Origin of the sequence: Baaleninema simplex PCC 7105, from assembly GCF_000332355.1 — a bacterium.
GTDB lineage: Bacteria > Cyanobacteriota > Cyanobacteriia > Cyanobacteriales > Geitlerinemataceae > Baaleninema > Baaleninema simplex.
On record NZ_KB235958.1, the window covers coordinates 2,701,250 to 2,741,633 of the forward strand.

Here is a 40,384-nt window from a genome sequence, read left to right on the forward strand (position 1 = left end):
TAACGGTTCGTGTTTGGTTAAGTTCGCCCGTCTTTTTGCCACAATGAGGACAGGCAACTTCCTCTTCTCTAAAGCCTAGCTGCAAAAATATTGCTTCGCGTTCCCTGACCACGCTTCTCACTCTTACTTTGGGTAAGTTGATTAAGTCTTCTACAAAAAAGTTCATCTTTAGATCCGCCTGCATTTGTTTTCTATTATACTATTATCACCTCAAACTCCGAAGACCCCAAGGAAATTTCGAGGGATTATCTGACGAAAAACGAGCGATCGCCTTTCTTCTCAAAGCGAAATGTTCTCCCATTGCTCGAACCTTGGGCGTCAAAACAGGGGCGATGGTATTTCGTGTTAAGATAGATTCATCAAACAAGCGATCGCTAACTTAAGTATAGAAAATCGTTCGACATGAAATTTGACGAACTCGACAAAAAATTAAGACAATTTGAAAGTATCAACGATCGCTACGTCCTACCCGGAATTTACATAGTCGCACGACTCGACGGTCGTTGTTTTACCAAACTCACTAAAGAAATCTGTCAGTTTGAAGCCCCCTACGATGCCAAATTTCGCGACTTAATGCTAGAAACGGTCAAACATTTAATGACCTGTGGCATTAAAATTACTTACGGCTACACCCAAAGCGATGAAATTTCGTTGTTGTTCGCCCTCAACGAAGCATCTTTTCAACGCAAAGAACGCAAACTCAATTCCATTTTAGCCAGCGAAGCCGGGGCGAAGTTTAGTTTGCTTATCGGACGAGTCGCCAGCTTTGACTGTCGAATTTGTCAGCTTCCAACCCCCGAACTCGTCGTGGATTACTTTCGCTGGCGCAACGAAGACGCTCATCGAAACTCTCTCAATTCTCATTGCTATTGGGCGTTACGAAAAGACGGCGTATCAGCCCAACAGGTGGTCAAACAGCTCGATCGCCTCTCCGTCGCCCAGAAAAACGAGTTGTTATTTCAACACAACATCAATTTTAACGACTTACCCAACTGGCAAAAACGAGGAGTTGGGTTGTATTGGGAAACTTACGAAATCGAGGGAACGAATCCCAAAACGAGAGAAACCGCGAAATCGACACGAAGACGGCTCAAGGTCGATTTAGACTTACCCATGAAAGACGAATACAGCCAATTTATTCGACAGTTGATAGGGAACAGGGAATAGGGAACGGGGAACAGTCACCAGTCACCAGTCACCAGTCACCAGTCACCAGTGAAGACAGCAAACAGATAACTGTTTCTCCCCTTCTCCCCTTCTCCCCCTCTCCCTCTCTCCCTTGCTCCCTAAGCCTGAACTTCCAACAACCCCGGTGGTGGGACGATTTCAATACGTCCGGCGTCCAAATCCACTACGGGAACGATTTCCGTGACGAAGGGAACTAACACCGTGGGCGGTTTTGGGGGTTTGGGGCGTTTGGGTTTCTTGCGTCGGCTGCGTTTGGGTGGCGTGTCGGGAACCAGAAACGGGCGATCGAGTTGCACTTCCAAGAGGTCGTTTCCCGCTGAAAGAACGTCTGTGACGACACCCAAGCGATCGCCTGTCGTTCGATCGAACACTGCCAATCCCACCAAATCTAAAACGTGATATTCCCCCTCTTCCAATTCAGGGCGATCGTCGGCGGACACCAGCAACACCGCATCGCGCAAATCTTCCGCCGCTTCCCGCGTCTCGACGCCCTCGAGTTCCACCACGTACAACCCTTTACCGGGAATGTCTCGCCCTCCCAGGAGTTCGACGGGGTGGGGATCGCGTTCCCCTTTCCGCCGCAACCATCGCGTTCCAGGTTCTAAAAAGCGTTCGGGAAAGTCGGTGTTGGGATACACCCGCAGTTCGCCCCGTAACCCCTGGGGGGCGACGATGCGACCGATTTCCAACCACTCCGATTCAGCCATAATCTCGTGCAATTTTCGTATCGTGAAGTCTTTTATTCTACCGAAACCGTCTGACGATCGCAGTTGGGAAGCGTCACGATAAGCGTCGTTCCCATCCCTTCGGTACTTTCGACGGCGATCGATCCCCCGTGAAGATCGATGCTTTGCGTGATGACGTGCAGTCTTAGGCATTTACGAGGGCGTCGAGGGTGCGTTGCAAACCCATGACGACTCGAGCCAGGCGATCGAAATCGACTTTATCGGGGGTGTCTTCAGCGGTGTGGTAGTAGGGATAGCGAAACGGGGCAGTATCGGTCACCATGACCGCCGGATAGTTGTATTGCCAAAACGCCCAGTGATCGGACCATCCCGCTCCCGCAACGCTACCGGGAAGAATCGCACCTTCGCAGGGAAATTGGGTGCGATCGCGAAATTCTCCCACCACCTGACGCACTAAAAAGGCCGAGTCTAAATTGCCCACGACGCTAAGAAAATTTCCGGTGATGGGATAGATGTTTTCGAGCAATCCCATAGGATAGTTTTGGCTTCCCGGTGCGTCGTCGTAGTAGCCGATGGTTTCTAAGCAGAGCATGGCGACGATGTTTTCGTTGCTTTGGCGACATCGTTTGGCATAGACGACGCTTCCCATTTCTTCGGTTTGGAAAAAGGGCGGTTCTTCGTTGGCAAATGCGACAAACCGAAGGGTGCGTTTGGGGCTGACGTGGGCGAACGCACGGGCTAAGGCTAAGATGGCAGCGACGCCACTGCCATTATCGTTCGCACCGGGAGAGACGACGACGGAGTCGTAGTGAGCGCCGACGATGACGATCGATTCGGGGGTTTCGGTCCCGAGACGTTCGACTTCTAGGTTGCGGAAGGTTTGGCCTTCGATGTCGTAGGCTTGCGATCGCACTTCGTATTCAGCTTTGGCAAATTCGTCTTCGATGAAGTCGGCCACCGCGAGCAGGTTATCGTAAGCGATGTAATTGTGTTCGCCGTTGGCACTGATGCGCTCGATATCGGCTTTGAGGCGATCGCGCAGGGCGATTTCCTCGGGAGTTAAGGGCGGGAGCGGCCCGCTATGGCTGGTTCCGGGCATTAACACGAGCGATCGTCCTCCTGTTCTCGACAGTCTAAGTTTTTAAGCTTTTACCTACCTAAAACTAACCGATCGGCTCGTACACGATCGAAAATATTTCAAGATATTTAAGAATTGCGATCGCTCTCAAAAGTTTGAGTTAAAGTATTCTAAAATTTAGAAATTTTCCAGGCGCGGGATTTTATGAAACTCCAAGGTGCTTCGAGCGGCAACTGGATGCGATCGCACTCGACTTCAAATTTTATAAAACTAACAATAAACTCTCAGTTTTTTGTTCGCCAAATATAGCAATTGCAAGTAATTCTTCAATAAAACACCCAAAAAATCGATTTCCTGTTGTTCTTTACTTTTTGTTTCCGATTTTGTTACACAACCGATTTGGAATTGCCATAGATTTTCTTGTCGTTTTACAAGTCATCTGACCTAAAAGATCGTGTCGAATTTGTTGTTGATTCTTTTAACAGTTGCCTTAAATACCACTGCCCAGCTTTTTCTGAAACTCGGATCGGGAAAAGAGGCGATTTTAAACTTATTCCTAATAGGCGGAGTCGCACTCTACGGACTGAGTACGATAATTTATATCACCGTCTTGAGCAAGCTCAATCTTTCGATCGCCTATCCGATGGTTATTGGTTTAACCGTTGCCGCAACTACGATCGTCGGTGCGATCGCACTTCAAGAAAAGGTTACGACAACAAGTTGGATTGGAGTAGGATTGTTACTCAGCGGTATTTTTGCTATTGCAATGAGTAAAAATCAGTAAAAATCAATCCGGTTTTTTGCAGTTAAATTTCATGTTTGGCAAATCATCATGAATCGCAATTCAAACGATCTAAAAACAAAAAAACATTCAATCGCGACAGCAATAAATAAGCTCAAAACGATCCGATACTATTTTATAATATTTTTATTTTGGGTGTCTTTATTCGCCCTAACAAATAGTGGATTCGATACGTCAGAAGGAACAGAACATTATTTTTTAGCCGAACATATCGTACGAACGGGGCGTTTGGGCTACACACCCGACGAAATTCCAATTCGTTTGTCTTACACAGCACCGAACGGAAACAGTTACGGATCTCACGAGTTCGGAAATGTCTTGTTTTTATTACCGACTGCAACCCTGAATTTAGCGATCGGTGCAGTTTTAAGTCCGTTCGTGTCGTCAGAGACGATCGATCGCCTCCATCAGTTTGTCATTTCGTTTCAGCCGGGAATTTATTCGGCTGTTACCGCAACAGCATTTTTTGCCATCTTACAAATTGGGTTCGATCGATCGAAAAAGTGCGCTCTTATTGGGATGTTTTCTCTGGTTTTTACCAGCTTTTTTTGGACGTATTCCCGAAATTTATACGACGGCGTTCTATGTGGAATGCTACTCACCTTATCGCTCTTATATTTGATGTTATATAAAAAACAAGAACAGACACGATGGTTGATTTTAGTATTCATTTTTCTGGGATTGAGTTTTATCACAAGACTTTCAGCGATCTTACCCATATTTGCCACAGCATTTTATCTCATTTTACATCATCGATTTTCGATTCCTAGAATTTTACGAGTTGCTGGAATCTCTAGCGCGACTATTTTACCGTTCGTTCTTTGGCAATCTTGGTACAATCACCTGAGAACGGGGTTATTTTATAAATCTCCCGTCCAAACGGAGGTTTACGCTCATAACAACAGCTTGGACGGCAACATCTGGGTGGGCTTGAGTGGGCTACTGCTCAGCCCTGGAAAAAGTATATTTATTTACGTTCCCTTAGCCGTTTTATCAGTTTTACTCTTTCGTCGATTTTACCGACACTATCGCAACGAAGCGCTGTACGTTTTAGTTTTAGTTAGCACTTGGTTGTTACTTCACAGTAAATTACAAAGTTGGTACGGAGCTTGGGGCTGGGGACCGCGACACTTTATTTCGATCGCGCCGATTTTGTTGTTACCCTACGCCGTCAACATAAAGGCGATCGCTCGCAAAACCTATCTCAAACGTTTAACCCTAGGTTTAGCCGCTTGGGGCGTCTTACTTTCACTATCCTCAATAATTTCTAACTGGCATTTTCGGATGGCCTACGCCAGAGAACAAAACCGTCTCGACGACGAAATTTTTGTCTGGGGCTTCTGGAACAGTCAAGCGATCGATATGGTCAAAGCCGCCGTCGGTAATCTCTGGCGAATGGCGACCGGAAGTCCCGTCATTACCCTCGCCACGGATTACTCCGCCGCCAACGAGTACGTTAGCAGTACCCTAAATATCTGGCCGAACGCCTTTATCGCAGTCGGTATTCCGTGGTACGTGGCGATCGCAGCTACAATTCCCCTTTGGATATTGCTGTTTTGGTCGGGACGACAGGTGTTTCGCATTGGGTTCGCCGAGACGAACGCAAACCGCTAACAGGAGTTTCTGACACCGCGATCGCCCGACCTCTCGTAAACTAGCGATCGACGAACTGACTCGCCAAGCGCAACGCATCCCCCATATCCACATCGCCGTCGCCGTCGGCGTCGAGAAATCCCGACAACACTGGATTCGTCTCAGAAGCTGGGTTTTGAGCGTTGCTTCCCGTTTTCAGGAAGTTCAACACCAACGGAACCAAAATCGGTAACAACGCCTGTACCGTACTCGCGTTCGCCCCCGTTTGACGCGAAGCTTCTTCGGCGACAGTTTCTTGACGCTGCGGCGAAAACAAAGCTTGCACCGCTTGTAAACTGGCGTCCGTTCCACCAAACCGATCGACGATCGCTTTCACCGTTCCTTCCCCCTCATCTTGGCGTTTTTCCTGCAACGCCTTCCGTACCTGCGTTCCCACCACCGACATCACCGCTTGAGTAGTTGCAGGATCGAGACCCTGGCTGTCGCTGCTTTGTCGAACCGTGTTGACGATACTTCCGAGTTGTCCGACGCTGGCTTGCAGGTTCGGATCGTTGATGGCGTTGGTAATTTTGTCGAAAAGTCCCATAGAACAGTCTCCAATACAGTCTATCGAGTCATACTTTGGTTTTAACGCGGTTCTCACCCAAAATGACAACTTCGCCGCAAACTCTTCCTCCACCCACAACCCCGCAACACCAGCGGATGAGATACCCTGATGAAGAGACGATGCGCTGACCGAGTAGAGCGATCGCCAACTGTCCACCGAACACTACTCCCACTGTTCGCTGCTCGCTGCTCGCTGTTGACTGTAAAAGATGCCCCTTTCTCGCCTACTCACCCTCGTCATCGGAATCGTCATCATCCTCGCGATGGCGATTTGGTTGGTGACGTCGTTAGGTTGGCTCTACAGTCAGATTACCTGGTCGGCGAATCCCTTTCTCGCCAATCTGCTGCTGTTGCTGTTGATTGGCTTGGTGGCGTTACTCCTGGGAACGTTTTTCTACTACCTGCGGCTGTTGTGGACCCCTGCAAAACAACGCCGACAACGCCGACGTCCGACGGTCAAACCCCCGGAAACCAAAAGCGAAGCCGCCTCGGAATATCTCAGTTCGGTACGCCAGCAAGTTCAGCAGATTCAAGACGAGGTCGCCAAAAAAGCCCTGCTGAGTCGCTCTCGGGAAATCGAGGCGACGATGTCTCGCGGGAACTTGCAAATCGTCATTTTCGGAACTGGTTCTTCAGGGAAAACTTCGGTGATTAACGCACTTCTGGGGCGCGTGGTGGGACGCGTCAGCGCACCGATGGGAACCACGGAGGAGGGGGAAACCTATACGCTGCATTTACAAGGTCTCGATCGCGATATTTTAATCACCGACACGCCGGGAATTTTGGAAGCGGGAACCGACGGAAGCCAGCGGGGACAAATTGCGCGACAGTGGGCGACGGAGGCGGATTTGTTGCTGTTCGTCGTCGATAACGATCTGCGTCGGTCGGAGTTCGAACCGTTGGGGGTGTTGGCAGAAATCGGCAAACGGTCGATCGTGGTCTTTAATAAGATCGATCTCTATTCCGAAGGCGATCGCGAAACCATTTTAGCCCGGTTGCGATCGCGCCTGCGAGATTTCGTTCCCCCCAGCGATATCGTTCCCGTGGCGGCCAATCCCCCCGTCGTGCGTCTCCAAACCGGGGAAGCCTTCAAACCCGACCCGGATATTATGCCGTTAATTCGTCGTATCGTGGCGGTGTTGCGGGCGGAAGGGGAAGATTTAGTCGCCGATAATATTTTATTGAAATCCCAGCGGTTGGGAGACGAAGCCAGACGCCTGGTGGACGCACAGCGACGCCGACAAGCGGTGAAAGTGGTCGATCGCTATCAGTGGATAGGGGCCGGTGCGATCGCCGTGACGCCGCTTCCTGGGGTGGATTTACTGGCGACCGCCGCCGTCAACGCTCAAATGGTCGTCGAAATCGGTAAAATTTACGGGTGCGAGTTAAACCTCGATCGCGGGCGAGAACTGGCGGTATCTCTCGGAAAAACCCTGGCCAGTTTGGGAATTGTCAAAGGGGTGGTGCAGTTAGTGGCGACGGCGTTACAGTTCCACGTGGGAACCCTCGTCGTGGGGAAAGCGATTCAGGGAATTAGTGCGGCGTATCTGACGCGCATCGCCGGAAAAAGCTTTATTGAATATTTCCGCCAGGATCTCGATTGGGGAGATGGGGGAATGTCGGAAGTGGTTCAACGTCAGTTTCAGTTGACGCGGAAAGACGAGTTCGTGAAAGCTTTTGTTAAAGATGCGATCGCCCGCGTCGTCGAACCGTTAAAGTTGAACCAACCCGATGCTGAAGACGACGTTTCTCTCGACTATTACGACGAATACGAAGAACGGGAGAAGATCGGGATATCGCGCACGCCTCCCCCATCTCCTCGGTCTCGAGAACCGTTTCCCCTCGACGACAATATCCCCGATTGGGACGAAACCCCACGCCGCTACAACGACGACTGGTAACGAGTTTCTATGAAAGAGCGATCGGTTGTCTTGCGGATTTTGGCGTTTTTGGGGTTGCTATTGTTGTGCTGGCTTCCCCTGGCGATTCCCATCTACAGCTTAATTCCCGACGCCAACACCGCCAGCATTCTGGGAACGTTGCTGTTATATGTCGAATTTCTCTATCTCGTTCGCTGGTGGGGACGCCGGTTTTACGGCGAACCTCGGGTTTTTCAACGCTACGGTTTCGTTCTCACTCGTCAAAATGGAATCGAGTTCGGTCGAGGATGGATAGTCGGATTGCTGGGGTTGGCGGTTCTCTTCGGTGTAGAAACGGTATTTGGCTGGGTTCGTTGGATACCGACTGAAATGGCGATTCCCCGTTTGGTTGTAGAAGCGATTTTAGTGGGGTTTGCGGTGGGATTGGCTGAGGAGTTGCTGTTTCGCGGTTGGTTGTGGGACGAGTTGCGTCGGGATTACCGGGTGGTTGTGGCGACGGTGGCGAACATTTTAATTTTTGCAGTGTCGCACTTTCTCAAACCCGTTTCGGAGATTTTCCGCACCTTTCCGCAGTTTGTGGGATTGGTGGTGTTGGGGTTGGTGTTGGTGAAGGCGAAACGCCGCAATCAAGGACGTTTGGGATTTCCCATCGGTTTACATGGGGGACTGGTGGGAGGGTATTATCTGGTCAATGTGGGACAGTTGGTGACGTACACTGACGCGGTTCCTTCTTGGGTGACGGGTATCGATAACAATCCCTTGGCTGGGGTTTTGGGGGTTTTGGTGTTGTTCGGACTTTCGATCGTCGATCGTTGAGAGTTGATATTTTGAGGAAAGTTACCGAGATCGCGTTCTCCTGAAAAGTATCGACCTCGAAATGGCGATCGAGGTCTGCGATCGCGGCGTCGATCTATAAAATTGACAGCAAGAACGGGAACAGTTGCAAGCTGAAGGATTGGCGATTAGCACTTCCGGTATAAGATCCCCGGCATCTCCAAGATGCCGGGGATCTGGAAATTGAGTGCGCCCAATTCGATGAATTTACATTTTTGAGATGCACCCATGTCATGACTTCAATTCGAGCGATTTCTCAAGCCCTCACGAGCATGGCACAACTCGAAGCGCGATTCGATTTAGCGGCGGCGCAGAGCGATCGCTTCTTCCCAGAATGGTATGAGGATTTACCGTCACTGACCGCAGAAGAACGCGCGAGTTTGGATAAGATTCGCCATCGCTGGATGCGACATCGCGATTCACTTCTACTACTTAATTCGTGTAGCCTCTTCTAAGAGCTTTGAAACTTCATTCATCCACTTTTCTGATGTAGGTTCCGTCCATTCATCATCTTCATTAAATAATTTCAAAAATTTATCAACCGTCTTAAATTCAGATTCTTGATATCGTCTTTTCTTATCTGAAAATAGTAATTGGGAAGGAATTTTATTATTTATAGATTCATCTAGTGGGAGGAGGTTGCCAATCTTATTTATCCAACTAGCACCTGCACTTTGATCTTTTATATGTTCTAAAGAAAAAACAGCAACGTTTAACTCACCTGTCGATCTCAAAAAATGCTCTATTTTTTCAAATATAATTTGTGATAATCTTTTGTCATCCTTATCTCGATAGTTAACTTTAGTTAGTGAATCTTCAATTTTTTGTAGGCTTGGGCGCTTGCTTCTAAGATAATCATTTAAGTCATCAATAATTTTTGCAATTTTATTTGCATCATTGCCCGCCCGGTGCAGTGCTCTTGCAGAGCTTGAATATTTATTTGCTAAGCCTGACGCACGCTCCTGACAAAGACGCGAGAATATTAAATGGAAATTTTCTAGATTTGTAATTGTGTTAATTAGCCTTGTTTCATTGAGATTTTTTTGATTACGACATTCTAACAAAGAAAGCAGGAAGGGACGAACTATCGTAACTTGATACTGATTGAGTAACTCAATAGATTTTTTGATTGAACGCTGCTTCTGAATTGTCCAGTCTTTTTCGCTGGGTTTTCCAATTTTTCTATATATCTCAGAAGATTGTTTTACCTCTAAAAGAAACAATTTTGCATCTGGTATTTTACCGTCTTTATGAAATTTCTTGAAGCTTTTATATAAGTGGCTTCCAGACACAAAAGAGTATTTTGAATTCCAGTAATGACGAAAAAAAGTTTCCATATCTGAAAATTCATTGATAGTTTTCCTGATTTCACGCCAATCATCTTTGGCGTTGTCATTTGGATGTATTTGATTATAGTTTTTGAATATCCAGTTTTTTATAAGATCGACAGATGAAAGGCTTATTCCTCTAGCATTTAATGTCTCAAAAATGGTATAAGCATCGTCTTCATTCTTCGCTGTTACGCGAATAAATTTTAGATAGCGTAATAGAAGGTATCTATAAAGAAAAAATTAAGAGGTGAGGCGTTTGAGCATCAGAGCTGTCATGGCTTGATATACAAAGCACTCACTCATCTGAGGAAGACGCTCGTAATCCTTACTCAAACGTCGGTGCTTTCCTAACCAAGCTAAGGTGCGTTCGACGACCCAGCGTCTTGGCAAAACGACAAAACCCGGTTCAGTCCGTTCGACGACCTCCAACTCCAAGTCACAGCCTTGAGCGACTCGCTGTAACCTCTCACCACGATAGCCTTGGTCAGCCCAGACCTGCCCCAGAGTTGGCTCACACCAGGTACTCTCCGTCAGCAGCATTCGGGCCGAGGTGGAATCGGCGAGATTCGCGGCATGAGCGAAGACTACAATTATCAATCCCAGGGTATCTACCAGGATGTGTCGCTTGCGGCCGTTGACTTTCTTTCCGCCGTCGTACCCTCGGCCTGTACCCCCCACGTCTGTCGTTTTGACCGATTGACTGTCAATGATGCCAGCGCTGGCTTTTGCCCCTCGCTGTTTTTTTTTCGCAGCGCCTCTCTCAAGTGGTCGTGGATATACTGCCACACCCCTTTCTTCTCCCATTTACGCCAATATCCATAGACGGTTTTTGCGGGGGGGAAGTCATGGGGCAAGTATTCCCAGGCACAGCCCGTTCGACACACGTATCGGATGCCGTTGTAGACTGCCCTCATATCCACGGTTCTTTTTCTGCCTCGACCTGATTCTGACTTAGCTCGAGGCAGAAGGGGTTCCACGATTTTCCATTCGGCGTCACTCACGTCGCTGGGATATCCTTGTCGAGTCATGGCTCTGTCTAACTGGCTTCTTCTCTTTTATCCTTCCTCTCTTCCCTCTTCCTTCCCTCTCTTTATCTTTTCTTCACAGATATCCTCTATCTGAGTTCGTATTGCCTTAACAATCTCTACGTCTGTAAAACCATTAATTTTTACATCGTCTACTTTTGTTTTGAAAAATTCAAAAGCTTCCTTGATTAGCTTTTCTTCATCACTTTTAGGACTTCCTAAATTTTCAGGTGAAAAAGCCTGTATTTCATTTTGAAAAAAAGGTTTAGGACTCTCATTTTTTAGTTTAAAAAACTTATCTCCATCGTCGTTTACACCTTGAATAACATTTTGATGTAAACCTTGAGCGGCAGACTCTTCCTTCAAATCCTTAAATCTTTCTACAATTGCTCTAAGCAATATTGTTAAAGTTGTCAATCTTTGTTGTCCGTCAACTATTAAGTATTCTGGCTTAGATTCATCTCCGACAAGCACTATACATCCAATAAAATATTCATTGTGCTTGATTTCATTTTTTTCTTCATCAATCTCGAGTTGCTGAAAAATATCTTCCCAAAACTCTTTGATTTCTTCTTGACCCCATGAGTATTCTCTTTGAAAACGAGGAACTACATAACGATTGTTTAAGGACAGAATTTCATTAACAGACTTGGTTTCAGCATTTAATTCCATATTTTCACTCAAATTATCGATCGTCCTTATTACTATAGCAGAATCATTTGAGTTGTGAACACTCTCTGTAGTTGGGATCGCCGTGTTACAGTACTTTCAGATTGCAAGAGTTCACGAATCAGTTGGGCTGGCTATATATCATATATAGCAGAATCATTTGAGTTGTGAACGCCCTCTGTAGTTGGGATCGCCGTGCTACAGTACTTTCAGATTACAGGATTTCACGAATCAGTTGGGCTAGCTATATAGCGGGTTTCGCAACTATGCGATACATCTCGAACGATACGTAGCAAGGCTTTTAGAATTTCGTACGTTACTCTTAACTCCTGAACCCGCTGTATTCAGGATTAATGCACCTTTTGTGGCATACATCTTCATAATTTATTCTTGTTTTAATCTATCGATCACAGCTCATCAAACGCCAATCTCAGTCTATCAAAAGAAAATCTGATTGCCATCGTGCCGATCTCAACACGCTCGACTCGGCTGGCTGTTCTAAACCCAACGGTACAATTGAGATAGTCATGTCGTCCAGACTCACCAACTCAGCTTCTATATATACAACGTTAGGCTAGAAGCAAACCAACTTCAGCCAGCTTCCTGCAATGGTTGCCATTCCCGGTGGATTTACCCCTGAAGAATATCTCGCCATCGAACGGGAAACCCCCATTCGCCACGAATACCGCCACGGACTCGTCTACGCGATGGCAGGTGGAAGCGGCAACCATAGCCGCATCGCCATAAACCTCCTCACGGCGTTCAACCTGCACTTCACGGACGACACTTGCCAGTTTTTCTCTGGCGATGTCAAACTCAACTATGCCGATCGCTTCTTCTATTACCCCGATGCTTTCGTGACTTGCGATCGCCGCGATCGCACCGACCCCTACATCAAACGCTATCCCAAACTCATCGCCGAAGTCCTATCTCCCTCCACGGAAGACTTCGATCGAACCACGAAATTCGAGGACTACCAACAACTCGACAGCCTCGAAGAATACGTTCTCCTGTCTCAAGATACGATGCGCGTCGAATGTTTCCGCCGCGTCGAGACAGCCGACGGTACAACTTGGGAAAGCGTCACTTACACCGCAGGCGATCGCGTTCTCCTGAAAAGTATCGACCTCGAAATGGCGATCGCAGACCTCTATCGCGGCGTCGATTTATAAAATTAACAGTTAAAGCAGCCTCAAATCGCCAGCCATGAATCCCTACAACATCTTCCAAAACACCCAACGCCAGCGAGTCAGCGACGGAACCACTCAACCCATTCTCAAAAACTGTGAAACTGCGCCACTTACTCTCGTCCTCGTCTGGCCGCAACTTGGCGATTTCGACAGTCTCGAATATGCTTGGTGGATGCAGCGAGAACGGGAACAGTTGCAAGCCGAAGGATTGGCGATTCGCGCCGTCGGTATTGGCGATCGCGCCTCGGGGGAAAAGTTCTGCGACTACACGGGATTTCCCGCTGAGGAGTTATTCGTCGACCCCGAGGCGGAACTTCACCGACAACTCGACCTCTATTCCGGACTTTCCGTCAAAGTTCCCGGCTTGTCCGAGGGTCAAAAAGCCTGGTTAAACCTACTGTTAATGTGTGCTGGCATTGGCAGTCCCGGCACCTTAGCAGAAGTGTTTCGCGGCTATCGCGGCGACCGCAACGCACCCCAACTCATCGGTGACGACGAGGTGGTCAAAGCGCCTCCCCTACCGCCGCTGAAAGGCTCGTTTTTCAACTTTGCGGGAGGCCGTGGCTTTCAGCGTCCGTTCGAGTTGGCTACCTTGCGATTGCGAAACATGGCGGAAGTGCTGCGCCATTGGAACGCCTACGTTCCCAATCCGGCGTATTTAACGCAGCGAGGGGCGACTTTTCTGTTCGATCGCCACGGAACTCTACACTACGAACATCGCGATCGCTCCATTTTGGGATTTGCCGAAAACCCCAGCAATCCCCTTTCGTTTTTGTCGGAATATCGCGATGCAGAGAAACCCGCGATACAACCAGAAACCGCAAAAAATCCATAAAAAAGCGATCGCCTCGAGTCCGAAACTTAAGGCGATCGCATTGACGAGATAGAGGGATTTCAATCGTAAACTGAAATCCCCTCGACCCAACCCTACTTGACGGACACTTTCGCGCCAGCGTCTTCGAGTTGTTTCTTGGCATCTTCGGCAGCGTCTTTTGCCACAGCTTCTTTGATGGCTTTGGGAGCGCTTTCGACCATTTCTTTGGCTTCTTTGAGACCCAAGCCGGTCAAGCTGCGAACCACTTTGAGAACCGCAATTTTCTTGTCGCTGGGGACTTCTTCCAAGACCACGTCGAATTCGGTCTTTTCTTCGACTTCTTCAGCCGCAGCAGCAGCGCCACCCGCCATCATACCGGGAGCCATCATCATCATGCCGCCGCCAGCGGAAGCAGAAGCGTCCACGCCGAAGGCTTCTTCGATTTGTTTGACTAATTCGGAAGCTTCCAGCAGAGACAGAGTTTTGAGCTGTTCTAAGATTTGTTCGGTTTTTTCGGACATTGTAGAGAACTCCTTGTGTGTTGACAAAAAATCCAGAGTTGAGAAAAAATCGGCATACGATCGAGCTTATTGCTCTTCTTTTTCGGATACCGCTTTGACGGCGCGAACCAAAGAAGACGGCACTTCTTTGATACCCACAGCCAGTTTTGTCGGAACGGCGTTGAGGCCGACTGCCAGTTTCGTCGGAATCGAATTGATGGCACCGGCGATGCGGGCGATCAGTTCTTCCTTCGTCGGCAGTTCGGTCAGGGCTTTAACCTGGTCTGCTTCCAGTTTTTGCCCTTCCATGACACCACCGCGAAGCTCGGTTTTTTTAGTGTCTTTTTGGAAGGCTTGGTAGGCTTTAATCGCGCTACCGAGATCGTCTTGAACGAATAGGAATGCCGAAGATCCTTTCAAAAAGGCGGTCATCGGTTCCCAGGTTTCGTCACCCTCAATGGCAATTCGCATCAGGGTGTTTTTCGTTACCTTACAGGTTGCGTTGGCTTCGCGCAGGCGTCCCCGCAAGTCAGTAATTTCGGCAACTGACAGCCCTTGATAATCGATGACGACGGCTAACTGAGTGTCTTTCAGTTGTTCCTTAAGTTCGGCAACGATTTCTTTTTTGTTTTCTAATGTTCTGCCCAAACGGATTCACCTCCTTTACGGCTGGGCCATACCTTGGGAGACACGCTCGAACCAGTTCTATATACTCCAGAACTCCGCTCTCCCATCCCTCGAGCGAACAGGTCACGAGTTCCGAAACACTCTTCACTCTGCCCTCTTCACTCTTCACTGTCTTCTCCCCCCCTCCCCCCTCAAGCGAACAGGGTCTGAGTGCCGAAACACTCTGCCCTCTTCACTCTTCCCTGCAAAAAATTCCCCCGACGGACTGCCGGGGGAAAGCGTGATTTTGGGGGCGATCGCGTTTTTTCGATCTTCCAAAATCGGAATGCTTCTCACCTCGGCAGGACGTTACGCTTTCCAGCAGCCTACTGTCTTTGGCGTGAGGGGATATTCAGTTTTAGGTCTGTTTCATTGACAAACTGAATGTTTTGTGCTATGGAATTCTGTCTGTTTACGCAGCCGCTTCGGCCAGTTTCAGGTCGCGCAGAGCGGTCACGTCCACTTCGATCGACGGTCCCATGGTCGAAGAAACGTAAACCGTGCGCCAGTAACGACCTTTCGCCCCCGAAGGACGGTTGCGATCGATACATTCTTGCAGGGCTTTCAAGTTCGTCAGTAAATCTTCCACGGAGAAGTCGGCTTTCCCAAACATCACGTGAACGATTCCAGTGCGATCGGCCCGGAATTCTAGTTTACCAGCTTTGAACTCAGAAATGGCCTGTTCGAGATCGAACGTGACGGTTCCCCCTTTGGGCGAGGGCATCATCCCTTTGGGACCCAGCAAGCGACCGAGTTTCGCCACCTGGGGCATCATGTCCGGCGTCGCGATAACTAAGTCGAAGTCGAGGCGACCTTGCTGGATTTCTTGAATCAACTCTTCGGAACCGACGACGTCAGCACCGGCATCGGAGGCTTCTTGTACCTTCTCGCCTCGGGCGATGACAGCAACTCGCACTTCCTGTCCGGTTCCCTTGGGTAGCGCTACAGTAGTTCGCAGTTGTTGGTCGGTGTATTTCGGATCGATCCCGAGCCGAATGTGGGCTTCGGCAGATTCGGGAAACTTCGCCGTTGCCGTCTCTTTGAGGAGTTGGAGGGCTTCGGTCGGTTCGTAGGGACGATCTTCAACTTTCTGTTGAAGTTCTTGTAATCGACGAGAAATTTTCTTTGGCATTCGCTTGTGTGGGGTCGCTAACGAAGTATTTGACCTCTCCCCCATTCAATAGTTCGACAAACAATTGAAGTGTCGTACGAGATCTCTCAGGCAATTGTGAAGACGCGAGATTAGTCTTCAACTTTCACGCCCATGTTGCGGGCGGTTCCTTCGATGATGTTCATGGCCGCCTCGATGTCGTTGGCATTGAGGTCGGGCATTTTCGTCTCGGCAATTTCTTTCAACTGCGCCCGCGAAATCGAACCGACTTTGGTGCGGTTGGGTTCTCCCGAACCTTTCTCGATACCGGCCGCTTTCTTAATCAAAACTGAAGCGGGGGGCGTTTTGAGAACGAAGGTGAAACTCCGATCTTCGTAAACCGAGATTTCGACGGGGACGATGGTTCCGGTTTGGTCGGCAGTTTTGGCGTTGTACTCTTTGCAAAACTGCATGATGTTCACGCCGTGCTGACCCAACGCCGGACCGATGGGCGGTGCGGGGTTCGCTTTACCCGCCGGAATCGCGAGTTTGATAAGCGCGACTACTTTTTTAGGCATTCGTTAACTCTGTTTTTCGACTTGATTGAACTCTAGTTCGACAGGCGTGTCCCGTCCGAAAATCGATAGCAGTGCTTTAAGCTTGCTCCGTTCGGGACTCACTTCAATGACTTCGCCTTCAAAGTCTTTGAACGGTCCCGACAGCACGACAATCTTGTCGCCCGTCTCCATATCGACTTTGACGACCGGTTCTTGCTCTCCGGTTTGCTTGAAGATGCGTTCGACTTCAGATGGACTCAGTGGCATCGGTTTGACGTGACCGCGGCCGCGTCCGTAGCGGCGCCGTTGCTCTGCCCCGACAAAGTTAATCACATTGGGGGTATTTTTGACAACCTGCCAGACGTCGTCGTCGAGGATCATCTGAATCAGCACGTAGCCGGGAAAGACTTTTTCCTCGATGTTTTGACGAGAGCCGTCTTTGCGGATTTTGACGGCCGGCGTTTGGGGAATCGCGATCTGCAAAATGCGATCGGCAACGTCAAGGGTTTCCTTGCGCTGTTCGATGTTGGCTTTGACCCGCTTTTCGCAGCCAGATGCCACCTGCACGGCATACCAACGCGCTCGCGCCGGTTTCCGTGGAGCCTCTTCTACGTCCTCTGAATCGGTGTCGTCCCAACGTTCGTCGGGTTCGTATGGTTCGTTCGATGAAAAAGTCATCCGAATATTTGCTTTGCAGCCCAACCGAACAAGTTATCGACCAAATAAATGGCCGTCGCCAGCAGCGTTACCATCAGCAACACGGCGGCTGACTCGCTGATGACTTGTTGTCTCGACGGCCAAACGACCTTAGCGAGTTCTTCTTTGGTTTCTTGGAGAAACTTTAGGGGATCGAACCCTTTGCTCGTCTCTTGGGCGTTGGCTCCGTTTTTCTTCGCCACGACGATTCACCTCTGTTGACGGATTGCGTCTCGATCGATTCGAGTGCCGACGAATCGATTGTGTTGCCCGATGGTTGGCAAGACCGTTTTGTCTGTGGCCTCGATCCGCCTATCAGACAAACTCACCCGAAAGCTATCTTGTTTTTCCGACCGTTCGATCGGCAACTGAGTAGCTTTCGGGTAGAGCGTCTCTCAAAGAAATTAGGTGGTTCAACGCGCCCTGGAGGACTCGAACCCCCGACATCGGGTTTTGGAGACCCGCGTTCTACCAACTGAACTAAGAGCGCATCCCGTCTCGTTCAGACGTCGAACCCCTTCTTAAAGAGTGTACCACACGGCTACCGTACTCGAGCAAGTTATTTTTTAGATTTCTTTTTGGTTTTGGTTTTGGTTTTGAGAGCTTTTTCGATGGGGCGATCGAAACGCTGTTTGAGTCGGGTTGCTTTACCGACGCGATCGCGCAGGTAGTAGAGTTTGGCACGGCGGACTTTACCGCGACGGAGAACTTCGATGTAGCTGATTCTCGGGGAGTGCGGCAGGAACACCCGCTCGACACCCACGCCTTGGAAAATTCGGCGGACGGTAATGCTTTGGTTGATACCGCCATTTTTCATGGCGATGACGGTTCCCTCGTAAGGCTGAACCCGCTCTTTTCCACCTTCTTGGATGACTACGCCGACCCGGACGGTATCGCCGACGTAAATGGTTGGGATATCGGACTTAATATATTCCGATTCGATCGATCGGATGAGTTCTTGACCCTTCATAGCTGCCTCGATACGTTGCAGCCTTCTATCGTAGATCGGACTTCCCCGTCAAGTCAATTTTTGGAGTAAGGGAATAGGGAACAGGGAACAGGGAACAGGGAACAGGGAATAGGGAATAGGGAACGGGGAATAGGGAACAGGGAAGAAATAATCATCAATTGTCTTCCCCTCTCATCACATCATCCCCTCATCAGGCTCTGGCGACGATCGCTCGGTGTCGGGGATCGCTGGGGGCGGTTTCGAGATGCTCGAAGCCTAGCTTTTGTAGGGTGGCTTCGACGTCGAAGGTGTAGTATTCGTCGCTCCAGGGTTCGGTACTCTTCATTAAGACGAATAACGCCGGAGGTAGGTTCTGAATCACTTTTGATTTTGGGTTGTTGTCCGCGATCGCGATGATTCCGCCGGGACGCAGGATGCGACGCGCTTCTTTAAAAATGGCTTCTGTGGCAGCGTTGGGGAGTTCGTGCAAAATAAATTGCAGTGTTACGAGATCGAAACTGTTGTCGGGAAATTCGGTGGCTTCGGCTAATCCGTGAACCCAGCGATCGATCTCGTTGTCGCTATCGAGATGTTGCGCCACCGCTAGCATTTGCGGCGATAAGTCCAAACCGATGATGTTCGCGGGTTCGCTTTGACGCGATCGCAGGTAACGATGCAGCGATCGCGTGGACATTCCAATCGAACATCCCACGTCTAATACGTCGCGAACGGGATAGCAGAGGTGTTTGTCTACAATGTCGTAGAAACTCGTCCGCAGGCGATCGTAAGCTACGTCAGGGGACAGGTTCTCTTTTGGCGTCACGCGCAACGCCATCGCGTAAGTGGCGGGTTCGGCTTCAAAGGCTGCCAACCAACAGAGGTTTCCCTCGTCGTAGGCGTGAAACGGAACGTTGTAATAGTCGGGATAGGTAACGTTGGCATTCGTCAGGCGATCGGCTAATGCTTTCACGTCGGAGGTTTCTAACGCGGCTACGCGATCGCGCCAGGGGATACCGTTACGTTCGGCCGTACGAATCATAACCCGCCGCGCCTGCTGTTTCATGACACGATACAGAAACGGCGTTTGAATCAGTTGGTTGACCAGGCGAGAGAGCCAGTCGTCTCCAGCCCATGCGGGTTTGTTTAAGGTTTGGCTTGTCATCGTATGATTGTTTTATATCGCTAGAGCGATTTTATCTGATTTCTTCTCAATATCTCGAAGATACGGTGTTAGAGAGCAGTTCGGCAGACCGGCAACTGGCCGCGAACCCGCGATCGTCTAGAATTGCAAGAATATACGAAACCTTAGAAACGTCGATCGAATTGAACTAAAAATGAATCAAGCGACCCCAGCCAAGCCTCTCGATGCGATGGCGTTCTTCGAGCAGAGTGCGGGAACTTGGCATTCTCAACGAACCACCCACCACCTCCCCTTCCGTCGCGCCGAGTTAGGCGGATCGGAAATTTACGTCGAAACCCTCGCCGCCAACGATCCCCGCGTCGTAGAAATCTGCCAAATGCACGATATCGATCCCGCCGATGCTTCCGGTGGGGCGTTCGTGCGCTGGAACGGTTCGATGCAATGGGATCGCGAGAACGACGAAAACCACGCCGGATCGACGGTATTCGCGATCGTTCCCGACTCCAACGATCCCCGCCAAGGGAAAATGTTGCGCGAACGGGGCTATGCTGAAGTGGTTCCCGTCGCCGGACGCTACGAACTCGACGACGACGGCGGCATGATTTTGATTACGGAATACGAAACCATGAGTTCGATCGAGCGGTTTTGGTTCCCCAGTCCCGGCGTGCGGATGCGAACCAGTACGGTAAAACGGTTTGGTGGGTTTAGTACCGCGACGTTCTGCACCGAAAGCCGCCTCGAAGACGACACGGACAATTTAGATACGAATCCCGATGCCAGTTCTGAAGCCAGTCAGCCGTTTTATTCGGTTTTGGGATGGTAAGCTTTAACACGAAATAGAAAGCGATCGCAAAAATGTAAACAAAGTTTACGTTTTTTGTTAAAAATTGTTGCTGGCATTCATAAAAATGAGACTGGGAGAAACCCGATCCCCTACTCTAAAAGTTGGCTAGTCCATGGTTGAATAGCAAATCGTTTAAGCGTAGGGAGATATTAACGTGGCACTTCCCTTACTCAATTACACGCCGAAAAGCCAAAACGTGCGTGTAGCCGGATATGAAGTTCCCGGTGACGAGCAGCCCTACATCTTCGATACCGAAAACCTGCCTTCGGGCGGTGGCATGGAAGAAGTGATCTGGGCTGCTTATCGCCAAATTTATAGCGAACACCAAATTCTCAAAAGCAACCGTCAATCGGCTTTAGAGTCTCAACTCAAAGACGGTCGCATTACGGTGCGCCAGTTTATTCGCGGCTTGTTGTTGTCCGATCCGTTCCGTCGTCGGAACTTCGACGCCAACAGCAACTATCGCTTCGCGGAGTTGTGCGTGCAGCGCGTTCTCGGACGCGACGTGTACAGCGAACGCGAGAAAATCGCCTGGTCGATCGTCATCGTCAACGAAGGCGTTCAGGGCTTCGTCGATAAACTGCTCGGCAGCGACGAATATCTCGAAAACTTCGGCGACACCATCGTTCCGTTCCAACGTCGGCGCAACCTGCCGCAACGGGAACGGGGCGAAACGCCGTTCAACTTGAAAACGCCCCGTTACGGCGCGTACCACCGCGATTTGTTGGGCTTCCCTCAAATCGTCTGGCAAAACGCGATTCGTCGCTTCCGTCCTCAAGAAAAGCAACCCGTCGAGGGCAATCCCGAACGGTTCTTGGGTATGGCGCGTTCGATGGCACCGCAGCAAAACCCCGTTCCTCGGGTGTCGCTGCAAACTCTCAACTATCTGTCTGCCGTACCTCGTCGCTAAGCGAGGGTTGGGCGGCCAGTTTGGTTGTATTTCACTAAACCAAAGAATTGGGGCGAGTGCGTCCGCGTTCCGATCGCTTCGGCGATCGAGGCGTGGAAAGGGTCGCCCCAATTTTTCAAGGAGACAAGGAAGAAACTGTTACCTGTTCGCTGTCTTCATACGGAATCCGCACACCATAGCCCCTTTTAACGCGATCTCCCAAAATCGATTTAAGTCCCGGCGTACAGGGAATTTACGACGGAGGCCGCAAAACAGGTTTTTCAAAACTGGATTCCGTATCACTGGTGACTGGTGACTGGTGACTGGTGACTGAAAAGCAACCAGTGGGTATAGCTGTAGGAGTGAGATGGGGAGAGGTTGCTGTCGGGATAGGAAGTGAGAGTCTCGTTGAGAATTTCGATAAGGTGCGATCGCGCGTTGGGGTGGGGAAGGTCTAACTCGTAAGCTAAGCTCCAACTGGTGCGATGGGAGGTTTGCAGTTGGGTCAGTTCGTAGCGCACGCCACGATATTGCCGCTGCCATCGGGTTTTGAGAACCTCGACCCACCACTGCTCAGATAACTGCTGGAGATAGCAGGGGGGAAAATCTCCGTCTTCAATCCACTTACACCAGCATTCGACTCGTCCGGCATCGTCTCCGACAGGCCAAACCCCTAACGCCGATTCTCGCCACTTCAGCTCGAGACTGTCGCCGTGGCGTCGTTTGATGTTGATGGCTTCGCTTTCGGGAACCATTAAGTAAACGTCGGTTCGGGAATCTCCACAGGAGAGCCAGTTGCCGGGACAGTCTTTGAAAAACCACCGTTTGACGGATTGGGGCAGTTCTCCATCGAGAAACCAACGAACTTCTTGTGTGATGAGGGGAGCGGACATGGCAGCGCGATCGATAATACCGTTCGTGTTCTCTATATCGATCGTTGCAGGGGCGATCGCTCCTTGTCTTCCGTCCTGAGATAGAAAAACGCCCCATGCTCCCCGAGAAAGCGATAAAAACCCTCTGTTTTGAGGAGGCGATCGAAGTTGACGCCAAGGCGATCGAGGTTTTATGCTCGAAAGGTTGACGAGTCGTTCGTCCAAACTTCACCAAGGCGCGATCGCAGTTCGCTGCGTTTTCTAGAATGCGTTCTCTCTTCACCGCGAGGGGAGGGCGATTGTGTTTTTTTAAGACGTTTTCTCGCAGAAGTTGGTCGGACAACAACTGTTCTATCCTCGATCGCTATCCTATCCGAAACGCTCTCATGAAACTGGTTTGCACCCAAGGGGATTTTAACGCCCATTTGTCTCTGGCCACCCACGCCGTCCCCTCTCGTCCCACTCACCCGGTTTTAGCCAACGTGCGCCTGACGGCGGACGCGGACAACCAACGCCTACAACTGACTGCCTTCGATTTAAGCTTGGGCATTCGCGTCAGTCTACCCGCCCAAATCGAAGAAGGGGGCGAAATCGCACTTCCGGCAAAACTCCTCAACGACATCGTATCGCGTCTTCCTGACGGTGAAATTACCCTGGAAAACGAATCCGATACGACGCAAACGACCCTCACATCTGCTTCAGGACATTACCAAGTTCAGGGGATGAGTTCGGAAGAATTTCCCGAACTTCCTGCGATCGAAAATGGCAAAGTCGTGCGACTCAGTACCGAAGCCCTCATCGAAGGCTTGCGGGGAACCCTCTTCGCCACCAGTTCCGACGAAACCAAGCAAGTCCTAACGGGGGTTCACCTCATGATGAAGGCGGACGGGTTAGAATTCGCCGCCACGGACGGCCACCGTCTCGCTGTAGTCGAAGCAGTGAATTTAGAAGACGAAGATACACCCAACCCGGAAGTCGAAGAAGAAGCCTTTGAGGTGACGGTTCCAGCCCAGGCGTTGCGGGAATTAGAGCGGATTATCGGCAAACGCGCCGGAACTGACCTCATCGCGTTACATTTCGATGAGGGTCAAGCGGTGTTCGAGATTGAAGACCGACGGCTGACGAGTCGGACGCTAGAAGGATCGTATCCGGCGTACCGTCAGTTAATCCCCCGTCAGTTCGAGAACCAGGTCAACGTGGAACGACGCCAACTGTTAGGGGCGTTAGAGCGTATCGCCGTGATTGCCGATCGCAAAAATAATATTGTGAAGTTTAGCTTTGATGCCGAGGCGCAACAGTTGACGTTGAGCGTGGACGCCGCCGATGTGGGAAGTGCCAACGAAAAGCTGACCGTGCAGGTATCCGGCGACAGTATCGAAATTGCGTTTAACGTGAAGTACGTGATGGAGTCGCTGCGAAACCTTCAATCGACGGAGATTCAGATGCAACTCAACACCCCCGTTTCTCCGGTGATTTTAACGCCGCTGGGTGGAACGAAGATGACGCATTTAGTGATGCCGGTGCAAATTCGCGATTGATGTCGGCATCAAAAAGGGACGCGTTCGAGCGTCCCGGTTTTTGTATCCCAAGTTTTTCGAGTGGTGTCGTGCGTTGGCGGCTGCGTTAACGTAGTTTGGTTAACGGGAACACACGAGCTGTTCGCTTTCTTGCTCGAGAATTTCGAGCAGTTGTTGGTTGCCCTGTGCTTTGGCTGCGGCGATGCGTTCGGACAGTCGTTGGCACAGGTTGTCCCGGTGAATGCGGGCAACTTCGCTCAGGCTGATTTCCGTTGCGGTCGTCGGCGTTGCGGCGACTGGGCGGCCGTCGGCGGTTTCGATACGCCCGGTTTCCGTCGTCCGGTAGGGAACGCCGCGATATTTAAACTCTGCAACCGGTTGCAGAACCGTCATATGGCGCGGATAGGTCACGTGATAGGATTGTCCGCGATAAGTGGCTAGAATTTCGCTTTCGGTCATTTCTAGCGTTGGGGGGGTGGAGTCGTAGCGGACACCGCGATAACAGAGTTTCATATTTTTCGAGTTCCTGAGTCCGAGACAACAAAGATGTTTGCTTAGCGGTCGAGACTTCGTTGCTGAAATCTGGACTTTTATGCTATTAACAGAGTTTATTCTGTATCTATTTTTACATTTTTGGGTTAGGTATGTCAACTTAAGTCGATATAAATCTTTGCAATTCCGACCGGCGATCGCGATTCTTCTGTCTAGCGTGTACACTAGAGTTTTAGTGTTTGGTGACACAAAACAGCGAAAGTGTGAATGAGGCTCGCACCCCGCCCCGATTCTGAAAAAACGTCTCGAACTCTGCCCCATCGAGAAAAACTCGGCGCGATCGCGCCCAAATCCCGATTGTATTATTTACGACAGCGACGGCGACGACAAAAACAGGTCGTCCGACTCTTGCTCGAGCGAACGTTGCTCGTTACGCTCGTCGCAGTACCGATCGCAACGATCCTGTTTCCGGGGTTGCGGTGGTTGCTCCTGCGCGAATTCGACGGAGTCGTGGGGTTGATGTCGCGAGAAGTCAATTACGTCGTGCATCTGATGAAACTCGATCGCAAAACGCGATCGCGATCGAATGCCTTCGTCGAAACTGCCTCTCGAGATTTATCACCCGAACTCCGCGCTCTCCTCGACACGATCGCCTTTGCAGAAGGGACTCACGACGCCCTAGGCTACCAAACTATTTTTACGTTCGACGAATTTTCTAACTTTAACGATCATCCTCGGCGAGTACGTTGTGCGAAATATTACGGACAACATCTGTGTTCCGACGCAGCCGGACGCTACCAAATGCTCAGTTCCACGTACGATTCGGTGGTTGAAACCACGGGACTAAGTGACTTTTCCCCCATTTCTCAAGACCTAGCGGCCGTCGAACTCATCCGCCGTCGCGGAGGGTTAGAAAAGATAGAGAACGGTGATTTTTACGGCGCAATGCGGGCGATAAAAAAAGAGTGGGCGAGTTTGCCCGGCTCGGGTCACGGACAACCAGAGGTCTCGTTGGAGGAGTTAAAACAGGTTTACCAACGACGGTTGAAGCATTACCGAAACCGGAGTTGAGGAGCAAGGGAGAGGGGGAGAGGGGGAGAGAGGGAGAGGGGGAGCAACTATTAACTGTTCCCTGTTCCCCGTTCACTGTTCCCTGTTCACTGTTCACTGTTCCCTGCTAACTGTCTTCACTGGAGACTGGAGACTGTTTTCACTGGAGACTGGAGACTGTTTTCACTGGAGACTGTTCGCTGTAAAAGCTAAGTCTAACAACACCCGTCGTTCGGCGCGGACGATGGCGTCGTGCGATCGCGCGATCGCGTCGCGGCGTACTGAAATTCCGGTAACGCCACAGCGAACGAAACGCTCGAGAACGTCGGGTTCGACTGAAACAGTATCGGCACAAACCGTACAGGGAATTCCCAAGCGGCGAGCTGTTTTGGCCAACTGAGCGATCGCCTTCAACACCGCCGGACGGCGCAACTCGAACGACTGCGCCATCGAACTGTCTTCGCGATCGACCCCTAACAGTAACTGTGTCAGATCGTTGGTGCCGATGGCAATTCCCGAGACGCCCGCCTCGACGTAGGCATCTAACAAAAACAGCACGGACGGTACTTCCGCCATGATCCAACATTGAAACGCCGGTCGATCGGTCAACCCAACGCGATCGCAACGTTGGCGACAAAACCGAAATTCCTCGAGCGATCGCACGAACGGTAACATCAACTGTACGTTGGTACATCCCGCTTCCCAGACCCGTGCCAGTGCTGCTAACTCGCAATCGAACGTTCTGGGATCTTTCACGTAGGCGAGAGTTCCTCGGAGACCTAAAGGCGACCCCGCCATACTATCGACCGTCCGATAGTACACCGGACGCGGGGCGAAGGCTCGCGCGAATTCTAACATCCCTTCCGTCAAGCGATCGACCAACGCCGCAGTCCGACCGTCGCGCACCCACTGTACTGGGGAATCGCCGTTTAGTACTTCGACTGCCATCAACTCCGATCGCACGAGTCCCACACCGTCAACGAGTCTCATCGCCTCAGACGACATCGTTTTCACAGAACTCGGCTGGCTCAACATCACCATTAACTGCGTTCCCCGTACCTCAGACCGTTCTTCCAACGGCGGTACGGACGGTTTCAGTGTATCCGAGATGGGGATTCGGACGTCCGAGGTTAACTCACCGCGATCGCCGTCGAGACGCATCGATCGCCCCGTTTGCAGTCGATCGGTAGCAGCCGTCACGCCAACGATCGCCGGAATTCCCAACTCTCGAGCTAAAATTGCGCCGTGACTGGTCAAACTTCCCGTTTCAGTCACTAACCCCACAGCTTGCTTTAACAAGGGAAAATCCGTCGGTTCCAAACTCGACACGACGACAATGCAATCGGGAGGAGGTGCGATCTGAGTTCGATTGGAGGAGCGCACCACGAAAACAGGCGCGATCGCTTGTCCCGAGGAGGCGGGAAGACCTCGCAGCGTCAGCAGATCGGCTGTCGAATCTGGGGGACTGGCCGCTGGCGACGACTTCGGTTCTTGGGCTATTTCGACCGTCCAATCGTCTCGCCAGAGCCGTTCGTCAGGATAAACTTGGCTCAAATACAGTTCCGTTCCGTTTTCAGTCTGTACGAATTGCCATTGAGCCGAAAACGAGCGATCGAAGGTTTCGCAGAGTTTGCGTCCCCAATGCTTTAAGGTGTCGAGTTGTGCGTCGTCGAGAACGGCCTCACGTTGTCGTTCGGGGGGAATGCCGACGACTCGCACTTCTGCCGTTGCCGGATCGAAGTCGTAGCGACAGAGGCGAACTCCCACCCGTCGCGCGATCGGGGTGTCGCGATCGCTAGCGAGACGGTAGAGATCGGGAACGACGACCCCTTCGACGAGGCTCTCGATCTGTCCCGAGGTGGCGGCGATATCGAAGCCAGTTTTGCCACCGCGTAGAACACCCGTGACCGCGATGCGATCGAGCGGTTGTACGAGAACTGAGAGATAGAGGCGATCGAGGGAAATGCGGGACTGTTGCCAGCATAGGAGACTGCGGGCCCGAAACAGTTCGGCCCAGGTGCGTTTCAAGGCGAGGGCGATCGAGGAGGGGTCGTTGAGGCTCGTTTGGCTGTCGAGGAAGTCAGCATAGTCGAAGCTGTTGCGATCGCCATCTATATATAAGGACGGGTGCAAAACGATCCCCGCACTCGAGAGGGAGGAAACCGCCTCGGTCAGTCGATCGAACCAGGGGGCAGGGAGTTCGGCCGCGAGGAGAGCTTCGCGAATTTGTCGGGCGATCGATTGCAGTTGGTGGGCGTCGTCAGCTTGTAAGTGAAGTGCTGTGTGAGAAATTTCAGCCAAAAGCGGATTATTCCAGGTGTTACTTTGCCAAAATTCTCGAAAAACGCGCGATGAAACCACAATTCCCCATAAAACGGGGTAATTTTCCCGTGCGAGTTGCCCCAAATAAAACCCACGCTCTCCGATCCAAGGGGATTCGATCGCATCAAATCGATCGATAGGAAACACTTCTGTCACGATACTTTGCGCCCCTCAATCGCACTATACCCGGATTTTATCGTTCCCAGCGAGCTGACGCGACAAACCGACCCACCTCTCGAAGATATGGCGATCGATGTTCCTCAGCGCGAGCGAATTTTGAGAACTCTACATATTATCGGTAAAAAAACGGTACTTATTTAAAGAAGACGTGAAGTTTTGCGTGAAAGTACTCAGTGGTTTGAAGAAAATGTCTATACTAAACACAAGGAAATAACCAAGTATATTTACGTAAAATCAAGGCAAGGGCAACCGTATGAAGATGCATTTTTCCAACAACACCTTAACGGCGGCCGCGGGTACTGCACTCTTGCTCGGAAGTGCGATGTTCAGTTCGTCACCCGCATCCGCCGTAACCTTTGGCACGTCGCTCGATTGCGACCCCGCTTTATCGGGCGATCCCCTCGATCAAACCTGTTCGTTGCAAAGTCTGCTCGACGACATCACAGTGAGTGGTGGCATCGATACAACGAACGATACGGGATTCGAGTATTTCACCAACACCGCCACCGGTGGTTCCCTCGCTCGCTTTATGTTTGAAGTCGCGGGATTTGCCTCCGGTAACAAGTTCGGTCTGTTCAATAAAGACGGCGTTAAAGCCGAACTGTTCGACGGTTCGAACGACGACGCCGATCGCGCGATCGTCGATTTCCTCGACAATGGCGATATCTCGATTTCGACGAAAGCCTTCGATCCCATCGGCTCGACGGTCGATAACCTCATTTCCGATTTTGGCAACGTCTTCGGATTCTATCTCGAAAACCCCGCCGGACATACGTTCTTCTCCGATGCGTCTCTCAACTTTGACGGACGACAACACAGTGCGATTTATCAAGGCGATAACTCGACGGTCTTAGATTTACCTGGCGTTCAGCCTGGTGTTTTTACGGATAACGAATTTATCATCGCCTTTGAAGACTTACCTGAAGGACATCCTTACGAAGATTTCGACTATAACGATCTCGTCGTCATGATGGAATCGATCGAACCGACAGATATTCCCGAACCCTCTACATTACTCGGTTTGGGGGTTGTCGTAAGTGCTGCTCTGGTTACTCGTCGTCGCCAAAGACGTTCTAACTAACCTAGAAAATTATGTTCGTTCGGTTCGAACGAGGGGTTGAAAGCCTGACGATTCTACCGATTTTTTTCTGTATATAAGTGAAGGAGGCGTGCGATCGCCTAGGGAAACACAGTTTTTCGTCCGGTCGCACGCCTCTTTTATCGTTGTTTTTTCTACAATAAAGGTCGTTGCTTCACGTCAGCGAAAAAGTGCGTCTACTCGCTCGATTCCTCGACCTCTTTTTAAATCCCAACTGTCCCCTGTGCGATCGCCCCACAGATCGCGAACTCTGTCCCGCTTGTTTCCAACAACTTCGACACTGTCGCCGCTCTCATCCCCAAAATTTACGGTGTGGGAGCTTACCCGTTTTCGCCTGGGGTCATTACAGCGGAACGCTCAAACGCGCGATCGCCGCTCTCAAGTACGAAAACCACCCCCAACTGGCTCGACCCCTCGGACACCACATCGGACGAGCCTGGCAGAAAAAGCCCCTTCTCTCGGACGCGCAACTTACTGTCGTTCCCATTCCCATGCACCCCGACAAACAACGCAAACGGGGATTTAACCAAGCCGAACTCCTGGCGCAACACTTCTGCAAGATCGCGCGTTTTCCCTTACAAGCGCAGGGTTTAGCACGAATCAAAAATACTCAAGCCTTGTTCGACCTCAACCCCGAACAACGGCGTCAAACCCTCGATGGTGCGATCGCCCTCGGAAAAGCCTTTCGCCGCCATCCTCCCAAACATCCAGTGTTGCTGTTCGACGACATCTACACCACTGGAACCACAGTCCGCGAAGCGACTCGTACCTTGAACAACGTGGGAATTCCCGTCGTCGGTGTGGCCGTTTTGGCCAAAGCCGGAGAAGACAAAGTGAGGCGTTGAGGGTCAGAATGGTTAGAGTGGACGGGAAGCACCTTCGACGCAGATTGAAAGCTGTATGCAGAATTTCGATGTCAAACCCATGACAGACTTCCTCAGATCGGCGGCTTTACTCCTCGTCCTGCTGAACCCATTTCTCGTCATTATCTATATCATCGACGTCGTGCAAAAACTGTCGCTGAAACCCTTCACCTTGGTTTTGATGCAGGCGGGTTTAATTTCCACGGCAGTCTTTTGCTGTTTTGCCATTCTCGGCGACGCCATATTTTCCCACGTTTTACAGGCAAATTTCGCCTCGTTTCAGATTTTTGGAGGAATTGTGTTTCTCCTTATCGGTCTTGAATTTGTATTTCAAGGTCCGACGGCAATTTCTATTTTACGAGGCGAATCGAAAAACCTCGCGGGGGCGATCGCCATGCCCATCTTTATCGGGCCGGGAACCATTAGCGCCAGTGTAGTCATCGGGGAACGACACGATCCCCTTGTCGCTTGCATGGCGGTAGTCGTGGCTGTTTGTGTCTCTATCGCATTTGTCGTCCTGCTCAAGTTAGCCCACGATCTCGTTCGTCCCCATCGAGAACCCTTCATCGAACGGTACATCGAAGTGGTCGGACGAATTGCCGCTTTGTTTATCGGCACGATTTCGGTGGAAATGATTATGCAGGGACTCATCGTGTGGTTCGAGAAGTTTTGAGGATTCGCCGATGGAGGGGTGGCGTAATCTTCCAAGATTTCAACAACGATTTTACGGTAAATCTCTAGTTTATCCATTGTTCGATAACCTCTTGTTCTGGATTATAGGTGATGGGGTGCATCTCACTTTTGCAAAAACATCAGTTTGGGGTGGCAAAATTCCCGATTAGCACTTCCGGTATAAGATCCCCGGCATCTCCAAGATGCCGGGGATCTGGAAATTGAGTGCGCCCAATTCGATGAATTTACATTTTTGAGATGCACCCTAGGTGATGAGCTTTAGTTGTTGTTCTCCGATGATTTCTTGAATAAGAGGGCGACAAAAAAACGTTGAATAGATTTCGGTGGAAATAGCAAGATATAAAACGAGATCGGGTTCAACTTGACGGAGACTAAATCGATAGTTAATAAATTGGCCGAGTGCGGTATGAAATTCCGAAATTGCTGAATCCCCAACGAAGCTTTTGATTTCAACTGCAATTTTTTTGGCGATCGCGCTCGGCAGCGATGAGGCGATCTGCTCCAAGGTCAATATATATCTCGTAGTCGTTGAGGTCGAAATGTAAAGGATCGTGAGTAATTATCCAGCCATCTTTCTGGAGAACATTCTTAACTGAATCATGAAAAAGGTCGCGGGTTTGCATATCGGTCGGGTTTTACAAATTGGCGCACAACTTTTAGATCGACTTTTAGATCGAGATCGTTCGATTCTCGAACTTCAATCAACATCTTCCACCCCCTGAAGGGCCTCTTCCACCGCCGCCAAATCCGGCATAGATGGCTGCGCCCCCACCTTCGTCACCGAGAGCGCCCCCGCCGTCATCGCCCAACGCAACGTATCCAACCAGGGTAAACCTCGATCGATCGCCGCTGCCAACGCCCCGTTAAACGCATCTCCCGCCGCAGTGGTATCCACCGCCTCGACCGCAAACGCCGGAACAAAGGCTGCATCCTCCGCCGTGGCGTAAGCGACGCCCCGCGCCCCCAACGTCACGATCGCTCGATCGACCCCCCGACGCCGAAACGCCGACGCCGCCTGAAGAGCAGTTTCGGGATCGTCCACCGATGCCCCCAGCAGTTGACTGGCTTCGATTTCGTTGGGGGTCAGTATATCGACGTACTCGTACAGAGACTCGGAAAACTCTGACGCGGGAGCCGGATCGAGAATTACCGTTACCCCTGCATCTCGTGCCACTCGGGCCGCTGCTTCGACGATGGGTGTCGGAACTTCCAACTGTAACAACAGTACCGTCGCATCGGCTAAAAATGCTTTCAGGCGATCGACATCCGACTCGTCCACTCGTCCGTTAGCACCGGGAACGATAACGATCGCATTTTCTCCAGCGAGATCGACAGATACCACCGCGACCCCGGAATGAGTACTTTCGTCAACCCGTACCCCCGACGCATCGACTCCGCTGTCCCACAGTCCCTTCAGCAGTTGCTCGCCAAAGCGATCGCCCCCCACGCACCCGATCGCTCTCGTCGATGCACCCAGACGTGCCGCCGCCACAGCTTGATTGGCTCCTTTGCCTCCCAAGCCCGTAAAAAAGTTATCCCCTCGGATCGTTTCTCCCGCTACGGGCAATCGCGGGGTTTGCGTCACGAGATCGACATTGAGACTTCCGAAAACAACGACAGCCATAGGTACGGGGCGATAAACTATACAGATACAAAGAACATCGTATCGCCCTTTTGTCCAGTCCTCAAACCGTCAATTTCTCAGTCAATCTTCGTATTCGACCCAAGAATTTGGCGTTTCGGACACGCTCACTTTTAAGGTGACGCCTTCAGGAACGCGCTGTTTCGTTTCGTTGTAAATATAACGAGCGATCTCTTCAGCAGTCGTGGCGTATTCTTTCGGTAACAACTCGTTGAGAACCCCGTGATCTAACCCGCCTTTCGTCGAGTCGCGTTTCGCCCAACGCAAACTGCGGAAATCTGCCACCATCACGGGATGCGGACAGTATTCCGAAGGATGAAGCGTCGTCGAACTGGCGGTGACACGCACGCGATAGGTGTGGCCGTGCAACCGTCCGCAGGGGCCGTTGTAATCTTCGATGTAGTGAGCGCTATCGAAGGTGAATTCTGTCGTTAACGTCCATTTGGGCATGGTCGTATCCTGTGGGTCTTACTCCTATTTTGACGTGGATTTTAAAGAGGGAACTTTTTTCAGAGGCGAAGGATTACAGTTCGTCGCGACAGTATCCTCCTAACTCGAAGATATCCGCACATTCTCGTTCGATATCGCGAATTTGCGGTGCAGTGAGAACCTCACGGTAACGTCCGATGCTGTTGGCGGAGAGAGCTTTGCCGTACAGTGGAGTAGACCACCAAGGGCGATAGCGTTCGGGGAGGCGATCGAAGTCGAGACGACTGCGGTTCCAGGTTCGGTCGGGGTCGAAGTCCTTCAGCGACAACCCGGTAAAGGCTTCGAGTTGCGCGATCGCCGCTTGGGGGTGTCGCACCAATCCCTCATACTGGACGTAACGCGTCCGATTCCAAAACTCGGAATCTTGGCAACGTTGACAGGGGCGGTAATAGGCGTTGTAAAACTGCGCTAACCCTGCCATGTCAGAGGTTTCCAGCATTCGCACTAAAGTAGGATTCTCTCCTTTGTTTTTGAGTTTGTCCCCCACTTGCAGCAGCGAGGCGATCGCGTCTCGGGGATCGCGCAGCAACATCAGAAACTTGGCCTCGGATACCAACTCGAACAAATCGGGAAAGTATTTCGTGAGTTCCGGAGATTTGAGAACCAGATGTTTGGCGTTACCGTAGCGACGAGCAGTTTTGTCTAAAAACGCCGTCACCCAAGGACGGGAAAACTCGGCGTAATCCTGCAAATCGTCGAAATAGGTGTCGCCTTCGACTTTCCACAAATATTTTCCGCGAGAGTACGTCGAGAGTACGTAAGCGAAATAGTTGGCTTCGGCGATAAACGGATTCGTATTTGGCGCGTTACAGAGAATTCCGTTTAACACCGTCGTTCCCGTTCTGGCTGCACCTCCAATGAAAAAGTAAGTCATGTTTTGGCAAGGGAGAGGGGGAGAGGGGGAGAGGGGGAGAGGGGGAGAGGGGGCGCAGGGGAGAAGCTGTTATCTGTTAACTGTCTTCACTGGTGACTGGTGACTGGTGACTGGTGACTGGTGACTGCTCACTGTCTTCATCTCTTCATCACAACTGAACGGGTTCCGAAGAGGAGGGTTCGGCGTCAGAAGTGCGATCGCACGTTATCCAATGTAGGGAAATCGGCGGCTTGGCTGTCGCGAAAACCTGTTGTCCCGCCGCCCAACGCACGTACCAGGGATCGAGTTTGGGGGCGTCTTCGGGGCGATGTTGGCGTTCGTAGTCGAGAACGGGGATTTCGTCAGTTGGGGTCAGGGGTAAATCCGCCAAGACTTCCTCGAGTTGCGATCGCGTCACGATGGTCGAGTTGGCGGCTCTGGCGGCTTCTAACGCCACGCGATCGAATTCCACGCCGTCGTCGGCTAAAAATAGGTTAAACAGCAGCGTTCCACCGGGAACGAGGGCGTTGGCGAGCTTGGAGAGCAACGCTTTTAAGGCGTCGCCGTTTTGCAGGCGAGACGCGACTTCGCTAACCACCGCCAAACGATAACCACTCGGTTTCAGCGACACCAACGGATCGAGAATGTCGTCCGTCGTGACGGAAACGGCGAGGTTGTCCGACTCCACCAGATCTCGCAATTTCGCCGCGAAAGGCGTCGCTAACTCAAACGCGTCTACGGCGAACCCATGACGCGCCAGGGGGAGAGCGTGTTGGGCGGTTCCCACCGTCGCCACGAGAGCGGTACTGTCTTGGGGATCGATCGCCGTACCGACGTCGGTTACTTTCGTCAGAGACGGCAGTTTTTCTAAGTAATCCGGCGTTTTCGCCAGGATGTCTCGGGCTTGCTCGGAAAGCGATCGCGCTGCGACGGAGACTTTACAGTTCAATCCAGTTTGGGGGGGCGTTCCCGTTCCGTACACCACCCGAATTCGCGATTGAGGTGAGAGAACGAAGCCTTTCTCTAACTCCCGCTGTAACATTTGACGCAGGCGATCGCGCTGTTCTTCGTTCAGCGGATACGTCAACCCCGCGAACAAGTTCGCCAACTGCTTCAAATAAGCATCGCACAACGCCGGAACGCAGGGTAAGACGAGCTGTCCTTGAGTCAAGAGCGCGTTAATGGGCGCTTCCGTTCTCGCCACCTGCACGCCGTACACCAAGCCCTGACGGGGAAACGGTGCTGGTTCGTAACTGACGAGTAGCTGTGTCGGCGAGTCCTGGGCGGCGGCGGTTTCCAGACTTTTGGCCAGGTTTTCGCACAACTGCACCAGTTCCTTGGCCGAAAACGGTTTTCCCAAATGGGCGAACAGTCGCTCTAACCGTTTGGCGTAGGGTTCGACAGCTCCTGTGACTCCCGGTAGAGCCACCCGTCCGCGTGCGGACATATTAAAACTGATGGCGTTGGCGATCGCTCGTTGTAACGTTGCTGAATTCGTCACGGTTTTCCCCTCTCGCGTTTCCCCTCTCACAACAATTGAAAAACCCGCTTTCGACTCGAAAACGGGTCGCGACACGAAAGCCGCAGTTGCGATCTTATCGTGCGATGGCTTCGGGTGCGATGGCTATTTGCTGCCCGTAAACCCGACTTCGGGAAATTGGCTTTGCGCCTCAGCCATCGATTTTTTCTTGCCTTCTTCTTGCCAGTAGTTGATGACCTCGGTGGCTTTGTTGAGCAGTTCCACACGCTCGACCTCCGAAATCCAGTGCTTGGCTTCCAGTTCGTTTTTGAGCTGTTCCCAAGCGTCGTTTCGCGGCCAGAAGAAGTAGGTCGTCAAGGGGCTGGTTCCTTTGCCCACCACTTGGTCAACTGCAATGGCAACGTTGTCCTCTAACCAGAGGACTTTCAGCATGAATCGGGACAATATAGACCTCCCAATACGGTGTCAAAACTTTGCAAATTATCATTATACTGTGTTCTACGAACCAGCACCAACGCCGAACGAGGAATTGTCGTGACCGATCGCATTCGTCCCGAACCCCCCGCCCCCTTTGCCATTGCTGTCTTCGACATCGATGGCGTTATCCGCGATGTGGGCGGCTCTTACCGCCGCGCCTTAGCTGATACGGTCGAACGCTTTACCGACGGGGCGTATCGTCCGACCCCTGAAGATATCGATCGCCTCAAAGCCGAAGGGATTTGGAACAACGACTGGGAAGGTTCGCAGGAGTTGGTATGGCGTTATTTCGAGTCTCAAGGAACGGATCGATCGCGCGTTTCCCTCGAGTTCGAGGCATTGGTCGATTTTTTTCAGTCTCGCTATCGCGGTGAAGATGCGGAGAACCCGGACAATTGGACGGGATACATTTGCCAAGAACCGCTTTTAGCCGATCTCACCTATTTCGATCGCCTCACGAGCGATCGCGTTCTCTGGGGCTTTTTTAGCGGTGCGACGCGCGGCTCGGCCAGTTACATCCTACAACGGCGCATCGGCTTGCCCAATCCGGTATTGGTCGCGATGGAAGACGCCCCCGGAAAACCCGATCCCACGGGACTGTTCGATACGGTCGCGCAGTTGGAAGATCGGGCTGGGGTTTCGACGCCCCTGCCGACGATTTACGCTGGAGATACGGTCGCCGATTTGTACGCCGTGCGTAAGGCCGCCGAAGCCGATTCGTCTCGTCCTTGGATTGGCGTCGGCGTGTTACCGCCTCACGTGCAAACCACTCCAGACCGTCAGGCGCAATACACGCAGTTATTAACGGAGGCGGGGGCGAAATTCGTCGTGAAGACCGTTCGAGAGTTAACCGCCGCACGAATTCGAGATGCGATCAGTTAATACTGTTCGAGAACGCGATCGACCCCGACGAGGCGATTGTGTTGCCACACCTCGATTTCGTAGGGCGTGACGAGGTAGGTCGTCGCGTCGTTTCCTTCTAGACAGTAACTGTTTCCGTTGATGGGGCGCACGTCGCTAAAGTGGATTTCGTCGTCGCCCTCTTTCGATCGCACCGAACCTATCAGGTCGCCGTTAGTTTGTTGGCAAATGTTGATATAAAACTGTTCGGTTTCAAACGCTGCGATTTCACGATCGCACTGATTCCAGCTTTGTACTCGGTATTCTGGTCGATTATCGGAGGTCGCGATCGCACTCGCCGAACCGACGAGGAGACTTCCGCCCCACAACACCGCTACCATCGCACACAACCCAAAACGCATTGCGAGTTCCCAGGTTCCAACTCAACTCGATCTTATGGTGACGCTGGAGACCGTGCGATCGCGGCGATCGCGTGACAATTTTAAAGCTGTCAAAGGGGGGTTTCGGTCGACGGCGATTTTTCCAACCACTCGATTTGTCGGGCGAGATCGGGAAGCTGCGCCTCGGCCTGACCGAGCGATCGCGCCCGCATAATATACATCGTAATCGGTGGCGTCAGCAGGTCTACGAGGGTCGTTCGCCCCCCCAACAGCTTCGCACTGTCTCGAGGCAGTTCTTTTAACATCCATCGCGCGATTTGTTTGAGATGGGCGGCGGCTGATTTGTCGGGTTTGAGTTCGACGCCGTGTAACTCGTGAAGGTAGCGGTTAGACTGTCCGTATCGTCGCCATTGTTTGTAGAGTTCTTCCCAAGTGGCGCGATGGCGGTGGCGGACGATCGCCGTTTCCGCGAATTCTAACGTCCAATCCGTTTGACGCAAAATCCGCCAACACATATCTGCATCTCCGCCCGTAGTGAGATAGGGACGAAACAGCCCGACTTTGACAAACGCTTCGCGACGGACGGCTAAATTGGCGGTTTGGCCGTAGGGACAAAAGGGATGCTCGAGGGTGTAGGTTTGAGATAGGATCTTGTGGCGTTCGGCGTACCGCTCGAGAAAGGTTTCGGGGGGGAGAGCTTTGACTTCTCCGGCGACGAGTCCCACCTCGCTCTTTTGAAAGGGTTTCACGAGGTTTTCGAGCCATGTCGGTTCCGGGCGACAGTCGGCGTCGGTAAACGCCAGCAGAGCGTGACGGGCGGCGCGAATTCCCGTGTTTCGGGCGGCGTAGGAACTTTGAATTTCGTTTTGAGACAGGGGACGCAGGGGAAACTCTCGCTCTCGTACGGCGTTTTTCAGCAGCTCGAAGGTGCGATCGCCGCTGTTATTATCCACCAGTAGATATTCGACCCTTTCTCGGGGATAAGTTTGCCCTTGCAAACAGGAAATTAACTCCGGCACGTCTCTCTCACCGTTATAAATTGGCACGATGACAGATACCGGAGGACATGAAGGTTCGGTCGAACTCGAACGAAACTTGTCTACCACGGGTTAACGCAATAAAGCGTCTCGACGACGCTGCTGCTCGATGTAAACGCGCTCTAACAGCATTAGAGCAGTTACGATCCCGACTTGAACCGGCCAGGGGGCGGTGGCAAACCCTAAAATTAAACTGATTAAGGCCGTTCCACCTGCTAGGATGCAGTAGATGTCTTCAGAGGTTTGGCGGAACCACCAGACCGAGCTGCCTGCGATCGCTAGTGCGATAACGTAGACTGGTATCATATCGATTACCTCTGACTGAATTCGGGCGTTCTGCGGACTTTCACGCTATACCGAGGAAATCCCGGCTCGTTCCTACACACTCAAGAGTTAGAAGGTCTCTTTATATCGTATATTAACATCCACAACTTGAGAGTTATGTATACGCGATCGCTTTCATCTAAAAAACTAATCTCGCTCGCTCGATAAAAGTCCCCATAAAATAAAGAACTGTAAACCGTCTATCGAGGAGATTAAATCGTGTCTGTTGAAACTATCGAAAAACGTTCGACCGTTCGCAAACACGCCCCCCGCTATCGAGTTTTGTTGCATAACGACGATTTCAACACGATGGAATACGTCGTACAAACCCTCGTGAAGACGGTTCCGGGCTTGACACAACCTCAAGCCGTCAGCATTATGATGGAAGCCCATACAAACGGTATGGCGCTCGTCATCACTTGCGCCCAAGAACACGCTGAATTTTACTGTGAAACGCTACGACGCCACGGTTTGAGCAGTTCGATCGAGCCAGACGATTGAAGCAGAGAACTCTCACGGCGATCGATCGCCCGATAACGAGACAGTCCGACACTCCAGAGGCATCTCATCACCGGTGCGTGTCTCGAAAAACCGATGCTCTACAGCTCGATCTCGCCAAAGAAAACGCCGTAAGCCGGAAGCTCGATCGTCTCGTCGTACTGTCGCACGGAAAAGTCTGGCTCTTTGGCTTCGCGACAGTTCGGATACGTCGACACATCGAAATGAACGGCTTTAGGACTGAGGTTAAACAAACACAACAAACGTTGTTCGTCACAGTATCGCTCGATGCCAAACAGAGGTTCGGGGGTTTCGAGCAGGTGCAGCTTGCCCCGAATCAAGGCCGGTTGCTGTTTGCGCCAGTGCAACAAACGACGGTACTTGTTCAGTAACGAGTTGGCGTGGCGCTCTTGTTCGTCCACCGCCTTTTCGAGATGTTCGTCGGGAATCGGCAACCACGGCTCTTTTGCGGTGGTAAATCCCGCGTTGACCCCTTCTTTTTCCCAGGGCATGGGCGTGCGAGACCCATCTCGTCCTAAAACTTTAGGATATCCTGCCAAACCGAAGGGATCTTGCATTTTATCGTAGGGAATCACCGCCTGAGTCAGTCCCAGTTCGTCCCCTTGATAAATGCAACAACTTCCCCGCAACGACAGTAACAATGCTGCGAACATATGGTCGAAGGCTTCGTGCGTGAAGGCGTCGTCGATGAGAAACTTCATCCACCGGGATTTCAAGCGGGGGAAGTCGTGGGTGCCTCCCGTCCAACAAATCACGCTGTCGCCGAAGCGCTGTTCGACGGAACGGACGATGTCGCACAACCGTTGGTAATCGAGAGGTTCGGGGGTCATGAGCGAGGAGTTGTACGCCATGTGCAAGCGCTTGTTCCCTCGGACGTACTCGCTAGAGATGCCGACGGTATCTTCGGCGGAACTGATTTCGGCTAGGGTCGTGGTGCCGGGGTAGCGATCGGTGAGGCTGCGAATTTTTTCGAGCAACTCCAGGGTTTTGGGCTGACAGAAGTTGTAGAGGTTGATGCGATCGAAAAAGGGATCGTTGATATCGGCACCGGCTGGACGAGGGACGCTGTCCGGCCGGGGGGGATTGTCTCGCAGTTGTCGATCGTGGGTAAAGAAGTTGACCACGTCGAGGCGAAATCCGTCGACTCCCATGTCGAGCCAAAATCTCGCGACGTCGAGAATGGCATCGATAACCTCGGGGTTGTACCAGTTGAGATCGGGCTGTTCGGCAAGGAAATTGTGGAGGTAATATTGTTGTCGCCCTTCGTCCCACGTCCAGGCACGACCGCCAAAGGTCGATAGCCAGTTGTTGGGCGGGCTGCCATCGGGTTTGGCGTCTGCCCACACGTACCAGTCGGCTTTGGGATTGTCTCGACTGCTGCGACTTTCGAGGAACCAAGGGTGTCGATCGGAGGTGTGATTCCAAACTTGGTCGATGAGGACTTTGAGACCTCGTTGGTGGGCTCGATCGAGGAGGGTTTTGAAGTCGTCCATCGTTCCGAAAATCGGATCGACGGCACGATAGTCTGAGATGTCGTAGCCGAAATCTTTCATAGGGGATTTGAAGAACGGCGACACCCAAACGGCATCGACTCCAAGATCGGCGATATAGTCGAGTTTGTTGACGATTCCCTGTAAGTCCCCGATTCCGTCGCCGTTACTGTCGGCAAAACTGCGGGGATATACTTGATAAACGGTCGCGCTGCGCCACCACTCTCGGTTCGCTTCTCGATTCGTCTCTCGGTTCGTCATGGTTGACCTCTTCTTCAATTTTTGTTGGGCAATGCTGCGCGGAACGCTCGGAGGGCAGACCGGGAAGACAAGGTTGCTGCTGTCTGGACGATCTGCTCGATCTGCCGTCCGAAGTCGCTGTTTTCAAGTTAACACTGGATGCGGGTTCGGTCGATCGGATGGGAACGCGATCGCGGCTGAGGCTTCTATCGACTACGATCGCCGCGTTTCGGTGACGGTTCGAGATCGGTTTTCTCTCCTTCTCGGACGAGAGCGCGTTTTGACGAATTCGCGGTGGTGCGAAAGACCGCTTCGGAGATCTCGAACGGGTGCATCCCAGTTTTGCAAGTGTTAGGCGTAAAAGTCTCCATTGAGATAAGCACAGCGTTGCTTGAGGACTTGTGGAACGTTCTGACGTTCCCACTGAGCGCCGGAAATCTTGAGACGCCGACCAATCTGCTTGACCGTCGATTCAA

47 protein-coding genes, 1 tRNA gene and 1 pseudogene are annotated in these 40,384 nt (G+C 51.5%); 17 read left to right on the forward strand and 32 right to left on the reverse strand.

What is annotated here, in order from left to right; translation table 11 throughout:
• The first annotated feature begins 402 nt into the window (after positions 1 to 402).
• Positions 403 to 1,167, forward strand: coding sequence for a tRNA(His) guanylyltransferase Thg1 family protein (locus tag GEI7105_RS0113915; protein WP_017661062.1), 765 nt, complete (start codon positions 403 to 405; stop codon positions 1,165 to 1,167).
• Positions 1,168 to 1,286: 119 nt separating this feature from the next.
• Here GEI7105_RS0113915 and rimM read toward each other — a convergent pair whose 3' ends face one another.
• Positions 1,287 to 1,895 (reverse strand): ribosome maturation factor RimM, encoded by a 609-nt coding sequence (gene rimM, locus GEI7105_RS0113920; protein ID WP_017661063.1) that lies wholly within the window; start codon positions 1,893 to 1,895, stop codon positions 1,287 to 1,289.
• A 163-nt stretch (positions 1,896 to 2,058) separates the two neighbouring features.
• Complete coding sequence (locus GEI7105_RS0113925) at positions 2,059 to 2,973, reverse strand: M28 family peptidase (protein ID WP_017661064.1); 915 nt, start codon at positions 2,971 to 2,973, stop codon at positions 2,059 to 2,061.
• A gap of 448 nt (positions 2,974 to 3,421) precedes the next feature.
• Between GEI7105_RS0113925 and GEI7105_RS0113930 the strand changes: the two genes are divergently transcribed.
• Positions 3,422 to 3,736 (forward strand): SMR family transporter, encoded by a 315-nt coding sequence (locus GEI7105_RS0113930; RefSeq protein ID WP_245555411.1) that lies wholly within the window; start codon positions 3,422 to 3,424, stop codon positions 3,734 to 3,736.
• Between the two features lie 153 nt (positions 3,737 to 3,889).
• The gene (locus tag GEI7105_RS0113935; RefSeq protein WP_017661066.1) at positions 3,890 to 5,368 is read left to right on the forward strand and encodes a glycosyltransferase family 39 protein; all 1,479 of its coding nucleotides are present in this window, start codon (positions 3,890 to 3,892) and stop codon (positions 5,366 to 5,368) included.
• 40 nt (positions 5,369 to 5,408) lie between these two features.
• Here GEI7105_RS0113935 and GEI7105_RS0113940 read toward each other — a convergent pair whose 3' ends face one another.
• Together GEI7105_RS0113940 and GEI7105_RS38490 are read right to left on the reverse strand one after the other, a co-directional pair.
• Entirely contained in the window at positions 5,409 to 5,933 is a 525-nt protein-coding gene (locus GEI7105_RS0113940) for a DUF937 domain-containing protein (RefSeq protein WP_017661067.1), read from the reverse strand.
• Positions 5,934 to 5,961: 28 nt separating this feature from the next.
• On the reverse strand, positions 5,962 to 6,126 hold the full coding sequence (locus GEI7105_RS38490) for a hypothetical protein (RefSeq protein WP_158413207.1): 165 nt from the start codon (positions 6,124 to 6,126) through the stop codon (positions 5,962 to 5,964).
• A 36-nt stretch (positions 6,127 to 6,162) separates the two neighbouring features.
• Here GEI7105_RS38490 and GEI7105_RS0113945 point away from each other — a divergent pair, with 36 nt between their 5' ends.
• The 3 genes from GEI7105_RS0113945 to GEI7105_RS34920 all read left to right on the forward strand — a co-directional run bounded on the left by GEI7105_RS0113945 (position 6,163) and on the right by GEI7105_RS34920 (position 9,122).
• Positions 6,163 to 7,854, forward strand: a complete 1,692-nt coding sequence (locus tag GEI7105_RS0113945) for a YcjF family protein (RefSeq protein ID WP_017661068.1) — start codon at positions 6,163 to 6,165, stop codon at positions 7,852 to 7,854.
• A gap of 9 nt (positions 7,855 to 7,863) precedes the next feature.
• Positions 7,864 to 8,649, forward strand: coding sequence for a CPBP family intramembrane glutamic endopeptidase (locus GEI7105_RS0113950; protein WP_017661069.1), 786 nt, complete (start codon positions 7,864 to 7,866; stop codon positions 8,647 to 8,649).
• A 251-nt stretch (positions 8,650 to 8,900) separates the two neighbouring features.
• On the forward strand, positions 8,901 to 9,122 hold the full coding sequence (locus GEI7105_RS34920; protein ID WP_071592014.1) for a hypothetical protein: 222 nt from the start codon (positions 8,901 to 8,903) through the stop codon (positions 9,120 to 9,122).
• On the opposite strand, the gene GEI7105_RS0113960 is transcribed toward GEI7105_RS34920, so the two are convergent.
• From GEI7105_RS0113960 to GEI7105_RS0113970, 3 genes are all read right to left on the reverse strand, one after another.
• Positions 9,096 to 10,004: an HNH endonuclease family protein gene (locus tag GEI7105_RS0113960; protein ID WP_026097649.1), complete on the reverse strand. Its 909-nt coding sequence runs from the start codon at positions 10,002 to 10,004 to the stop codon at positions 9,096 to 9,098. The two genes, GEI7105_RS34920 and GEI7105_RS0113960, sit on opposite strands and share 27 nt — an antisense overlap.
• Before the next feature lie 234 nt (positions 10,005 to 10,238).
• Positions 10,239 to 11,026 (reverse strand): IS5 family transposase gene (locus GEI7105_RS33515; protein WP_202804405.1). Its coding sequence is split into 2 segments (ribosomal slippage): positions 10,239 to 10,735 and positions 10,735 to 11,026, totalling 789 coding nucleotides; the frame shifts between segments, so codons are not numbered across the junction.
• A 27-nt stretch (positions 11,027 to 11,053) separates the two neighbouring features.
• Positions 11,054 to 11,695: a DUF262 domain-containing protein gene (locus GEI7105_RS0113970; protein ID WP_026097651.1), complete on the reverse strand. Its 642-nt coding sequence runs from the start codon at positions 11,693 to 11,695 to the stop codon at positions 11,054 to 11,056.
• A 605-nt stretch (positions 11,696 to 12,300) separates the two neighbouring features.
• On the opposite strand from GEI7105_RS0113970, the gene GEI7105_RS0113975 reads away from it, so the two are divergent.
• Both GEI7105_RS0113975 and GEI7105_RS0113980 read left to right on the forward strand, forming a co-directional pair.
• Positions 12,301 to 12,864 carry a Uma2 family endonuclease gene (locus GEI7105_RS0113975; RefSeq protein WP_017661071.1) on the forward strand — a complete coding sequence of 188 codons (564 nt, stop codon included), beginning with the start codon at positions 12,301 to 12,303 and terminating at the stop codon, positions 12,862 to 12,864.
• Positions 12,865 to 12,898: 34 nt separating this feature from the next.
• Complete coding sequence (locus tag GEI7105_RS0113980; protein WP_017661072.1) at positions 12,899 to 13,717, forward strand: peroxiredoxin-like family protein; 819 nt, start codon at positions 12,899 to 12,901, stop codon at positions 13,715 to 13,717.
• 92 nt (positions 13,718 to 13,809) lie between these two features.
• Here the strand turns inward: GEI7105_RS0113980 and rplL are convergent, their stop codons facing one another.
• The 9 genes from rplL to GEI7105_RS0114030 all read right to left on the reverse strand — a co-directional run bounded on the left by rplL (position 13,810) and on the right by GEI7105_RS0114030 (position 19,316).
• Positions 13,810 to 14,217 carry a 50S ribosomal protein L7/L12 gene (gene rplL, locus GEI7105_RS0113985; protein ID WP_017661073.1) on the reverse strand — a complete coding sequence of 136 codons (408 nt, stop codon included), beginning with the start codon at positions 14,215 to 14,217 and terminating at the stop codon, positions 13,810 to 13,812.
• A 66-nt stretch (positions 14,218 to 14,283) separates the two neighbouring features.
• Positions 14,284 to 14,844 (reverse strand): 50S ribosomal protein L10, encoded by a 561-nt coding sequence (gene rplJ / locus GEI7105_RS0113990; RefSeq protein WP_017661074.1) that lies wholly within the window; start codon positions 14,842 to 14,844, stop codon positions 14,284 to 14,286.
• 430 nt (positions 14,845 to 15,274) lie between these two features.
• Positions 15,275 to 15,994 carry a 50S ribosomal protein L1 gene (rplA, locus tag GEI7105_RS0113995; RefSeq protein ID WP_017661075.1) on the reverse strand — a complete coding sequence of 240 codons (720 nt, stop codon included), beginning with the start codon at positions 15,992 to 15,994 and terminating at the stop codon, positions 15,275 to 15,277.
• Positions 15,995 to 16,104: 110 nt separating this feature from the next.
• Positions 16,105 to 16,530 (reverse strand): 50S ribosomal protein L11, encoded by a 426-nt coding sequence (gene rplK / locus GEI7105_RS0114000; protein ID WP_017661076.1) that lies wholly within the window; start codon positions 16,528 to 16,530, stop codon positions 16,105 to 16,107.
• Positions 16,531 to 16,533: 3 nt separating this feature from the next.
• Positions 16,534 to 17,187, reverse strand: coding sequence for a transcription termination/antitermination protein NusG (nusG, locus tag GEI7105_RS0114005; RefSeq protein WP_017661077.1), 654 nt, complete (start codon positions 17,185 to 17,187; stop codon positions 16,534 to 16,536).
• Positions 17,184 to 17,408: a preprotein translocase subunit SecE gene (gene secE, locus GEI7105_RS0114010; RefSeq protein ID WP_017661078.1), complete on the reverse strand. Its 225-nt coding sequence runs from the start codon at positions 17,406 to 17,408 to the stop codon at positions 17,184 to 17,186. Before secE ends, nusG begins: the two co-directional genes overlap by 4 nt.
• 214 nt (positions 17,409 to 17,622) lie before the next feature.
• Positions 17,623 to 17,695 (reverse strand) — tRNA-Trp (locus GEI7105_RS0114020).
• 69 nt (positions 17,696 to 17,764) lie between these two features.
• A complete protein-coding gene (rplS, locus tag GEI7105_RS0114025; protein ID WP_017661080.1) occupies positions 17,765 to 18,175 on the reverse strand; it encodes a 50S ribosomal protein L19 in 411 nt (136 codons plus the stop codon).
• 190 nt (positions 18,176 to 18,365) lie between these two features.
• Positions 18,366 to 19,316: a class I SAM-dependent methyltransferase gene (locus GEI7105_RS0114030; protein WP_017661081.1), complete on the reverse strand. Its 951-nt coding sequence runs from the start codon at positions 19,314 to 19,316 to the stop codon at positions 18,366 to 18,368.
• A 172-nt stretch (positions 19,317 to 19,488) separates the two neighbouring features.
• On the opposite strand from GEI7105_RS0114030, the gene GEI7105_RS0114035 reads away from it, so the two are divergent.
• Positions 19,489 to 20,118: a phycobiliprotein lyase gene (locus GEI7105_RS0114035; RefSeq protein ID WP_017661082.1), complete on the forward strand. Its 630-nt coding sequence runs from the start codon at positions 19,489 to 19,491 to the stop codon at positions 20,116 to 20,118.
• A 175-nt stretch (positions 20,119 to 20,293) separates the two neighbouring features.
• Positions 20,294 to 21,049 carry a phycobilisome rod-core linker polypeptide gene (locus GEI7105_RS0114040; protein WP_017661083.1) on the forward strand — a complete coding sequence of 252 codons (756 nt, stop codon included), beginning with the start codon at positions 20,294 to 20,296 and terminating at the stop codon, positions 21,047 to 21,049.
• 278 nt (positions 21,050 to 21,327) lie between these two features.
• Here GEI7105_RS0114040 and GEI7105_RS33520 read toward each other — a convergent pair whose 3' ends face one another.
• On the reverse strand, positions 21,328 to 22,125 hold the full coding sequence (locus GEI7105_RS33520; protein WP_017661084.1) for a hypothetical protein: 798 nt from the start codon (positions 22,123 to 22,125) through the stop codon (positions 21,328 to 21,330).
• Between the two features lie 161 nt (positions 22,126 to 22,286).
• Between GEI7105_RS33520 and dnaN the strand changes: the two genes are divergently transcribed.
• Positions 22,287 to 23,438, forward strand: coding sequence for a DNA polymerase III subunit beta (gene dnaN, locus GEI7105_RS0114050; RefSeq protein WP_026097652.1), 1,152 nt, complete (start codon positions 22,287 to 22,289; stop codon positions 23,436 to 23,438).
• 99 nt (positions 23,439 to 23,537) lie between these two features.
• Here the strand turns inward: dnaN and GEI7105_RS0114055 are convergent, their stop codons facing one another.
• Positions 23,538 to 23,930: a DUF4278 domain-containing protein gene (locus GEI7105_RS0114055; protein WP_017661086.1), complete on the reverse strand. Its 393-nt coding sequence runs from the start codon at positions 23,928 to 23,930 to the stop codon at positions 23,538 to 23,540.
• A gap of 246 nt (positions 23,931 to 24,176) precedes the next feature.
• On the opposite strand from GEI7105_RS0114055, the gene GEI7105_RS36055 reads away from it, so the two are divergent.
• The gene (locus GEI7105_RS36055; RefSeq protein ID WP_017661087.1) at positions 24,177 to 24,980 is read left to right on the forward strand and encodes a glycoside hydrolase family 24 protein; all 804 of its coding nucleotides are present in this window, start codon (positions 24,177 to 24,179) and stop codon (positions 24,978 to 24,980) included.
• Positions 24,981 to 25,142: 162 nt separating this feature from the next.
• Here GEI7105_RS36055 and GEI7105_RS33530 read toward each other — a convergent pair whose 3' ends face one another.
• Positions 25,143 to 27,437, reverse strand: a complete 2,295-nt coding sequence (locus GEI7105_RS33530) for a putative PEP-binding protein (RefSeq protein WP_017661088.1) — start codon at positions 27,435 to 27,437, stop codon at positions 25,143 to 25,145.
• Positions 27,438 to 27,783: 346 nt separating this feature from the next.
• On the opposite strand from GEI7105_RS33530, the gene GEI7105_RS0114075 reads away from it, so the two are divergent.
• The 3 genes from GEI7105_RS0114075 to GEI7105_RS0114085 all read left to right on the forward strand — a co-directional run bounded on the left by GEI7105_RS0114075 (position 27,784) and on the right by GEI7105_RS0114085 (position 30,096).
• The gene (locus tag GEI7105_RS0114075; protein WP_158413208.1) at positions 27,784 to 28,542 is read left to right on the forward strand and encodes a DUF4114 domain-containing protein; all 759 of its coding nucleotides are present in this window, start codon (positions 27,784 to 27,786) and stop codon (positions 28,540 to 28,542) included.
• A 188-nt stretch (positions 28,543 to 28,730) separates the two neighbouring features.
• On the forward strand, positions 28,731 to 29,405 hold the full coding sequence (locus tag GEI7105_RS0114080; protein ID WP_035493100.1) for a ComF family protein: 675 nt from the start codon (positions 28,731 to 28,733) through the stop codon (positions 29,403 to 29,405).
• 55 nt (positions 29,406 to 29,460) lie between these two features.
• A complete protein-coding gene (locus GEI7105_RS0114085) occupies positions 29,461 to 30,096 on the forward strand; it encodes a MarC family protein (protein ID WP_017661092.1) in 636 nt (211 codons plus the stop codon).
• A gap of 264 nt (positions 30,097 to 30,360) precedes the next feature.
• Here GEI7105_RS0114085 and GEI7105_RS30585 read toward each other — a convergent pair whose 3' ends face one another.
• The 7 genes from GEI7105_RS30585 to GEI7105_RS0114115 form a co-directional block, all read right to left on the reverse strand.
• On the reverse strand, positions 30,361 to 30,621 hold the full coding sequence (locus GEI7105_RS30585) for an element excision factor XisH family protein (RefSeq protein ID WP_342662825.1): 261 nt from the start codon (positions 30,619 to 30,621) through the stop codon (positions 30,361 to 30,363).
• Positions 30,566 to 30,739: an element excision factor XisH family protein gene (locus tag GEI7105_RS40760; RefSeq protein WP_342662826.1), complete on the reverse strand. Its 174-nt coding sequence runs from the start codon at positions 30,737 to 30,739 to the stop codon at positions 30,566 to 30,568. The genes GEI7105_RS30585 and GEI7105_RS40760 overlap by 56 nt, the downstream gene beginning before the upstream one ends.
• Positions 30,740 to 30,813: 74 nt before the next feature.
• The gene (gene rbsK / locus GEI7105_RS0114095) at positions 30,814 to 31,740 is read right to left on the reverse strand and encodes a ribokinase (RefSeq protein ID WP_017661093.1); all 927 of its coding nucleotides are present in this window, start codon (positions 31,738 to 31,740) and stop codon (positions 30,814 to 30,816) included.
• 81 nt (positions 31,741 to 31,821) lie between these two features.
• Positions 31,822 to 32,208 (reverse strand): 6-pyruvoyl trahydropterin synthase family protein, encoded by a 387-nt coding sequence (locus tag GEI7105_RS0114100; RefSeq protein ID WP_017661094.1) that lies wholly within the window; start codon positions 32,206 to 32,208, stop codon positions 31,822 to 31,824.
• Between the two features lie 73 nt (positions 32,209 to 32,281).
• On the reverse strand, positions 32,282 to 33,121 hold the full coding sequence (locus GEI7105_RS0114105) for a sulfotransferase family protein (protein ID WP_071592015.1): 840 nt from the start codon (positions 33,119 to 33,121) through the stop codon (positions 32,282 to 32,284).
• Between the two features lie 148 nt (positions 33,122 to 33,269).
• Positions 33,270 to 34,601 carry a class I SAM-dependent methyltransferase gene (locus GEI7105_RS0114110; RefSeq protein ID WP_144053804.1) on the reverse strand — a complete coding sequence of 444 codons (1,332 nt, stop codon included), beginning with the start codon at positions 34,599 to 34,601 and terminating at the stop codon, positions 33,270 to 33,272.
• A gap of 123 nt (positions 34,602 to 34,724) precedes the next feature.
• A complete protein-coding gene (locus GEI7105_RS0114115; RefSeq protein WP_026097655.1) occupies positions 34,725 to 35,024 on the reverse strand; it encodes a 30S ribosomal protein PSRP-3 in 300 nt (99 codons plus the stop codon).
• 90 nt (positions 35,025 to 35,114) lie between these two features.
• Between GEI7105_RS0114115 and GEI7105_RS0114120 the strand changes: the two genes are divergently transcribed.
• Entirely contained in the window at positions 35,115 to 35,939 is an 825-nt protein-coding gene (locus tag GEI7105_RS0114120; protein WP_017661098.1) for a TIGR01548 family HAD-type hydrolase, read from the forward strand.
• Here the strand turns inward: GEI7105_RS0114120 and GEI7105_RS0114125 are convergent.
• The 3 genes from GEI7105_RS0114125 to GEI7105_RS0114135 all read right to left on the reverse strand — a co-directional run bounded on the left by GEI7105_RS0114125 (position 35,936) and on the right by GEI7105_RS0114135 (position 37,641).
• The gene (locus tag GEI7105_RS0114125) at positions 35,936 to 36,319 is read right to left on the reverse strand and encodes a hypothetical protein (protein WP_017661099.1); all 384 of its coding nucleotides are present in this window, start codon (positions 36,317 to 36,319) and stop codon (positions 35,936 to 35,938) included. The two genes, GEI7105_RS0114120 and GEI7105_RS0114125, sit on opposite strands and share 4 nt — an antisense overlap.
• Positions 36,320 to 36,408: 89 nt before the next feature.
• Entirely contained in the window at positions 36,409 to 37,404 is a 996-nt protein-coding gene (locus GEI7105_RS0114130) for a glycosyltransferase family 2 protein (RefSeq protein ID WP_051044146.1), read from the reverse strand.
• 3 nt (positions 37,405 to 37,407) lie between these two features.
• Positions 37,408 to 37,641: a hypothetical protein gene (locus GEI7105_RS0114135; protein ID WP_017661101.1), complete on the reverse strand. Its 234-nt coding sequence runs from the start codon at positions 37,639 to 37,641 to the stop codon at positions 37,408 to 37,410.
• 237 nt (positions 37,642 to 37,878) lie between these two features.
• Here GEI7105_RS0114135 and clpS point away from each other — a divergent pair, with 237 nt between their 5' ends.
• The gene (gene clpS / locus GEI7105_RS0114140; protein ID WP_007634189.1) at positions 37,879 to 38,160 is read left to right on the forward strand and encodes an ATP-dependent Clp protease adapter ClpS; all 282 of its coding nucleotides are present in this window, start codon (positions 37,879 to 37,881) and stop codon (positions 38,158 to 38,160) included.
• 98 nt (positions 38,161 to 38,258) lie between these two features.
• On the opposite strand, the gene GEI7105_RS0114145 is transcribed toward clpS, so the two are convergent.
• From GEI7105_RS0114145 to GEI7105_RS37330, 3 genes and pseudogenes are all read right to left on the reverse strand, one after another.
• Entirely contained in the window at positions 38,259 to 39,929 is a 1,671-nt protein-coding gene (locus GEI7105_RS0114145; RefSeq protein WP_017661102.1) for an alpha-glucosidase, read from the reverse strand.
• Positions 39,930 to 40,114: 185 nt separating this feature from the next.
• Entirely contained in the window at positions 40,115 to 40,243 is a 129-nt protein-coding gene (locus tag GEI7105_RS40465; protein ID WP_017661103.1) for a hypothetical protein, read from the reverse strand.
• Between the two features lie 16 nt (positions 40,244 to 40,259).
• Positions 40,260 to 40,384: pseudogene (locus GEI7105_RS37330) on the reverse strand (ISKra4 family transposase); the annotation flags it as partial.

Coding starts and splice junctions, on each gene's coding strand:
- GEI7105_RS0113915 (WP_017661062.1), top strand. CDS start 403: ATGAAATTTGACGAACTCGACAAAAAATTAAGACAATTTGAAAGTATC.
- rimM (WP_017661063.1), bottom strand. CDS start 1,895: ATGGCTGAATCGGAGTGGTTGGAAATCGGTCGCATCGTCGCCCCCCAG.
- GEI7105_RS0113925 (WP_017661064.1), bottom strand. CDS start 2,973: ATGCCCGGAACCAGCCATAGCGGGCCGCTCCCGCCCTTAACTCCCGAG.
- GEI7105_RS0113940 (WP_017661067.1), bottom strand. CDS start 5,933: ATGGGACTTTTCGACAAAATTACCAACGCCATCAACGATCCGAACCTG.
- GEI7105_RS0113945 (WP_017661068.1), top strand. CDS start 6,163: ATGCCCCTTTCTCGCCTACTCACCCTCGTCATCGGAATCGTCATCATC.
- GEI7105_RS0113950 (WP_017661069.1), top strand. CDS start 7,864: ATGAAAGAGCGATCGGTTGTCTTGCGGATTTTGGCGTTTTTGGGGTTG.
- GEI7105_RS34920 (WP_071592014.1), top strand. CDS start 8,901: ATGACTTCAATTCGAGCGATTTCTCAAGCCCTCACGAGCATGGCACAA.
- GEI7105_RS0113960 (WP_026097649.1), bottom strand. CDS start 10,004: ATGGAAACTTTTTTTCGTCATTACTGGAATTCAAAATACTCTTTTGTG.
- GEI7105_RS0113970 (WP_026097651.1), bottom strand. CDS start 11,695: ATGGAATTAAATGCTGAAACCAAGTCTGTTAATGAAATTCTGTCCTTA.
- GEI7105_RS0113975 (WP_017661071.1), top strand. CDS start 12,301: ATGGTTGCCATTCCCGGTGGATTTACCCCTGAAGAATATCTCGCCATC.
- GEI7105_RS0113980 (WP_017661072.1), top strand. CDS start 12,899: ATGAATCCCTACAACATCTTCCAAAACACCCAACGCCAGCGAGTCAGC.
- rplL (WP_017661073.1), bottom strand. CDS start 14,217: ATGTCCGAAAAAACCGAACAAATCTTAGAACAGCTCAAAACTCTGTCT.
- rplA (WP_017661075.1), bottom strand. CDS start 15,994: ATGCCAAAGAAAATTTCTCGTCGATTACAAGAACTTCAACAGAAAGTT.
- rplK (WP_017661076.1), bottom strand. CDS start 16,530: ATGCCTAAAAAAGTAGTCGCGCTTATCAAACTCGCGATTCCGGCGGGT.
- nusG (WP_017661077.1), bottom strand. CDS start 17,187: ATGACTTTTTCATCGAACGAACCATACGAACCCGACGAACGTTGGGAC.
- rplS (WP_017661080.1), bottom strand. CDS start 18,175: ATGAAGGGTCAAGAACTCATCCGATCGATCGAATCGGAATATATTAAG.
- GEI7105_RS0114030 (WP_017661081.1), bottom strand. CDS start 19,316: ATGACAAGCCAAACCTTAAACAAACCCGCATGGGCTGGAGACGACTGG.
- GEI7105_RS0114035 (WP_017661082.1), top strand. CDS start 19,489: ATGAATCAAGCGACCCCAGCCAAGCCTCTCGATGCGATGGCGTTCTTC.
- dnaN (WP_026097652.1), top strand. CDS start 22,287: ATGAAACTGGTTTGCACCCAAGGGGATTTTAACGCCCATTTGTCTCTG.
- GEI7105_RS0114055 (WP_017661086.1), bottom strand. CDS start 23,930: ATGAAACTCTGTTATCGCGGTGTCCGCTACGACTCCACCCCCCCAACG.
- GEI7105_RS36055 (WP_017661087.1), top strand. CDS start 24,177: ATGAGGCTCGCACCCCGCCCCGATTCTGAAAAAACGTCTCGAACTCTG.
- GEI7105_RS0114075 (WP_158413208.1), top strand. CDS start 27,784: ATGTTCAGTTCGTCACCCGCATCCGCCGTAACCTTTGGCACGTCGCTC.
- GEI7105_RS0114085 (WP_017661092.1), top strand. CDS start 29,461: ATGCAGAATTTCGATGTCAAACCCATGACAGACTTCCTCAGATCGGCG.
- GEI7105_RS40760 (WP_342662826.1), bottom strand. CDS start 30,739: ATGCAAACCCGCGACCTTTTTCATGATTCAGTTAAGAATGTTCTCCAG.
- rbsK (WP_017661093.1), bottom strand. CDS start 31,740: ATGGCTGTCGTTGTTTTCGGAAGTCTCAATGTCGATCTCGTGACGCAA.
- GEI7105_RS0114100 (WP_017661094.1), bottom strand. CDS start 32,208: ATGCCCAAATGGACGTTAACGACAGAATTCACCTTCGATAGCGCTCAC.
- GEI7105_RS0114105 (WP_071592015.1), bottom strand. CDS start 33,121: ATGACTTACTTTTTCATTGGAGGTGCAGCCAGAACGGGAACGACGGTG.
- GEI7105_RS0114125 (WP_017661099.1), bottom strand. CDS start 36,319: ATGCGTTTTGGGTTGTGTGCGATGGTAGCGGTGTTGTGGGGCGGAAGT.
- GEI7105_RS0114135 (WP_017661101.1), bottom strand. CDS start 37,641: ATGATACCAGTCTACGTTATCGCACTAGCGATCGCAGGCAGCTCGGTC.
- GEI7105_RS0114145 (WP_017661102.1), bottom strand. CDS start 39,929: ATGACGAACCGAGAGACGAATCGAGAAGCGAACCGAGAGTGGTGGCGC.
- GEI7105_RS40465 (WP_017661103.1), bottom strand. CDS start 40,243: ATGCACCCGTTCGAGATCTCCGAAGCGGTCTTTCGCACCACCGCGAAT.